The 57,490-nt window shown below is 62.5% G+C and carries 52 protein-coding genes (1 of these 52 running past the window's edge); 31 read left to right on the top strand and 21 right to left on the bottom strand.

Annotated elements, in window-relative coordinates:
- From uvrC to ACIP02_RS20845, 5 genes are all read right to left on the bottom strand, one after another.
- Positions 1–240, bottom strand: partial view of an excinuclease ABC subunit UvrC gene (uvrC, locus tag ACIP02_RS20865; protein ID WP_400619972.1) — the 5' end (the start) only. The gene continues 1,584 nt to the left of window position 1, outside the view; only the first 240 of its 1,824 coding nucleotides appear in the window; its start codon is at positions 238–240; its stop codon lies beyond the left edge, outside the window.
- Between the two features lie 7 nt (positions 241–247).
- Positions 248–886, bottom strand: coding sequence for a UvrY/SirA/GacA family response regulator transcription factor (gene uvrY, locus ACIP02_RS20860; RefSeq protein WP_003251380.1), 639 nt, complete (start codon positions 884–886; stop codon positions 248–250).
- A 63-nt stretch (positions 887–949) separates the two neighbouring features.
- Positions 950–1,339: a helix-turn-helix domain-containing protein gene (locus ACIP02_RS20855; protein WP_400619969.1), complete on the bottom strand. Its 390-nt coding sequence runs from the start codon at positions 1,337–1,339 to the stop codon at positions 950–952.
- 108 nt (positions 1,340–1,447) lie between these two features.
- Complete coding sequence (locus ACIP02_RS20850) at positions 1,448–1,879, bottom strand: GNAT family N-acetyltransferase (RefSeq protein WP_400619966.1); 432 nt, start codon at positions 1,877–1,879, stop codon at positions 1,448–1,450.
- A gap of 175 nt (positions 1,880–2,054) precedes the next feature.
- Positions 2,055–2,447: a DUF488 domain-containing protein gene (locus ACIP02_RS20845; protein WP_400619963.1), complete on the bottom strand. Its 393-nt coding sequence runs from the start codon at positions 2,445–2,447 to the stop codon at positions 2,055–2,057.
- A 128-nt stretch (positions 2,448–2,575) separates the two neighbouring features.
- On the opposite strand from ACIP02_RS20845, the gene ACIP02_RS20840 reads away from it, so the two are divergent.
- Positions 2,576–4,192, top strand: a complete 1,617-nt coding sequence (locus ACIP02_RS20840) for an inorganic phosphate transporter (RefSeq protein ID WP_400619961.1) — start codon at positions 2,576–2,578, stop codon at positions 4,190–4,192.
- Between the two features lie 158 nt (positions 4,193–4,350).
- Here ACIP02_RS20840 and ACIP02_RS20835 read toward each other — a convergent pair whose 3' ends face one another.
- The 3 genes from ACIP02_RS20835 to ACIP02_RS20825 form a co-directional block, all read right to left on the bottom strand.
- Positions 4,351–5,046 (bottom strand): glutathione S-transferase N-terminal domain-containing protein, encoded by a 696-nt coding sequence (locus tag ACIP02_RS20835; RefSeq protein WP_400619958.1) that lies wholly within the window; start codon positions 5,044–5,046, stop codon positions 4,351–4,353.
- Between the two features lie 86 nt (positions 5,047–5,132).
- Positions 5,133–5,630, bottom strand: coding sequence for a PaaI family thioesterase (locus ACIP02_RS20830; protein ID WP_400619956.1), 498 nt, complete (start codon positions 5,628–5,630; stop codon positions 5,133–5,135).
- 57 nt (positions 5,631–5,687) lie between these two features.
- On the bottom strand, positions 5,688–7,070 hold the full coding sequence (locus ACIP02_RS20825; RefSeq protein WP_400619954.1) for an amino acid permease: 1,383 nt from the start codon (positions 7,068–7,070) through the stop codon (positions 5,688–5,690).
- Positions 7,071–7,325: 255 nt separating this feature from the next.
- On the opposite strand from ACIP02_RS20825, the gene gcvA reads away from it, so the two are divergent.
- Together gcvA and ACIP02_RS20815 are read left to right on the top strand one after the other, a co-directional pair.
- The gene (gene gcvA / locus ACIP02_RS20820) at positions 7,326–8,222 is read left to right on the top strand and encodes a transcriptional regulator GcvA (protein ID WP_400619951.1); all 897 of its coding nucleotides are present in this window, start codon (positions 7,326–7,328) and stop codon (positions 8,220–8,222) included.
- A gap of 250 nt (positions 8,223–8,472) precedes the next feature.
- Positions 8,473–9,723 carry an aspartate aminotransferase family protein gene (locus ACIP02_RS20815; protein WP_400619949.1) on the top strand — a complete coding sequence of 417 codons (1,251 nt, stop codon included), beginning with the start codon at positions 8,473–8,475 and terminating at the stop codon, positions 9,721–9,723.
- Positions 9,724–9,726: 3 nt separating this feature from the next.
- Here ACIP02_RS20815 and ACIP02_RS20810 read toward each other — a convergent pair whose 3' ends face one another.
- On the bottom strand, positions 9,727–10,029 hold the full coding sequence (locus ACIP02_RS20810) for a hypothetical protein (RefSeq protein WP_201199645.1): 303 nt from the start codon (positions 10,027–10,029) through the stop codon (positions 9,727–9,729).
- Positions 10,030–10,239: 210 nt separating this feature from the next.
- Between ACIP02_RS20810 and ACIP02_RS20805 the strand changes: the two genes are divergently transcribed.
- Positions 10,240–10,665 carry a hypothetical protein gene (locus ACIP02_RS20805; RefSeq protein WP_400619946.1) on the top strand — a complete coding sequence of 142 codons (426 nt, stop codon included), beginning with the start codon at positions 10,240–10,242 and terminating at the stop codon, positions 10,663–10,665.
- A 73-nt stretch (positions 10,666–10,738) separates the two neighbouring features.
- A complete protein-coding gene (gene fusA, locus ACIP02_RS20800; RefSeq protein WP_400619944.1) occupies positions 10,739–12,850 on the top strand; it encodes an elongation factor G in 2,112 nt (703 codons plus the stop codon).
- Between the two features lie 129 nt (positions 12,851–12,979).
- Here fusA and ACIP02_RS20795 read toward each other — a convergent pair whose 3' ends face one another.
- The 3 genes from ACIP02_RS20795 to ACIP02_RS20785 all read right to left on the bottom strand — a co-directional run bounded on the left by ACIP02_RS20795 (position 12,980) and on the right by ACIP02_RS20785 (position 17,447).
- Entirely contained in the window at positions 12,980–14,422 is a 1,443-nt protein-coding gene (locus ACIP02_RS20795; RefSeq protein ID WP_400619941.1) for a SulP family inorganic anion transporter, read from the bottom strand.
- 85 nt (positions 14,423–14,507) lie between these two features.
- Positions 14,508–16,217 carry a S8/S53 family peptidase gene (locus ACIP02_RS20790; protein ID WP_400619938.1) on the bottom strand — a complete coding sequence of 570 codons (1,710 nt, stop codon included), beginning with the start codon at positions 16,215–16,217 and terminating at the stop codon, positions 14,508–14,510.
- 54 nt (positions 16,218–16,271) lie between these two features.
- Entirely contained in the window at positions 16,272–17,447 is a 1,176-nt protein-coding gene (locus tag ACIP02_RS20785; RefSeq protein ID WP_400619935.1) for a hypothetical protein, read from the bottom strand.
- A 127-nt stretch (positions 17,448–17,574) separates the two neighbouring features.
- On the opposite strand from ACIP02_RS20785, the gene ACIP02_RS20780 reads away from it, so the two are divergent.
- The 16 genes from ACIP02_RS20780 to nuoN all read left to right on the top strand — a co-directional run bounded on the left by ACIP02_RS20780 (position 17,575) and on the right by nuoN (position 36,965).
- A complete protein-coding gene (locus tag ACIP02_RS20780; RefSeq protein ID WP_400620061.1) occupies positions 17,575–18,339 on the top strand; it encodes a secretin N-terminal domain-containing protein in 765 nt (254 codons plus the stop codon).
- A 491-nt stretch (positions 18,340–18,830) separates the two neighbouring features.
- Positions 18,831–20,156 carry an isocitrate lyase gene (aceA, locus tag ACIP02_RS20775; RefSeq protein WP_176512818.1) on the top strand — a complete coding sequence of 442 codons (1,326 nt, stop codon included), beginning with the start codon at positions 18,831–18,833 and terminating at the stop codon, positions 20,154–20,156.
- Positions 20,157–20,964: 808 nt separating this feature from the next.
- The gene (locus ACIP02_RS20770) at positions 20,965–21,624 is read left to right on the top strand and encodes a lysoplasmalogenase (protein WP_400619932.1); all 660 of its coding nucleotides are present in this window, start codon (positions 20,965–20,967) and stop codon (positions 21,622–21,624) included.
- Positions 21,625–22,008: 384 nt separating this feature from the next.
- Positions 22,009–22,422, top strand: coding sequence for an NADH-quinone oxidoreductase subunit A (locus tag ACIP02_RS20765; RefSeq protein WP_400619930.1), 414 nt, complete (start codon positions 22,009–22,011; stop codon positions 22,420–22,422).
- Positions 22,423–22,431: 9 nt separating this feature from the next.
- Positions 22,432–23,109 (top strand): NADH-quinone oxidoreductase subunit B family protein, encoded by a 678-nt coding sequence (locus ACIP02_RS20760; RefSeq protein ID WP_008096180.1) that lies wholly within the window; start codon positions 22,432–22,434, stop codon positions 23,107–23,109.
- 79 nt (positions 23,110–23,188) lie between these two features.
- Positions 23,189–24,970 carry an NADH-quinone oxidoreductase subunit C/D gene (nuoC, locus tag ACIP02_RS20755; RefSeq protein WP_201199662.1) on the top strand — a complete coding sequence of 594 codons (1,782 nt, stop codon included), beginning with the start codon at positions 23,189–23,191 and terminating at the stop codon, positions 24,968–24,970.
- 2 nt (positions 24,971–24,972) lie between these two features.
- Positions 24,973–25,470 (top strand): NADH-quinone oxidoreductase subunit NuoE, encoded by a 498-nt coding sequence (gene nuoE / locus ACIP02_RS20750; protein ID WP_027592810.1) that lies wholly within the window; start codon positions 24,973–24,975, stop codon positions 25,468–25,470.
- Complete coding sequence (gene nuoF / locus ACIP02_RS20745; RefSeq protein ID WP_400619925.1) at positions 25,467–26,831, top strand: NADH-quinone oxidoreductase subunit NuoF; 1,365 nt, start codon at positions 25,467–25,469, stop codon at positions 26,829–26,831. Before nuoE ends, nuoF begins: the two co-directional genes overlap by 4 nt.
- A 132-nt stretch (positions 26,832–26,963) precedes the next feature.
- On the top strand, positions 26,964–29,678 hold the full coding sequence (gene nuoG, locus ACIP02_RS20740; RefSeq protein ID WP_400619922.1) for an NADH-quinone oxidoreductase subunit NuoG: 2,715 nt from the start codon (positions 26,964–26,966) through the stop codon (positions 29,676–29,678).
- Positions 29,675–30,682 (top strand): NADH-quinone oxidoreductase subunit NuoH, encoded by a 1,008-nt coding sequence (nuoH, locus tag ACIP02_RS20735; RefSeq protein WP_400619919.1) that lies wholly within the window; start codon positions 29,675–29,677, stop codon positions 30,680–30,682. The genes nuoG and nuoH overlap by 4 nt, the downstream gene beginning before the upstream one ends.
- 11 nt (positions 30,683–30,693) lie before the next feature.
- Positions 30,694–31,242, top strand: a complete 549-nt coding sequence (gene nuoI / locus ACIP02_RS20730; protein WP_003251442.1) for an NADH-quinone oxidoreductase subunit NuoI — start codon at positions 30,694–30,696, stop codon at positions 31,240–31,242.
- A gap of 10 nt (positions 31,243–31,252) precedes the next feature.
- On the top strand, positions 31,253–31,753 hold the full coding sequence (gene nuoJ / locus ACIP02_RS20725) for an NADH-quinone oxidoreductase subunit J (RefSeq protein ID WP_012273298.1): 501 nt from the start codon (positions 31,253–31,255) through the stop codon (positions 31,751–31,753).
- 3 nt (positions 31,754–31,756) lie between these two features.
- Positions 31,757–32,065, top strand: a complete 309-nt coding sequence (gene nuoK, locus ACIP02_RS20720) for an NADH-quinone oxidoreductase subunit NuoK (protein WP_003251446.1) — start codon at positions 31,757–31,759, stop codon at positions 32,063–32,065.
- The gene (nuoL, locus tag ACIP02_RS20715) at positions 32,062–33,915 is read left to right on the top strand and encodes an NADH-quinone oxidoreductase subunit L (protein WP_201199667.1); all 1,854 of its coding nucleotides are present in this window, start codon (positions 32,062–32,064) and stop codon (positions 33,913–33,915) included. The genes nuoK and nuoL overlap by 4 nt, the downstream gene beginning before the upstream one ends.
- Positions 33,916–33,955: 40 nt before the next feature.
- Positions 33,956–35,488 carry an NADH-quinone oxidoreductase subunit M gene (gene nuoM / locus ACIP02_RS20710; RefSeq protein ID WP_400619913.1) on the top strand — a complete coding sequence of 511 codons (1,533 nt, stop codon included), beginning with the start codon at positions 33,956–33,958 and terminating at the stop codon, positions 35,486–35,488.
- 7 nt (positions 35,489–35,495) lie between these two features.
- Positions 35,496–36,965: an NADH-quinone oxidoreductase subunit NuoN gene (nuoN, locus tag ACIP02_RS20705; RefSeq protein ID WP_400619910.1), complete on the top strand. Its 1,470-nt coding sequence runs from the start codon at positions 35,496–35,498 to the stop codon at positions 36,963–36,965.
- 79 nt (positions 36,966–37,044) lie between these two features.
- On the opposite strand, the gene ACIP02_RS20700 is transcribed toward nuoN, so the two are convergent.
- Positions 37,045–37,308 carry an ogr/Delta-like zinc finger family protein gene (locus ACIP02_RS20700; protein ID WP_400619907.1) on the bottom strand — a complete coding sequence of 88 codons (264 nt, stop codon included), beginning with the start codon at positions 37,306–37,308 and terminating at the stop codon, positions 37,045–37,047.
- Positions 37,309–37,508: 200 nt separating this feature from the next.
- On the opposite strand from ACIP02_RS20700, the gene ACIP02_RS20695 reads away from it, so the two are divergent.
- Entirely contained in the window at positions 37,509–37,889 is a 381-nt protein-coding gene (locus tag ACIP02_RS20695; protein WP_400619904.1) for a helix-turn-helix domain-containing protein, read from the top strand.
- Here the strand turns inward: ACIP02_RS20695 and ACIP02_RS20690 are convergent.
- From ACIP02_RS20690 to ACIP02_RS20680, 3 genes are read right to left on the bottom strand one after another with little or no spacing between them, the layout of a single operon-like run.
- Complete coding sequence (locus tag ACIP02_RS20690; RefSeq protein WP_400619901.1) at positions 37,886–38,248, bottom strand: hypothetical protein; 363 nt, start codon at positions 38,246–38,248, stop codon at positions 37,886–37,888. The genes ACIP02_RS20695 and ACIP02_RS20690 overlap by 4 nt on opposite strands.
- Entirely contained in the window at positions 38,241–38,588 is a 348-nt protein-coding gene (locus ACIP02_RS20685) for a head completion/stabilization protein (protein WP_400619898.1), read from the bottom strand. Before ACIP02_RS20685 ends, ACIP02_RS20690 begins: the two co-directional genes overlap by 8 nt.
- Before the next feature lie 11 nt (positions 38,589–38,599).
- Positions 38,600–38,848, bottom strand: coding sequence for a helix-turn-helix transcriptional regulator (locus ACIP02_RS20680; RefSeq protein WP_346643309.1), 249 nt, complete (start codon positions 38,846–38,848; stop codon positions 38,600–38,602).
- Positions 38,849–39,068: 220 nt separating this feature from the next.
- Between ACIP02_RS20680 and ACIP02_RS20675 the strand changes: the two genes are divergently transcribed.
- Positions 39,069–41,141, top strand: a complete 2,073-nt coding sequence (locus ACIP02_RS20675) for a TonB-dependent receptor family protein (RefSeq protein ID WP_400619895.1) — start codon at positions 39,069–39,071, stop codon at positions 41,139–41,141.
- 181 nt (positions 41,142–41,322) lie between these two features.
- Here ACIP02_RS20675 and chrR read toward each other — a convergent pair whose 3' ends face one another.
- Complete coding sequence (chrR, locus tag ACIP02_RS20670) at positions 41,323–41,883, bottom strand: class I chromate reductase ChrR (RefSeq protein WP_400619892.1); 561 nt, start codon at positions 41,881–41,883, stop codon at positions 41,323–41,325.
- A gap of 157 nt (positions 41,884–42,040) precedes the next feature.
- On the opposite strand from chrR, the gene ACIP02_RS20665 reads away from it, so the two are divergent.
- Positions 42,041–42,259, top strand: coding sequence for a hypothetical protein (locus ACIP02_RS20665; RefSeq protein ID WP_003251457.1), 219 nt, complete (start codon positions 42,041–42,043; stop codon positions 42,257–42,259).
- On the opposite strand, the gene ACIP02_RS20660 is transcribed toward ACIP02_RS20665, so the two are convergent.
- The 4 genes from ACIP02_RS20660 to ACIP02_RS20645 all read right to left on the bottom strand — a co-directional run bounded on the left by ACIP02_RS20660 (position 42,243) and on the right by ACIP02_RS20645 (position 46,713).
- Positions 42,243–44,492 carry an Orn/Lys/Arg decarboxylase N-terminal domain-containing protein gene (locus ACIP02_RS20660; protein ID WP_400620058.1) on the bottom strand — a complete coding sequence of 750 codons (2,250 nt, stop codon included), beginning with the start codon at positions 44,490–44,492 and terminating at the stop codon, positions 42,243–42,245. The genes ACIP02_RS20665 and ACIP02_RS20660 overlap by 17 nt on opposite strands.
- A 175-nt stretch (positions 44,493–44,667) precedes the next feature.
- The gene (gene dnaQ / locus ACIP02_RS20655) at positions 44,668–45,426 is read right to left on the bottom strand and encodes a DNA polymerase III subunit epsilon (RefSeq protein WP_400619888.1); all 759 of its coding nucleotides are present in this window, start codon (positions 45,424–45,426) and stop codon (positions 44,668–44,670) included.
- Positions 45,427–45,477: 51 nt separating this feature from the next.
- Positions 45,478–45,924 carry a ribonuclease HI gene (gene rnhA / locus ACIP02_RS20650; RefSeq protein WP_400619885.1) on the bottom strand — a complete coding sequence of 149 codons (447 nt, stop codon included), beginning with the start codon at positions 45,922–45,924 and terminating at the stop codon, positions 45,478–45,480.
- A 15-nt stretch (positions 45,925–45,939) separates the two neighbouring features.
- Positions 45,940–46,713: a class I SAM-dependent methyltransferase gene (locus tag ACIP02_RS20645; RefSeq protein ID WP_400619882.1), complete on the bottom strand. Its 774-nt coding sequence runs from the start codon at positions 46,711–46,713 to the stop codon at positions 45,940–45,942.
- Between the two features lie 85 nt (positions 46,714–46,798).
- Here ACIP02_RS20645 and gloB point away from each other — a divergent pair, with 85 nt between their 5' ends.
- The 7 genes from gloB (at position 46,799) to ACIP02_RS20610 (ending at position 56,643) form a co-directional block, all read left to right on the top strand.
- Positions 46,799–47,578 (top strand): hydroxyacylglutathione hydrolase, encoded by a 780-nt coding sequence (gene gloB / locus ACIP02_RS20640; protein WP_400619879.1) that lies wholly within the window; start codon positions 46,799–46,801, stop codon positions 47,576–47,578.
- A 100-nt stretch (positions 47,579–47,678) separates the two neighbouring features.
- A complete protein-coding gene (locus ACIP02_RS20635; protein WP_400619876.1) occupies positions 47,679–49,112 on the top strand; it encodes a transglycosylase SLT domain-containing protein in 1,434 nt (477 codons plus the stop codon).
- Between the two features lie 164 nt (positions 49,113–49,276).
- Positions 49,277–51,106, top strand: a complete 1,830-nt coding sequence (locus tag ACIP02_RS20630; protein ID WP_400619873.1) for an extracellular solute-binding protein — start codon at positions 49,277–49,279, stop codon at positions 51,104–51,106.
- Positions 51,103–52,938 carry an extracellular solute-binding protein gene (locus tag ACIP02_RS20625; RefSeq protein ID WP_400619870.1) on the top strand — a complete coding sequence of 612 codons (1,836 nt, stop codon included), beginning with the start codon at positions 51,103–51,105 and terminating at the stop codon, positions 52,936–52,938. The genes ACIP02_RS20630 and ACIP02_RS20625 overlap by 4 nt, the downstream gene beginning before the upstream one ends.
- A 1-nt stretch (position 52,939) precedes the next feature.
- Positions 52,940–54,013, top strand: coding sequence for a microcin C ABC transporter permease YejB (locus ACIP02_RS20620; RefSeq protein ID WP_009686399.1), 1,074 nt, complete (start codon positions 52,940–52,942; stop codon positions 54,011–54,013).
- A 1-nt stretch (position 54,014) separates the two neighbouring features.
- The gene (locus ACIP02_RS20615; protein ID WP_400619867.1) at positions 54,015–55,034 is read left to right on the top strand and encodes an ABC transporter permease; all 1,020 of its coding nucleotides are present in this window, start codon (positions 54,015–54,017) and stop codon (positions 55,032–55,034) included.
- 1 nt (position 55,035) lies between these two features.
- Entirely contained in the window at positions 55,036–56,643 is a 1,608-nt protein-coding gene (locus ACIP02_RS20610; protein ID WP_400619864.1) for an ABC transporter ATP-binding protein, read from the top strand.
- Positions 56,644–57,490: the final 847 nt, after the last annotated feature.

Genomic DNA, 57,490 nt, shown 5'->3' with positions numbered 1-57,490 from the left:
CAGCAACAACGCCTCGGTTTCGTTGGCGGTGATGGTGGTTTCGACCTGGGCGATGCGCGCAACCAGCGCAGCGGTCTTGGGCGCCAGGCCGGTCTTGCGGAAATAGCTGGCAAGCCGCTTCTTCAGGTTCTTGGCCTTGCCCACGTAAAGCAGCCGGGCTTCGCCGTCGAACATCCGGTAAACGCCCGGGCGACCGCTGCAGGTTGCCAGGAATGCGCTGGCATCAAAGACTTGGGACATGAGGTTTTTACAGGCTTGCGTCAACCATACCGTGGCGAACGGCCAGCAAGGTCAGTTCGACGTCGCTGGTGACCGAGAGTTTTTCAAAGATCCGATACCGGTAAGTATTGACGGTCTTGGGCGAGAGGCACAACTTGTCGGAGATGATCTGCACTTTCTGGCAGCCGACAATCATCAGGGCAATCTGGATTTCCCGCTCGGACAACGCGTCGAACGGCGAGCCCTGCGGCTGGAACGGTTTCAGCGCCAGTTGCTGGGCAATCTGCGGGCTGATGTAGCGCTGGCCGGCAAACGCCAGGCGGATCGCCTGGACCATTTCATCAAGGCCTGCGCCCTTGGTCAGGTAGCCAGCAGCGCCGGCTTGCAACAAGCGCGTGGGGAACGGGTCTTCCTCGCACACGGTCACGGCAACCACCTTGATGTCCGGGTGGCTGCGCAGCAGTTTACGGGTAGCCTCCAGGCCGCCGATGCCGGGCATTTTCACATCCATCAGCACCACGTCCGGTTTCAGCTCACGGGCCAGCTTGAGCGCCGACTCACCCGAATCGCCCTCACCCACCACCTGCAGGCCATCGATGTCGGCCAGCATGCGTGTAATACCGGTTCGTACCAGATCGTGATCATCGACCACTAAGACCCTAATCAAGCACACACCTCGTTAACAGGGCGATTGGATCCCGCCACCTTAACAAAATTTTTCACGGTGGGCCTAACGCATTACCTCTGTAAGAAGCGTCTGACGCTCAAGTGTGAGAGGACGCACTTTTTGTTGGGCTTTATCCTGGCCAACCAGGCGCCCGAGCAGGTGCCAGAGCGCCGCCTGATCGTCGAACGACAACTGCCGGAAAGCCCCCAGCAAACCGGACTCGTCCGCACTCAAACCTTCGAGCGGTGCCGGCGAGCGAATGCCACTGAGCACGTACAGCGCATCCACGCCCTTGGCCGCCAACGCTGCCAGATAATCGATCCGGGGCGTACGTTCGCCGCTTTCGTACTTGCCCTGGGCGTTGGGTTCGACCCCGCCAATATCACCAAATACGCGCTGGGTCATGCCCAGTCGCTCACGTTCTTCTCGCAGTCGCGGACCGATTCCATTCATGGGCTGCTCCTCTTTCCTGACATTGCTCATGCACGACCGAAAGTGGTCCTGAATGTTTGGATCCACTATGCCCATGCGCTTTGGCCGCGACAAGCCATCATTTCGCTATTATCTGATTGCTCGCTGCATCCGCACGAAACAACCGTCTTCACCCATTTCGACGAAGCCATGGCGCTGGTACAGCAAGCGGGCCGGGTTGCTGCGGAACACCATCAGGCGCAACAACGGCAAGCGCCTCTGCCTGGCCCATAGCGCCAACTGCTTCAGCACCCAGCTGCCAACCCCGCGCCCACGGTGCTCGGGTAACAGGTGCAACTCGCGGATGAACAATGCCTGGCGGTCCTGGCTGAGGCTACAGAAGCCCAGCATGGTGTCGCCCTCAGTCACCAACCACTGCTCGCGCCAGCCCCAGGCCTCGTCAAAGGCTTCCTCGATCCACAGCAGGTCGAACTCGCGGTAGTAAGGCAGCATGGCCCGGCGAGTGAGGTTGCGGGCGAAGGTGCAGTGGCTGGCGGTGGCGGGGGTTAGTTGTAGGGGCATGGTTATTTCGGCTCTCGGGCGCGGGGAGACCTTTGTAGGAGCGGCCTTGTGTCGCGATAGGGCTGCAAAGCAGCCCCGGGATCTTCGCCTTAACGCACAAATTGCTGGGGCCGCTCTGCGGCCCTATCGCGACACAAGGCCGCTCCTACAATGGCCAATACAGCAGGGAAAAAAATCAAGGCTCATTGGCATAACACACCGGCGAACTTCCAGGCCCGCGCCTGTCCAGCTCGTCTTCCAACCAGTCAGCCAGCACCCGGGCATTGTTGTGCTCGGTATCCTTGCCAGCATAGAGCAGGGTCAGCCTCCCCTTTCCCGCCATGTCCAGCAGTGGATACCAATACTCCGGATGAGCGGCCAGCTCCTGCCGGTAGTGTTGGGTAAAACCGGCAAAATCGACCTTGCCCTGGTGAAACGCCTTACGCAATTGCGCCGAAGGTGCCACTTCTCGCAACCACTGCCCGTGCAGGTCTTCCTTGCGCTTGTTGCGCGGCCACAGGCGATCGACAAGCACGCGCTGGCCATCCTCCTTTGCAGCCGCGTCATAGACGCGCTTGCAGCAAATCATGACTATCTCCTGCCCTTACCGTCTGTCTTGAGCCTAGATAATTCATTGATCGAGGTCACGGTCGGGTTACCAATTGTTTCTATGCTCAAGGCCTTCGGCACTTTCTCCCAACGCCGACCGGAGCCCCCATGGCAACCCCGTCACTGGCCAGCCAGGCGCAACTGGCCCAATGCGATTCACGCCCACAACTTGGCCAGAAGCCAGGGCGCGCCACCTTGTTGCTGTTCTTCGGCCTGCTACTGGCCGGCATTGCCTACACCGCCTGGAGCCTCAAGCAAGACGTGACCGCCAGCGGCACAGTAATCACCACGGTCACACCCTTCCTGCTATTGGGCCTGGCGCTGCTGATTGCCCTGGGCTTCGAATTCGTCAATGGCTTTCATGACACCGCCAATGCGGTTGCCACGGTGATCTACACCCATTCGTTGCCGGCGCCGGTGGCCGTGGTGTGGTCCGGGCTGTGCAATTTCCTCGGGGTGCTGCTTTCCAGCGGCGCAGTGGCGTTCGGCATCATCGCGCTGTTGCCGGTCGAGCTGATTCTGCAGGTCGGCTCATCCGCCGGGTTTGCCATGGTCTTCGCCCTGTTGCTGGCGGCGATTATCTGGAACCTCGGCACCTGGTGGCTGGGCCTGCCGGCATCATCCTCGCACACCCTGATCGGTTCGATCATCGGCGTGGGCGTGGCCAATGCACTGATGCACGGGCGTGACGGCACCAGCGGCGTGGACTGGAGCCAGGCCAGCAAGGTCGGTTATGCCCTGTTGTTCTCCCCACTGATCGGGTTTGCCTGCGCTGCCCTGCTGCTGCTGGCCCTGCGCGCGCTGGTCAAGCGCAAGGCGCTGTACCAGGCGCCGGAAGTCCGGACCCCGCCGCCATGGTGGATCCGCTCTGTGTTGATCCTGACTTGCACCGGGGTGTCGTTTGCCCACGGTTCCAACGACGGCCAGAAAGGCATGGGCCTGATCATGCTGATCCTGGTCGGCACCCTGCCCATGGCGTATGCACTGAACAAGACCATGCCCAACGAGCAGGCCCTGCAGTTTTCCGCCGTCGCCGAGGTGACCCGCCAGGCGCTGGTACGCAGCGACCCGCATCCGGCACCGGCCGACCCGCGCCAGGTACTGACGCTGTTCATCGCCGCCCCCAAGGTCAGCCCGCAACTGGTACCGGCGCTGGCAGCGTTGACCGGGGTGATCGGCGAGCAGGTCAAAGGCTATGGTTCGATCAAGCGCGTGCCGGCCGAAGCCATGGCGAATGTACGCAATGACATGTACCTGACCAGTGAAGCCATCCGCCTGATCGAAAAAAACCGGCTGGTCGCGTTCGATGCCGACACCCGCGGCCAATTGCAACTGTTCAAGACCCAACTGGATGACGCCACGCGCTACATCCCGCTGTGGGTAAAGGTGGCCGTGGCCATCGCGTTGGGGCTGGGTACCCTGGTGGGATGGCGGCGCATCGTGGTGACAGTGGGCGAGAAGATTGGCAAGACGCACCTCAGCTATGCACAAGGCGCTTCGGCCGAAGTGGTGGCGATGTGCACCATTGGCGCAGCGGATATGTTCGGGTTGCCGGTGTCGACGACACATGTGCTGAGTTCCGGCGTGGCCGGGACCATGGTGGCCAATGGTTCGGGCGTTCACAAACGCACGCTGATCAATTTGCTGATGGCTTGGGTGCTGACCCTGCCGGCGGCGATGCTGTTGGCAGGGAGCCTGTACTGGCTGCTGACCCAGATTTTCTGAATGTGCACACCATACCCTGTGGGAGCGGCTTTAGCCGCGAAGAATCCAACGCGGTGCATGGCACCGGCTGCGCCGGTGTTCGCGGCTAAAACCGCTCCCATAGTGTCCCTGCTAACTCAATGAGTTATGTGCAATTCTATGAGAGCGGGTTTACCTGATCAGCCCGGAACTTTCAGGCCCCGCTGCACCGCCGGCCGCTCAAGGAACTTCGCCAGCACCCGCTGCACGTTCGTGAACTGATCAAAGCCCACTAAATCGCGGGCGTTGTACCGCTCCACCAGGTTACGCACCCACGGGAAGATCGCAATATCGGCGATGCTGTACGCGTCGACCATCCACTCCCGGCCGTTCAAGTGCCGGTCCAGCACGCCAAGCAAACGCTTGGACTCGTTCACATAACGGTCACGCGGGCGCTTGTCTTCATATTCCTTGCCAGCAAAGAAATGGAAGAAACCGACCTGGCCGAACATCGGCCCGATGCCGCCCATCTGGAACATCAACCACTGCAGGGTCTGGTAACGCTGGGCCGGGTCCTGGCTCAGCAACTGCCCGCTCTTCTCCGCCAGGTACTGCAGGATCGCGCCCGACTCAAACAGCGGCAACGGCTGGCCGCCCGGCCCGTTGGGGTCGAGGATGGCCGGGATCTTGTTGTTGGCACTCAACGAGATGAACGCTGGGCTGAGCTGGTCGTCATTGTCGAAGCTGACCTTGTGCGGCTCGTAGGCCAGGCCGATCTCTTCGAGCATGATCGAAACCTTGACGCCGTTAGGCGTTGGCAGCGAATACAACTGCAGCAGTTCGGGGTGTTTGGCGGGCCACTTGCGGGTGATGGGGAACGCACTGAGATCGGTCATGATCAACCTTGCCTGGGAATGAACCTGTCACTCTAAAGACATCCCCGGCCGCTGACCATCACCGACCGCTTATCAGCGCTGGAAGCTCAGGCCTGGCCGTGGGCCTTGAGCTTGAGCTTTTCGGTATCGACGCGGACAAACACCGAGTCGGCTGTCACGGTCAGCACATCGTCGGCCCACACTTCGCAGATCACCCGGCTCTTGCGCCCCACTTCACCCTCCACGCGCGCCTTGAGCAACAGCTCGACACCCATTGGCGTAGGTTTCAGGTACGTCAGGTTGAGCGTGCCGGTGACGCAGTCGATTCGCGGCAGGCTACCCGGCTCGCGGCCTTCGTGACGGTAGTGGTAAGCCATGGCCGTCCAGTTGGAATGGCAATCGACCAGCATCGCCAGCAGGCCGCCATACACCAGGCCGGGCCAGCCAATAAAGGTGCTGTCAGGTGCATGCCGGCACACCAGGTGGATGCCGTCGTTGTCCCAATGGCTTTGCAGGTGCAGGCCGCTGGGGTGAGAACAGCCGCAGCCGTAGCAGGTACCTTCAGGCGCCGCCAGGGCCTGCAGGGAAAGGGTGTGGTCGTTCATACGCTTCCTGTGCTTATAGATAGGGGGGCGCGCAACGCCCCCATTAAAGCAGAAACATCAGGCGGTCTGGGCAACCACCTTGGCGCGCCGCTGGGTCAGCGAAACCAGCAGGATGAATGCGGTCACACCCGCGGTCATCAGCGTTTCATAGCGGTAGGCATCGCTGAACAGCATGTAGCCCAGCACCAGGGCAATGGTGCCGATCACCAGCCAGGTCAGGTACGGGAACAGCCACATCTTCAGCTCCAGCGGGCGCCCTTCGCGCTCGGCACGGGCCCGCATGCGCAGTTGCGACACGGCAATCACCAGGTACACCAGCAAGGCGATGGCACCGGTGGTAGACAACAGGAAGCCGAATACCTTGCCCGGGAACACATAGTTGACCAGGCAACCGGCAAAGCCCGCCAGGGTGGAGAAGATCACCGCCACAGTCGGCACGCCCGAGCCGGAGATGCGCTTGGTCACGCTCAGCGCCTGGCCACGGGCACCCAGCGAATAAAGCATGCGCGAAGCGGTGTACAGGCCCGAGTTCATGCAGCTGGTCACGGCCACCAGCACCACCAGGTCGACCAGCAGCTTGGCACCCGGCACGTTCAGCACTTCCAGCACCCGCTGGAACGAACCGACCGCTTTCAACGCCGGGTCGTTCCAGGCTACCAGCGACACCACCAGGAAGATCGACGCCAGGTAGAAGATGGCGATGCGGTACACCACCAGGTTGGTGGCGCGGCGGATCTTGTCTTTCGGGTTGGCGGTTTCGTCAGCAGCGATGGTGACGATCTCGGCGCCGAAGAACGAGAAGATGGTAATCAGCACGCCACCCAGCACAGTGCCGAAGCCATTGGGCATGAAGCCGCCGGTGTCCCACAGCCGGCTAACCCCGGACACCTCGGCCAGCGGCCAGAAGCCAAACACCGCCAGGGTGCAGACACCGATGAAGCCGATGATCGCCACCACCTTGACCAGCGCGAACCAATATTCGAAGGCGCCGAAGTTCTTCACGCTGACCAGGTTGGTGCCGGACAGCACCAGCATGATCAGGAAGGCGAACAGCCACGACGGCACGCCGGGGAAGTAGGCATGCAGGATATCGGCACCGGCAATCGCCTCGACCGGAATGATCAGCACCCAGAACCACCAGTACAGCCAGCCGATGGTAAAGCCGGCCCACGGTCCGATGGCCTCGGAGGCATAGGTGGAGAACGAGCCGCTGTTGGGGTTGGCGATGGCCATTTCACCGAGCATGCGCATCACCAGTAACACCAGCAGGCCGGTCATGGCATAGGAGATGAGGATGGCCGGGCCGGCGGTGGCGATGGCGTTGGACGAGCCGATGAACAGGCCGGCACCGATGATGCCGGCGATGGAGATCATGGACACCTGACGCGAGGTCAGGCCGTGTTGCAGCGAACGCTGTTTCTTATTGTCTTGCGAAGCCATGAAGAACCCTCGAATGGGTCGGCCGCGGCGTGGCGGCTGAAGGTCGGAGCAGAATTCTTGTAAATGTCTGATAGTCGTTGTTGTTGTTTTGCAGATGCCGAATGCGGGTACTGACCTCCTCTTCGCATGACCGGTTGTAATCGTTGATCCAGGTCAGTATTAATCTATAGGCCGGGGTCAACAAACGACCTTTTCGAACCACATGATTCCTCTTTGGAATGAACTTCTTCCTTTTTTGCTCGGTATTTGCCCGTCATGTCCAAACGCCTGATGCCTTCGACCACCGCCCTTCAGTGCTTCGAAGCGGCCGCCCGCCACCTCAGCTTCACCCGTGCGGCGCAGGAACTGCACCTGACCCAGAGCGCCGTCAGCAAGCAGGTGGCGCAGCTTGAGGACATGCTTTCGCACTCGCTGTTCCAGCGCATTCGCCGGCGCCTGCACCTGACACCGGCCGGCGCGCTGTACCTCACCGAAGTGAACAAGATCCTCACCCAGATCGACATTTCCAGCCGCTACATCCTCAGCTACGGCGACGAAACCGAAGTACTGCGTATCGCCACCCAGCCCACCTTCGGCGCGCGCTGGCTGGTGCCCAGGCTCAAGGGTTTCGGCGACCGTTACCCACGCATTCACCTGGACGTGCGCAACGAGCTGGAGCCGTTTGACCTGGTGCAGTCCAAGGCCGATATTGCGTTTTTCTTCGGCCAGGGCACTTGGCCCGGGGCGACTTGCATCGAGCTGTTCAGCGAAGAGGTAGTGCCTGTGTGCAGCCCGCAGCTGCTGGCCAACCACCGTTTCGACAGCGCCCAGGCGCTGACCGAGCACCGCCTGTTGCAATGCGTGTCGCGGCCGGAGGCCTGGCACGAATGGTTTCTGGGGTTGGGCCTGCACAGCCAGAATAGCTACCACGGGCCGCGCTTCGACACGTTCTACCTGTGCATTCGTGCGGCCATTGCCGGTTGCGGCATTGCCCTGATTCCGCGTTACCTGGTGGCCGAAGAACTGAGCGAAGGCAAGCTGGTGGTGGCCTGGGACCACCCGGTGGCGAGCAATGGCCGACACTTCATCGCACATGCCGAGCATGCCGCCGAAGTGCCCAAGATTCGGGCCTTTGTGCAGTGGATTCGGGAGCGGGTGGCTGAGGGGGATTGATGTTTCCTGATCCGGCCTCTTCGCGGGTGAACCCGCTCCTACAGGATCACCACAGGCCTGGGCATTGTGCGATCCCTGTAGGAGCGGCGGTGCGGCGATCCGATTCACCCGCGAAGAGGCCGGCAAAGGCAACACAAATCAAAGGGCAGATCACGAATCCATGGAATGACCGCAATCGAATAATTCGTTTGCGGAAGAACCCGCCAACACGCTTGGATAATAAGAAACTCGAACAAGGTCCCGCGTGCCCATGAACCAGGAAAGTATCAGCCAATCCATTGCCATCGTTCACCCGATCACACTTTCCCATGGCCGCAACGCCGAAGTCTGGGACACTGACGGCAAACGTTACATCGACTTCGTCGGCGGTATCGGTGTGCTCAACCTGGGCCACTGCAACCCGGCCGTGGTCGAAGCGATCCAGGCCCAGGCCACGCGCCTGACTCACTACGCCTTCAACGCCGCACCCCATGGCCCGTACCTGGCCCTGATGGAGCAGCTGAGCCAGTTCGTACCGGTCAGCTACCCGCTGGCCGGCATGCTCACCAACAGCGGCGCGGAAGCCGCGGAAAACGCCCTGAAAGTGGCCCGTGGCGCCACCGGCAAGCGCGCCATCATCGCCTTCGACGGCGGCTTCCACGGCCGCACCCTGGCCACCCTGAACCTCAACGGCAAGGTCGCCCCCTACAAGCAACGGGTCGGCGAACTGCCTGGGCCGGTGTACCACCTGCCCTACCCCAGCGCCGATACCGGGGTAACCTGCGAACAGGCGCTCAAAGCCATGGACCGTCTGTTCAACGTCGAGCTGGCGGTGGAAGATGTGGCGGCGTTCATTCTTGAACCGGTGCAGGGCGAAGGCGGTTTCCTGGCCCTCGACCCGGCCTTCGCACAGGCCCTGCGCCGCTTCTGCGACGAACGCGGCATCCTGATCATCATCGACGAGATCCAGTCGGGCTTTGGCCGCACCGGCCAGCGCTTCGCCTTCCCGCGCTTAGGGATCGAGCCCGACCTGCTGCTGCTGGCCAAGAGCATTGCCGGGGGCATGCCGCTGGGTGCGGTGGTCGGGCGCAAGGACGTGATGGCGTCGCTGCCCAAGGGCGGCCTGGGTGGCACCTACTCGGGCAACCCGATTGCCTGCGCGGCGGCGCTGGCCAGCCTGGCGCAGATGACCGACGAGAACGTGGCCACCTGGGGTGAGCGCCAGGAGCAGGCCATCGTCAGTCGCCACCAGCGCTGGAAGGCCTCAGGCCTTAGCCCGTTCATCGGCCGCCTGACCGGCGTGGGCGCCATGCGTGGCATCGAGTTCGTTAATGCCGATGGCAGCCCAGCCCCGGCGCAGCTGGCCAAGGTGATGGAAGCGGCGCGGGCCAAAGGCCTGCTGCTGATGCCGAGCGGTAAAGCACGGCACATCATTCGCCTGCTGGCACCGCTGACCATCGAGGCCGAGGTGCTCGAAGAAGGCCTGGATATCCTCGAGCAGTGCCTGGCGGAATTGAACTGAGTTTTACAGGCCCAGTTCAGCCGGGGTAAGCATGTCGGACTCGAAGGCAATCCAGCCGCCTTCAAGTTCGGCGTGGCCGTTGACGATCGGGCCGTAGTAAGTCAGGCCGTTCTCCAGGGTCACGCAGATGTGCGTGGCATTCTTTTCGGGGGCCGCGAGCGTACCGACGAAATGCACCTTTTTCAGGGTCTCGGTCACCGCCTCCAGGCCAACGCGCATGTTGGGGTTTTCCGAAGCTTCGGTATCCCCGCCGCGGTCTTCGGCGCTGATGGTGACGGTGGCGATGTACGGGTACTTGGTGCTCAAGCGGGGTTACCTCAGTGGGGGTTTGGCGTATGGGCGCGTAGAGTACGGCAGGCGGTCTCTGTTGTCTCTACCGGCCTCTTCGCGGGTGAACCCGCTCTCACAGGTACAACACAGCCTTTGAATACTGTGCAGTCCCTGCAAAAGATGATCTGCAGGCCCCGATCTGTTAGGGTGCCCGCCGATGCACGCCACACCACACGAGGATCCCGAGTGAGCGCCGAAGAACCCCTGATCGCCGACCTGTTCGATGTCGACAAACGCCTGTCCCTCAAGCCCGTCGTAGACTTCAACAGCTACCTGCGCAACGCCTTCGGCGAAGGCCCATGCCGCTGCCACCGCTGCCTGGACTGCGCCGACCAGAGCACCTACAGCCACGCGCACACCTTCACCTTCGAAGGCCGACAGTGGCACCGCCGCTTCGCCAGCACCGCCGGCAGCGACGTTGCCCAGGTGCTGAAAAAGGCCTGGCTGTCGTACACCAAGGCCGACCTGACCCTGATCGGCGCGCTGGACCTGACTACCCTCAAGACCTTCACCGAAGCCACCCTGCACCCGCGCCTGCTGGCCCTGCTGCCGGCCAGCGGCCTGGCCCATGAAGTGGATGGCCAGTGGATGCTGCAAGCCCAGGCCGACTGACGGCCCGGCGGCACGGCAGGATTCCACCGGTCTGCTAACGTGGTGGAATCCGCCCAGCCGCAGGTAGTCCGCCATGGCCCGCACAACGCCCATCGAGCTGTACCGCAATATCGGCATCGTCGCCCACGTAGACGCCGGCAAGACCACCACCACCGAGCGGATCCTGTTCTACACCGGGGTCAACCACAAGATGGGCGAGGTGCACGATGGCGCCGCGACCATGGACTGGATGGCCCAGGAGCAGGAGCGCGGCATCACCATTACCTCGGCGGCGACCACGGCGTTCTGGCAGGGCTCGACCAAGCAGTTCGCCGACAAGTACCGCTTCAACATCATCGACACGCCCGGCCACGTCGACTTCACCATCGAGGTGGAGCGCTCGTTGCGCGTGCTCGATGGCGCCGTCGTGGTCTTCAGCGGCGCTGACGGCGTCGAGCCGCAGTCCGAGACGGTCTGGCGCCAAGCCAACAAATACCACGTGCCGCGCTTGGCCTACATCAACAAGATGGACCGCCAGGGCGCCGACTTTCTGCGGGTGGTCAAACAGATCGACCAGCGCCTGGGCCACCACCCGGTGCCGATTCAGCTGGCGATCGGCAGCGAAGAAAACTTCATCGGCCAGATCGACCTGGTGAAGATGAAGGCCATCTACTGGAACGATGCCGACAACGGCACCAGCTACCGCGAAGAAGACATCCCCGCCGAATTGCAGGCGCTGGCCGAAGAGTGGCGGGCGCACATGGTCGAAGCTGCCGCCGAAGCCAACGACGAGCTGACCACCAAGTTTCTCGAAGGCGAGGAACTGAGCGTCGACGAGATCAAGGCCGCGCTGCGCCAGCGCACCATCGCCAACGAGATCGTGCCAACCATCCTCGGCTCGTCGTTCAAGAACAAGGGCGTACCGCTGATGCTCGACGCGGTCATCGACTACCTGCCGGCCCCGTCGGAAATCCCGGCAATCAAGGGCACCGACCCCGACGACGAAAACAAGCACCTGGAGCGCCACGCCGACGACAAGGAACCGTTCTCGGCTTTGGCCTTCAAGATCGCCACCGACCCCTTCGTCGGCACCCTCACCTTCGCCCGGGTGTATTCCGGCGTGCTCAGTTCCGGCAATGCGGTACTCAACTCGGTCAAAGGCAAGAAGGAACGCATCGGCCGCATGGTACAGATGCACGCCAACCAGCGCGCCGAAATCAAGGACGTGTGCGCCGGGGACATCGCTGCGCTGATCGGCATGAAGGACGTGACCACCGGCGACACCCTGTGCGACATGGACAAGCCGATCATCCTCGAACGCATGGACTTCCCTGACCCGGTGATTTCCGTAGCGGTGGAGCCGAAGACCAAGGCCGACCAGGAAAAAATGGGCATCGCCCTCGGCAAGCTGGCCCAGGAAGACCCGTCATTCCGCGTGCGCACCGACGAAGAGACCGGCCAGACGATCATCTCTGGCATGGGCGAGCTGCACCTGGACATCATCGTCGACCGCATGCGTCGCGAGTTCAACGTCGAGGCCAACATCGGCAAGCCACAGGTGGCCTACCGCGAAAAAATCCGCAACACCTGCGAAATCGAGGGCCGCTTCGTCCGCCAGTCCGGTGGCCGTGGCCAGTATGGCCATTGCTGGATCCGCTTTGCCCCAGGCGACGAAGGCAAGGAAGGCCTGGAGTTCATCAACGAGATCGTCGGCGGCGTGGTACCGCGCGAGTACATCCCGGCGATTCAGAAGGGTATCGAGGAGCAGATGAAGAACGGCGTGCTCGCCGGCTACCCGCTGATCAACCTCAAGGCGGCGGTCTTCGACGGCTCGTACCACGACGTCGACTCCAACGAAATGGCCTACAAGATCGCTGCGTCGATGGCCACCAAGCAGCTGTCGCAGAAAGGCGGTGCGGTGCTGCTGGAGCCGGTGATGAAGGTTGAGGTTGTTACGCCCGAGGAATACCAGGGCGACATACTCGGCGACCTGAGCCGGCGCCGCGGCATGATCCAGGACGGTGACGAGACACCGGCGGGCAAGGTGATCCGCGCCGAGGTGCCGCTGGGCGAGATGTTCGGCTACGCCACCTCGATGCGCTCGATGACCCAGGGCCGGGCCAGCTTCTCGATGGAGTTCACCCGCTATGCAGAAGCCCCGGCGAGCATTGCCGATGGCATCGTCAAGAAGAACCGCGGGGAATGATGTTCTCCTGTGCTGGCCTCTTCGCGGCTAAAGCCGCTCCTACAGGGACCCCACCGTTTTCGACTCCGGTGAAATACTTGTAGGAGCGGCTTTGGCCGCGAAGAGGCCAGCACAGGCAACAACCCGTTATCAGTGCTGCTCCCCCGCCCGTTTCAACAGCTTCTTGCACCGCTCCGACAAATGCACCACGCGCAAATGCTTGCCCGCCTTGGCATAGCGCTCACGCAACGTCTTCAACGCCGCAATCGCCGAGTAATCGACAAAGCTCAAGTGCTGGCAATCCAGGGTAACTTTGCCCGGGTCATTGGCCGGGTCAAATTGGTTGAGGAACGGGGTAGTCGAGGCAAAGAACAACGTGCCATGCACCTGGTAGTGCTTACCCCCCTCCTCGTCCACATGGCTATCGGCATACAGCTCACGCGCATGCTGCCAGGCAAAGTTCACCGCTGCGATGACGATACCAAACAGCACGGCGGTGGCCAGGTCGGTAAACACCGTCACCACCGTCACCGCAATGATCGCCAGCACATCATTCACCGGCACCTTGTGCAGCACCCGCAACGAGGCCCAGGCAAAGGTCTGCTGCGCCACCACAAACATCACCCCGACCAGGGCCGCCAGCGGAATTCGCTCGATCAGCGGCGACAGGAACAACACGAACAGCAGAATCATCACCCCGGCCACGACCCCCGACAGCCGGCCTCGGCCATCGGAGCTGAGGTTGATCACCGTCTGACCGATCATCGCGCAACCGCCCATGCCACCGCACAAACCGGAAACCATGTTCGCCGCGCCCAAGGCCACGCATTCGCGGTCCGGGTAGCCGCGGCTCTCGGTAATTTCATCGGTCAGGTTCAACGTCAGCAGGGTTTCCAGCAGGCCGACCATGGCCATCAGCACCGCATAGGGGGCGATGATTTTCAGGGTTTCGAGGTTCCACGGCACATCCGGCAGCGCCAGCCCCGGGAAGCCGCCAGCGATATGCGCCATGTCACCCAGGGTGCGGGTGGGCAGGCCAAGCAGATACACCAGCAGGCCAACACCCAGAATCGCCACCAGCGCCGGCGGCACCGCACGGGTCAGCTTCGGCAGCACATAAACCACCGCCATGGTCAGCGCCACCAGGCCGATCATCAGGTACAGCGGCGCCCCGCTCAGCCAGTGCTCGCCATCCTTGAAGTGCTCCAGCTGGGCCATGGCAATGACGATGGCCAGGCCGTTGACGAAGCCAAGCATGACCGGGTAAGGCACCAGGCGTACCAGTTTTCCCAAGCGCAGCAGGCCAAACAGGATCATCACTACCCCGCCCAACAGCACCGTGGCCAGCAAGTACTGCACGCCGTGCTGCACGACCAACGCGACGATCACCACCGCCATCGAGCCGGCAGCACCGGAAATCATGCCCGGACGGCCGCCGAACAGCGCCGTCAGGGTGCAGATGATGAACGCGCCATACAGGCCCATCAGTGGGTTGAGGTGGGCCACCAGGGCAAAGGCGATGCACTCGGGCACCAGGGCGAACGAGGTGGTCAGGCCGGCAAGCAGGTCGGCGCGTAGTCGGGCGGGTTTCATGGGCATCCTGTGAGGCGGTCCGGGGCGGACGGTACAAAAAACAAGGGGCGCGATGTTACGGAATTTGTCTGACAGCGGCCACCGTTCAACGCACGCGTTCGCGGCTTTGTACCGCCAGGTCCAGCGCGCGCTGCATGTCCAGCCGCGCCGAGCGCCCAAGGTCGGGGTGGTTCAGCTGACCGCCACGCTCCGATGGCAGGATCGGCGCCGTCAGGTCCTCGGCGTCCATCGCTTCGAAATCCTGCTCGGTGCCCAAGGTCAAGGCGCTGCGCCGCAGCAACATGCGCAGCTGCTGCGGGGTCAGGGCCGGGTTGATCGACAGCATCGCCGCCACGGTGGCAGTGACCAGCGGCGTTGCGTACGACGTTCCGCAATGCGACAGCGCGCCGGCCACCGGGCGAATGCAGGCCGCCGCACTGACATCCACACGCATGTCGATGTTGGAACTGTGGCGTTTGCGCACGTGCTGCGGGTCTTCGACAGCCACCGCGTTGTCACTGCGCTGGTGCCCGCCCACGACCAGCAGTTGTTCGGTGATGAAGGACGATGGCAGTCGATATTCGTCGGTCCCCGACCAGGACGCCCCATTGCCCGCCGAATTCACGACAACTACATCGGGGTGCTCGGCGCGCAGCCAGAGGAAGAATTCTTCAAGCAGCTCCTCATAGCCACTCATGGCCAACCCGGAACGCACCAGCGAATCCACCCGGTCGCCCTTGACGTCGCGTGCCCCGATCCGGTGAATGCCCCAACTCCAGTTCAACACCCGCACGCCGTCCTCGACCAGGTTCACTGACGCAGCAATGTTAGCGGTGATGCCCGCATCCGAGTTGCGCTCGACAATCACCTCGAAGCCAGGACTCTGTTTGCCCAGACCTGGCAAAAATCCGTGATCCTGCGCGGCAATAATGCCGGCGACATGGGTGCCGTGACTGCTCGGGCGATTGCCGTCACGCGCGTACAGACACGTCAGGGCCTGCTTGCAGCCACCTCGGTAATCGCTGAAACCTGGCGCGTCAAAGTCCACTTCACGCTCGATTACCCCCACCCGCACCGGCTGCACCGGTATACGCGAAGCGGCAATTCGTCGCTGGTAGTAATACAGTGCGTCCATGAAGCGATTGGCGGCCCACTCCTCGGCCTGGTCGATGTCCCCGGGGTCGCGCCCACTGCCTTCCTCACCGCGCTCGGGGGCAGACTCCTCGATAATCACGGCATCCACGCTGACTTCACTGCCCATGCGCAGGATCATCGCGTCGCGCTGTTCCAGGTCGTTTACCGGCAAGCGCAGCTGGTAGACATTCAGCGGCGGTATGGCACCCACGACCCGGGCGCCGAATTTGTCGGCGATCCGTCGGGCTTCGCGGAGGCCATCGTGTTTTTCTTCGATCAAAAGGCTGACCAAGTCGACATAGGTGGTGAGGCCATCCATATTCTTCGCCACCTCGTCAGAGGCTGCTGCAACAACATGGCTGCGTTGGCTTGTCAGCCAGACCGGGTTACTGCTGCCGCCGCCGTCCTCCAGCCACAGCGGTGCGCTGCCACGGGCCTGGTTGGTCAGTTTCAGCGTCAGACGGTCATCTTGCCACTCGATACTGGCTGGCGGCAGCTTTGCACCGCCGAGCCAGACCGTCGGCAGACCGCCCCCGAGCCCCTCGGCGCGCAGACACCATTGTTGCCCGCCTTCACCGAGCAACTCACCACAACGCTGCAGTTGCTTGATGCGCAACGAATCAGCTGCAGCCTGGGCACCCAGGCTGCATAGCCACAACGACAGGATCAGGCAACGCTTCATGCAATAAGCCCCACTTACGCCATGTGCGTGCGACTGGCGGGGCAGATCAAAGGTTCAGCTGCGGCCGGTCACTGTCTTGTCGCGGGCGAGCCATTCGGCCATGGAAGCATCCTCAAGCGCATACTCGCCACGATTGGCCTTCCATACCAGTTCCTTGTCCCGCAATGCATCAAGGGCCTTTTGTACGTTGGGCGTACTGGCATTGGCCACGGCCTGGGCCAGTTCCAGCTTGCGGCTGACATCGGCCAGGGTTTGCTCGGTAAACGGCGAAAACGGCTGGCGGCGCAGCGTGCGTTCGGCCATTACCTCAAGCACTGCCTGCTGCAGGGGCGAAAGTTCGTTCCAGGCGCTTTCGTAGTCGCTCCACACGCCGGCCTGATGATTGAATGCCCCGTTGCGCAGCAGTTCACCCAGGTTGCCCGCTTCACCCAAGCCGACACTGACTTCGGCCAACAGCTTGTTGAGCATTTCCGGGCGGCGGCCAACCAGTTCGAAAGCGTACGCCAGGTCCTCGACCTTGAACTGGTTACTGTCGGCCAGGCGCCGGTTCCACAAAGCGGCGATGAACTCGACATATTCACGCCCCAGCAATGGAAATGGCGTGATACTGGCACCAAAGAACGGCTGCTTGCTTTTCAGCACCAGGTTGGCCAGCTTGTCGCGACTGGAACCGGTCAACACCAGGCGCAGGCCGTCCGGGCGGTCGCCGCGGTTGAGGTGGTCACGCGCAGCCTTCAGTGCAAACATTGCGTTCAGGCCATCTTCACTGTTGAGGGCATGCTGGGCCTCGTCGATGATTAGCACCACCATCTGCCCCGACACCTGATGCAACACGGCAAGTGCCTGAGCCAAGGTAGTCCCCTCAGGCAGTTGCGGGCGGGTGAAATCCCAGCTGAGGGTACGCAGCAGGTTTATCTTGTCGATACCGGCCTTTTTCGCAGCCTTGGCCAGCGCCCCTTCAAAGCTGCCCAGCGCAGCACCGATGGCGCCACTGATGAGCTCTGCCGGCGCGGCGTCTCGGTCCGACCACAGGTCGACGTATACCGGTAGCCAGCCGCGCCGTATGCATTCCGGGATGAAGTCGTTGTTGAGGAAGGTGCTCTTGCCCGTGCGTCGGGGCGCGGCAAGGAACATGCCCGAGCTGTAATCAACCAGCGACTCGCCAGCCAAGTCTTGACCCAAGGCCTTAGCCAATTGATCGCGACGCAGAAGCGGGCGAATGGGAGACATGCAATTATCCTCAATTATCTTGGTGACTATAATTTATACCCTGCAAGATAATACCCGATAAATGACCCTGTCACGCCACACCGCCGACGTGATCCAGGTCCAGCAGGAAGTCAGTAAATTTGCCATCATGTTGATTCCACTTGCGGAGATCATGGACATGCCGCTACGCCCCCTACTTGCTGCTCTGCTGGTGGTCGCCAGCCTTACGGCCCAGGCCGCCACAGAGGTACTGCCGCTACAGCACCGCAGCAGCGCCGAACTTATGCCCGCCGTGCAGGCGTTTATCGCCAACGACGGCTCGGTCAGCGCCTTTGAGAACAAGCTGATCGTCAACGCCAGCCCCGAGCGCATCGATGACCTGCGCGCCTTGCTGCAACAGCTGGACACCGCGCCCAAGCGCCTGCTGATCAGCGTCGACAACAACGACAGCAACTTCCAGGACAACCGTGGCAACGCGCGGGTCATCCACTACGGCACCAGCAACCGCGAAGGTGGCATGCAGCAGGTACAGGCCAGCGAAGGCCAGCCTGCCCTGATCCAGGTCGGCCAGAGCATCCCGATTACCAGCACTAGCACCGACGGTTACGGGCGCCTCCAGAGCAATACCGAATACCGCAATGTGACCCAGGGTTTCTACGTCACCCCACGCTTGAGCGGTGATACGGTTCGTCTGCAAATAAGCACCAATAATGATCGCATCAGCAACGAACGCGCTGATGTAGTGAAAGTACAAAGCACCGACACGACCATCACCGGCAAGCTTGGCGAGTGGATCACCCTGGCGGGTTACAACCAGCAGAGCCAAGCCGATCGCAGCACGTCAAGCCGCAGTTACAGCACTCAACGCGGTGAAAACATGACTTTGCGTGTCAAAGTCGACCTTCTCGACTGATCCCAGGCGTTTCAAGGCCTCGACCAAAGGCCTTGAAACTGACTACCAAGTCGCATTAGACCAAAGATGTAGTAAGTTAAAAATTCCACTACAAAACATTTGACAGGGTCTTTTTCCCAAGGGCATGATGGCCTCGCTCCCGCTAATCAGGGGCCCTGGCAAGGGCCTTCGAGGCGTGCTCCTCCCACCCCTGGAGGCGCCTCGTGTCTACACGGCCCACAAGGCGGTTCGACGGGATTGCGACTGCAACGAAGAAGTTGTCCCGAGGGACGGAAGCGCATCACCGCAGTACTGGCAATCGCGTAGCACCGCAGCAAGGCAACCACGAGCCGACCTGCCGGAGCACACTTGCGCTTGGTCTGCACCTCCTTCCTCCTCCGAGCCTTCACGTTCGCCGCCGCACTCCCCCGGACAGGACAGCCGCCAGGTCCCTGATCTGCCCCGAGCATCAGCACAATTAACCCAAGATCGATGCGACGAGGTTTATTTCCATGGCACTCACACGCGAACAGCAAATTGCAGCCCTCGAGAAAGATTGGGCCGAGAACCCGCGCTGGAAAGGCGTGACCCGTACCTACACCGCCGCCGATGTCGTTCGCCTGCGTGGCTCCCTGCAGCCTGAGCACACCCTGGCTCGCCAAGGCGCAGAAAAACTGTGGAAGCTGGTCACCCAAGGTGCCCACCCGTCCTTCCGCCCAGAAAAAGATTTCGTCAACTGCATGGGCGCCCTGACCGGTGGCCAGGCAGTGCAACAGGTAAAAGCCGGCATCCAGGCCATCTACCTGTCCGGCTGGCAGGTTGCCGCCGACAACAACTCGGCCGAGTCGATGTACCCCGACCAGTCGCTGTACCCGGTCGACTCGGTACCGACCGTGGTCAAGCGCATCAACAACTCGTTCCGCCGCGCCGACCAAATCCAGTGGAAAGCCGGCAAGAACCCGGGCGACGAAGGCTACATCGACTACTTCGCACCGATCGTGGCTGACGCCGAAGCCGGTTTCGGCGGCGTTCTGAACGCCTACGAGCTGATGAAGAACATGATCGAGGCAGGCGCTGCCGGCGTGCACTTCGAAGACCAGCTGGCCTCGGTGAAAAAATGCGGCCACATGGGTGGCAAGGTACTGGTACCGACCCAGGAAGCCGTACAAAAGCTGGTGGCTGCGCGCCTGGCTGCTGACGTATCGGGCGTACCGACCATCATCCTGGCCCGTACCGACGCCAACGCCGCCGACCTGCTGACCAGCGACTGCGACCCGTACGACCAGCCGTTCGTGATTGGCGAGCGCACCCGTGAAGGCTTCTACAAGGTACGCGCCGGCCTCGACCAGGCCATCGCCCGCGGCCTGGCCTATGCCCCGTACGCCGACCTGATCTGGTGCGAAACCGCCAAGCCGGACCTGGACGAAGCCCGCCGCTTCGCCGAAGCGATCAAGAAGGAGTACCCGGACCAGATCCTGTCGTACAACTGCTCGCCTTCCTTCAACTGGAAGAAGAACCTGGACGACGCCACCATCGCCAAGTTCCAGCGCGAGCTGTCGGCCATGGGCTACAAGCACCAGTTCATCACCCTGGCCGGCATCCACAACATGTGGCACGGCATGTTCAACCTGGCGCACGACTACGCCCGCAACGACATGACCGCCTACGTGAAGCTGCAGGAGCAGGAATTCGCTGACGCCAGCAAGGGCTACACCTTCGTGGCGCACCAGCAGGAAGTGGGCACTGGCTACTTCGACGACATGACCACTGTGATTCAGGGTGGGGCTTCGTCGGTGACTGCACTGACCGGTTCGACTGAGGAAGAGCAGTTCCACTGATAGTGGGTTGCGGTTGAATAGAGGCCCGGGGCTTGTGAACGCCCCGGGCCTTTCTTTTTGCCCGTACCGGCCCTTCCGCGGCGGTTCGACGCCTCGATGAACCCACCCACAGGACTGTACGGGACCATTGGTGTATCCCCTGATATTCTCGAATGCCTGTGCCGGCCTCTTCGCGGGTAAACCCGCTCCACATGGGACAACTATCGTTGTAGGAGCGGGTTTACCCGCGAAGAGGCCAGCCCAGGCGACACATCACTTATGCCCTAGTGCAGAGTCCTGAGCTAGATGGACATCTGCACTGAGTCGATGCCGACTCAAGCAAAGCCCACAGCGCCTCCAGTTCATGCATCGGGGCTAAATCTGACATGCCAGGTGTTCTGCGCCAGATTGCGTCAGGGCGGCGAGGTGTCTGCCCTGGTTTTTGCGGTGTTGCTCAAATCGAGCGCCGCCCGCGCGGCGCTTCGCGGGACAAGCCCGCTCCCACATCTGTCTCGGGCCAGTCCATCCTGTGATGGCCACCGCTGTCCGCCTTGTTTGTTCCCTTCGATATCGAAGGGGACGCCGCTGCTCCTCATCAATTTTCAGCCATGCACCCAAGGTGCGCGCGCCAAAGGCACAGGATTAACTGGCCCGAAACAGATGTGGGAGCGGGCTTGTCCCGCGAAGCGCCGCGCGGGCGGCGCTCGATCTCACATGCGCTAAATTCCTCTCGCCATACCCATGCCAGCCCTCACCCAATACCAATGCATCAACAACAAACCCCACAATCAGGTCTATGCTTGTGGCAGCCCAGCAGCAAGGACCGCCCATGCTCCGTCCAAGCCACCTGACCACAATCGCCCTGGCCGCCGCCGCCCTCTATCTATATGCACTGGCCAGCGACAACCCGATGCTCGCCCTGCTGGCCAAACCCATCCCGGTGCTGACCCTGATCGCCTGGCTGCGCGGCACCCCCGCCTCGCCCTATCGCAACTGGATCTCGATCGGCCTGGCCTGCTCGGTAATCGGCGACACCCTGCTGGCCATCCCTGCCGACCTGTTCGTGTTCGGCTTGGTCGCATTCCTCTTTGCCCACCTGGCCTACCTGCGCGCCTATTACAGCAAAACGCTGCGCCCGGCCCTGCCCGCTTTATTCCTCAGCGCCCTCACCGGCATCACCCTGTTCAGCGTACTTGCCAGCCACGGCCTCGGCCCGCTGCTGATCCCGGTTGCAGTGTACGCCCTGGCTATCAGCGCCATGCTCTGGCGCGCCCTGGCCTGCGGTGGCCTGGCCGCACTCGGTGCCGGCCTGTTCGTATGCTCTGATAGCCTGATCGGCATCGACCGCTTCGTCAGCCCCTTTGCCGCCGGACCGTACCTGATCATCCTCGCCTACTGGCTCGGCCAATGGGCCATCGCTTCATCAGTCGGTCATCGCTCAACCGATAAAGTATTGACACAGAGCGGTGCAAGCGGCGCTGGAAGCTGATAGAACACGAGCCTTTCGCATTTACAAGTAGGGGGAATCGCCAGAGGAACTTTACAAGGTGCAGAACAGCCCAATTACGTGGCATCAGATCAAATGATATTAATTATCATTACGAAACTTGTAATTCGTTACCAGTCGCAAGAAACATAATTAACAAAAGCGCACGCAATGCCCGAATTTCAAGGCTTTCAGCCAGTTACAAGCGGGTTTTGTACTTAATGCTACGAATAAATTTGCTACAGAAATTTTACTTGCACCGGGTTTACCCATAAAATCAGCGCGATTGACTCAGCTGCGACATTTGGTCACTGCACCTGCGACACCACGTCGCCGCTTTACTTATTTCAGACTGCAGAGCTGGGTCTCTGTATAAGGATTTTTAGCATGTCCGATTCGGCAGGACTCATCGCCCACAACTGGGGCTTTGCCATCTTCCTCCTGGGTGTCGTCGGCCTGTGTGCCTTCATGCTCGGCCTGTCCAGCCTGCTTGGTAGCAAGGCCTGGGGCCGCGCCAAGAACGAACCCTTCGAATCCGGCATGCTGCCCACCGGCAGCGCCCGCCTGCGCCTGTCCGCCAAATTCTATCTGGTCGCGATGCTGTTCGTGATCTTCGATATCGAAGCCCTCTTTCTCTTTGCATGGTCTGTGTCTGTCCGCGAAAGCGGCTGGACCGGGTTCATCGAAGCGCTCGTTTTCATAGCAATTCTGTTGGCAGGTCTTGTCTACCTTTGGCGCGTCGGGGCACTTGATTGGGCTCCCGAAGGTCGCCGCAAGCGGCAAGCGAAGCTGAAACAATGAGGCTTTGGCATGCAATACAATCTCACCAGAATCGATCCGGATGCGCCCAACGAGCAGTACCCGGTCGGTGAACGGGAAACCGTCACCGATCAGCTGCTAGAGGACCAGGTCCACAAGAACATCTACATGGGGAAACTCGAAGATGTGCTGCGTGGCGCGGTCAACTGGGGTCGCAAGAACTCCCTCTGGCCGTACAACTTCGGCCTGTCCTGCTGCTACGTGGAAATGACCACGGCCTTCACGGCACCCCACGACATCGCCCGCTTCGGCGCCGAAGTCATCCGGGCCTCGCCGCGTCAGGCCGACTTCATGGTCATCGCCGGTACCTGCTTCGTGAAGATGGCGCCGATCATCCAGCGCCTGTACGAGCAGATGCTCGAACCCAAGTGGGTCATCTCCATGGGCTCGTGCGCCAACTCCGGTGGCATGTACGACATCTACTCGGTCGTTCAGGGGGTCGACAAGTTCCTCCCCGTGGACGTCTATGTGCCTGGCTGCCCGCCACGCCCTGAGGCTTTCCTGCAAGGCTTGATGCTGCTGCAGGAGTCGATCGGCCAAGAACGACGCCCGCTTTCCTGGGTTGTTGGTGATCAAGGCATTTACCGTGCCGAGATGCCAGCCCAGAAAGACCTGCGTCGTGAGCAGCGCATTGCCGTAACCAACCTGCGCAGCCCCGACGAAGTCTGATCCAGCGACCTGCCGCCCGCTCCCGAAGGAGCCGGCGGCCTGGCTTCATTCTTAACGTTGACCCAAAGCGACCGAGACCATGACAGCGGACAACGCTATTTTCATTCCGCCCTACAAGGCTGACGACCAGGATGTGGTCGTCGAACTGCACAACCGTTTTGGCGCCGAAGCATTCGTCGCCCAGGAAACCCGCACCGGCATGCCCGTGCTGTGGGTCAAGCGCGCGCAGCTCAAAGAGGTGCTCAGCTTCCTGCGTGGCGTGGCCAAACCGTACAGCATGCTGTACGACCTGCACGGTGTCGATGAACGCCTGCGCACCCAGCGCCGCGGCCTGCCTGCCGCCGACTTCAGCGTGTTCTACCACCTGCTGTCGGTCGAGCGTAACAGCGACGTGATGATCAAGGTGTCGCTCAGCGAAGGCGACCTGAACCTGCCGACCGTCACCGGTATCTGGCCGAACGCAAACTGGTACGAGCGCGAAGTCTGGGACATGTTCGGCATCGACTTTGCCGGCCACCCGCACCTCAGCCGCATCATGATGCCGCCCACCTGGGAAGGTCACCCGCTGCGCAAGGACTACCCGGCCCGTGCCACCGAGTTCGACCCGTACAGCCTGACCCTGGCCAAGCAGCAGCTTGAAGAGGAATCGGCGCGTTTCAACCCGGAAGCCTGGGGCATGAAGCGTCAGGGCGCCAACGAGGACTACATGTTCCTCAACCTCGGCCCCAACCACCCTTCGGCCCACGGTGCGTTCCGTATCGTCCTGCAGCTGGACGGTGAAGAGATCGTCGACTGCGTACCGGACATCGGCTACCACCACCGTGGCGCCGAGAAGATGGCCGAGCGCCAGTCCTGGCACAGCTTCATCCCCTACACCGACCGTATCGACTACCTCGGCGGGGTGATGAACAACCTGCCATACGTGCTCGCCGTCGAGAAGCTGGCCGGCATCCAGGTGCCGCAGAAGGTCGACGTGATCCGCATCATGCTGGCCGAGTTCTTCCGCATCACCAGCCACCTGCTGTTCCTGGGTACCTATATCCAGGACGTTGGCGCCATGACCCCGGTGTTCTTCACCTTCACCGACCGCCAGCGCGCCTACACCGTGATCGAAGCGATCACCGGTTTCCGCCTGCACCCGGCCTGGTACCGCATCGGTGGTGTTGCCCACGACCTGCCGCGCGGCTGGGACAAGCTGGTCAAGGACTTCGTCGAATGGCTGCCCAAGCGCCTCGACGAATACACCAAGGCTGCCCTGCAGAACAGCATCCTCAAGGGCCGTACCATCGGCGTTGCCGCGTACAACACCAAGGAAGCGCTGGAATGGGGTACCACCGGTGCCGGCCTGCGCTCCACCGGTTGCGATTTCGACCTGCGTAAAGCCCGCCCTTACTCCGGCTACGAGAACTTCGAGTTCGAAGTACCGCTGGCCCACAATGGCGATGCCTACGATCGCTGCATGGTCCGTGTCGAGGAGATGCGCCAGAGTATCCGCATCATCGACCAGTGCCTGCGCAACATGCCGGAAGGCCCGTACAAGGCGGACCACCCGCTGACCACGCCGCCGCCGAAAGAGCGCACCCTGCAGCACATCGAAACCCTGATCACGCACTTCCTGCAAGTCTCGTGGGGCCCGGTCATGCCGGCCAACGAGTCATTCCAGATGATCGAGGCGACCAAGGGCATCAACAGTTACTACCTGACGAGCGATGGCGGCACCATGAGCTACCGCACCCGGATCCGTACCCCGAGCTACCCGCACCTGCAGCAGATCCCTTCGGTGATCAAAGGCAGCATGGTCGCCGACCTCATTGCGTACCTGGGCAGTATCGACTTCGTTATGGCTGACGTGGACCGCTAAGCATGAACAGCACGCTTATCCAGACAGACCGTTTCGCCCTGAGCGAAACCGAGCGCTCGGCCATCGAGCATGAAATGCATCACTACGAGGACCCGCGCGCGGCGTCCATCGAAGCCCTGAAGATCGTCCAGAAGGAACGTGGCTGGGTGCCGGACGGTGCCATCCACGCCATCGGCGAAGTGCTGGGTATCCCGGCCAGCGACGTCGAGGGTGTCGCCACCTTCTACAGCCAGATCTTCCGTCAGCCGGTCGGCCGCCACATCATTCGCGTGTGCGACAGCATGGTCTGCTACATCGGCGGCCACGAGTCGGTGGTCAGCCAGATCCAGAGCGAACTGGGCATCGGTCTGGGCCAAACCACTGCAGACGGGCGCTTCACCCTGCTGCCGGTGTGCTGCCTGGGCAACTGCGACAAGGCCCCGGCGCTGATGATCGACGACGACACCTTTGGCGACGTGCAACCGACTGGCGTTTCCAAGCTGCTGGAGGGTTACGTATGACCATTACTTCCTTCGGCCCGGCCAACCGCATCGCGCGCACGGCCGAAACCCACCCGCTGACCTGGCGCCTGCGTGATGACGGCGAACCGGTATGGCTGGCCGAGTACGAATCGAAAAACGGCTACGCCGCTGCCCGCAAGGCACTGGCGCAAATGTCGCAGGACGATATCGTGCAGGCGGTCAAGGACTCCGGCCTCAAGGGCCGTGGGGGTGCGGGCTTCCCCACTGGCGTGAAGTGGGGCCTGATGCCCAAAGACGAATCCATGAACATCCGCTACCTGCTGTGCAACGCCGACGAAATGGAGCCGAACACCTGGAAGGACCGCATGCTGATGGAGCAACAGCCCCATCTGCTGGTCGAGGGCATGCTGATCAGCGCCCGCGCCCTGAAGGCCTACCGTGGCTACATCTTCCTGCGTGGCGAATACACCACCGCAGCGAAAAACCTCAACCGCGCCATCGACGAAGCCAAGGCCGCCGGCCTGCTGGGCAAGAACATCCTCGGCAGCGGTTTCGATTTCGAGCTGTTCGTGCACACCGGTGCCGGCCGCTATATCTGCGGTGAAGAAACCGCACTGATCAACTCGCTGGAAGGCCGCCGCGCCAACCCTCGCTCCAAGCCGCCCTTCCCTGCCGCCGTTGGCGTGTGGGGCAAGCCGACGTGCGTGAACAACGTCGAAACCCTGTGCAACGTGCCGGCCATCGTCGCCAACGGCAACGACTGGTACAAGTCGCTGGCCCGTGAAGGCAGCGAAGACCACGGCACCAAGCTGATGGGCTTCTCCGGCAAGGTGAAGAACCCGGGCTTGTGGGAACTGCCGTTCGGCGTTACCGCCCGCGAGTTGTTCGAAGACTACGCCGGTGGCATGCGCGACGGCTTCAAGCTCAAGTGCTGGCAGCCAGGCGGCGCCGGTACCGGCTTCCTGCTGCCCGAGCACCTCGACGCGCAGATGTACGCCGGTGGCATCGCCAAGGTTGGCACCCGTATGGGCACCGGCCTGGCCATGGCAGTGGACGACAGCGTCAACATGGTTTCGCTGCTGCGCAACATGGAGGAGTTCTTCGCCCGCGAGTCGTGCGGCTGGTGCACCCCATGCCGTGACGGCCTGCCATGGAGCGTGAAGATGCTGCGCGCACTGGAAAATGGCCAGGGCCGCGCCGAAGACATCGAGACGCTGCTGGGGCTGGTCAACTTCCTCGGCCCAGGCCGTACCTTCTGTGCTCACGCACCGGGTGCCGTCGAGCCATTGGGCAGTGCCATCAAATACTTCCGGTCCGAGTTCGAGGCCGGTGTCGCTCCAGCATCCGCTGGTGACACCCTTCGCCCTGACCTGGCCAAACCGATCGTGGTCGGCGCATAACAAGATGATTAGGCGGGTGGCCCGTGCCACTCGCCAGCTTGCCGGCAGGCCCGAGCGATCGAGGCGTGTCGCAAGCTCACCGATTTCCATTAGCCACGCCCGCTCACGCGGGCCAACGAAGAACTTTGAACAATGGCCACTATCCACGTAGACGGCAAAGCGCTCGAAGTCAACGGTGCAGACAACCTGTTACAGGCGTGTCTGTCACTCGGCCTCGACATCCCTTATTTCTGCTGGCACCCGGCGCTTGGTAGCGTTGGCGCCTGCCGGCAGTGCGCGGTCAAGCAGTACACCGACGAAAACGACACCCGTGGTCGTATCGTCATGTCCTGCATGACCCCTGCCTCCGACGGCACCTGGATCTCCATCGAAGACGAAGAGTCCAAGGCGTTCCGCGCCAGCGTCGTCGAATGGCTGATGACCAACCACCCGCACGACTGCCCGGTGTGCGAGGAAGGTGGTCACTGCCACCTGCAGGACATGACGGTAATGACCGGCCACAACGAGCGCCGCTACCGTTTCACCAAGCGTACCCACCAGAACCAGGACCTCGGCCCGTTCATCGCCCATGAGATGAACCGCTGCATCGCCTGCTACCGCTGCGTGCGCTACTACAAGGACTACGCCGGTGGTACCGACCTGGGCGTGTACGGCGCCCACGACAACGTGTACTTCGGCCGCGTCGAAGACGGCGTGCTCGAAAGCGAATTCTCCGGCAACCTGACCGAGGTCTGCCCGACCGGCGTATTCACCGACAAGACCCACTCCGAGCGCTACAACCGCAAGTGGGACATGCAGTTCGCCCCAAGCATCTGCCACGGCTGCTCCAGCGGCTGCAACATCAGCCCGGGTGAGCGTTACGGCGAACTGCGCCGCATCGAGAACCGCTTCAACGGTTCGGTCAACCAGTACTTCCTGTGCGACCGTGGCCGTTTCGGCTACGGCTACGTCAACCGCAAGGACCGCCCACGCCAGCCACACCTGGCCGACGGTTCCAAGCTGGGCCTGGATGCTGCCCTGGACAAGGCCGCCGACCTGCTGCGCGGCCGCACCATCGTCGGTATCGGCTCGCCACGCGCCAGCCTCGAAAGCAACTATGGCCTGCGTGAGCTGGTCGGTGCCGAGTATTTCTACTCCGGCATGGAAGCTGGCGAACTGGCCCGCGTACGCCTGGCACTGAACGTGCTGAACAACAGCCCGCTGCCAGTGCCGACCCTGCGCGACATCGAAGACCACGACGCCGTGTTCGTGCTCGGCGAAGACCTGACCCAGACCGCTGCCCGTGTCGCCCTGGCCGTGCGCCAGGCCACCAAGGGCAAGGCCGAGGCCATGGCCGAAGCGATGAAAGTGCAGCCATGGCTCGACGCCGCGGTGAAGAACATCGGCCAGCACGCGCTGTACCCGCTGTTCATCGCCTCGCTGGCTGAAACCAAGCTGGACGACGTTGCCGAGGAGTGCGTGCACGCCGCCCCGGCCGACCTGGCCCGCATCGGTTTCGCCGTGGCTCACGCCATCGACCCGAGCGCACCGGCAGTCGCCGGCCTGGACGACGAAGCCAAGGCCCTGGCCCAGCGTATCGCCGACGCCCTGGTCGCTGCCAAGCGCCCACTGGTGGTTGCCGGTACTTCGCTGGCCGACCCGGCACTGATCGAAGCCGCCGCCAACATCGCCAAGGCTCTCAAGCTGCGCGAGAAGAACGGCTCGCTGAGCCTGGTGGTGCCTGAAGCCAACAGCATCGGCCTGGCCATGCTCGGTGGGGAATCTGTCGATGCCGCGCTGGACGCGATCATCAGCGGCAAGGCCGACGCCATCGTCGTGCTGGAAAACGACCTGTACGCCCGCGTACCGGCCGCCAAGGTCGACGCAGCCCTGGCTGCGGCCAAGGTGGTAATCGTTGCCGACCACTCGAAAACCCCGACGGTCGACCGCGCCCACCTGGTGCTGCCAGCCGCCTCGTTCGCCGAAGGCGACGGTACCCTGGTCAGCCAGGAAGGCCGTGCCCAACGCTTCTTCCAGGTGTTCGACCCGCAGTACCTGGACAGCAGCATCCAGATCCACGAAGGCTGGCGCTGGATGCACGCCCTGCGTGCCACCCTGCTGAACAAGCCGGTCGACTGGACCCAGCTGGACCACGTGACCAGCGCCTGCGCCCAAGCCGCCCCGCAACTGGCCGGTATCGTCAACGCCGCACCAAGCGCCGCGTTCCGCATCAAGGGCATGAAGCTGGCCCGTGAGCCGCTGCGCTACTCCGGCCGTACCGCCATGCGCGCCAACATCAGCGTGCACGAGCCGCGCACCCCGCAAGACAAGGACACCGCGTTTGCCTTCTCCATGGAAGGCTACTCGGGTTCGGCCGAACCGCGCCAGCAGGTGCCGTTCGCCTGGTCGCCGGGCTGGAACTCGCCACAAGCCTGGAACAAGTTTCAGGATGAGGTCGGTGGCCACCTGCGTGCCGGTGACCCAGGCGTGCGCCTGATCGAATCGCAAGGCGACCGCCTGAACTGGTTCAACGCCATTCCGGGTGCCTTCAACCCGGCCCGTGGCACCTGGACTGCCGTGCCGTTCTTCCACCTGTTCGGCAGCGAAGAAAGCTCCTCGCGCGCCGCCCCGGTGCAACAGCGCATCCCGGCCGCCTATGTCGGCCTGGCCAAGTCCGAAGCCGACCGCCTGGGCGTCAACGACGGTGCCCTGCTGAGCCTGACCGTTGCTGGCGTGGCCCTGCGCCTGCCGCTGCGTATCAATGAAGAGCTGGGCGCTGGCCTGGTCGCGCTGCCGAAAGGCCTGGCCGGCATCCCGCCTGCCATCTTCGGTGCATCCGTCGAAGGCCTGCAGGAGGCAGCACAATGAGCTGGTTCACCCCCGAAGTGATCGATGTGATGATCCAGGTCGTCAAGGCTATCGTGGTGCTGCTGGCCGTGGTGGTCTGCGGCGCCCTGCTCAGCTTCGTCGAGCGCCGCCTGCTGGGCTGGTGGCAGGACCGCTACGGTCCGAACCGTGTCGGCCCGTTCGGCATGTTCCAGATCGCTGCCGACATGCTGAAGATGTTCTTCAAGGAAGACTGGAACCCGCCCTTCGTCGACAAGATGATCTTCACCCTGGCGCCGGTCGTGGCCATGAGCGCCCTGCTGATCGGCTTCTCGATCATCCCGATCACACCGGGCTGGGGCGTTGCCGACCTGAACATCGGCCTGCTGTTCTTCTTCGCCATGGCCGGCCTGTCGGTCTACGCGGTGCTGTTCGCCGGCTGGTCGTCGAACAACAAGTACGCCCTGCTGGGCAGCTTGCGTGCTTCGGCACAGACCGTGTCGTACGAAGTGTTCCTGGGCCTGGCGCTGATGGGCGTGGTGGTGCAGGTGGGCTCGTTCAACATGCGCGACATCGTCGAGTACCAGGCGCAGAACCTGTGGTTCATCATTCCGCAGTTCTTCGGCTTCTGCACCTTCTTCATCGCTGGCGTCGCCGTGACTCACCGTCACCCGTTCGACCAACCGGAAGCAGAACAGGAACTGGCCGACGGCTACCACATCGAGTATGCCGGCATGAAGTGGGGCATGTTCTTCGTCGGTGAGTACATCGGCATCATCCTCATCTCGGCGCTGCTGGTAACCCTGTTCTTCGGCGGCTGGCACGGCCCGTTCGGCATCCTGCCGCAACTGCCGTTCCTGTGGTTCGCATTGAAGACCGCGTTCTTCATCATGCTGTTCATCCTGCTGCGCGCCTCGATCCCGCGCCCACGCTATGACCAGGTGATGGACTTCAGCTGGAAGTTCTGCCTGCCGCTGACCCTGATCAATTTGCTGGTGACCGCTGCGATCGTGCTCTACAACACGCCAGCCGTCGCGGCCCAGTGAGGATTTGACCCATGTTCAAGTATATCGGCGACATCGTTAAGGGCACCGGCACTCAGCTGCGCAGCCTGGCAATGGTGTTCTCCCACGGGTTCCGCAAGCGCGACACCCTGCAGTACCCCGAAGAACCCGTGTACCTGCCGCCGCGCTACCGCGGCCGCATCGTCCTTACCCGCGACCCCGATGGCGAGGAGCGCTGCGTAGCGTGCAACCTCTGCGCGGTGGCCTGCCCGGTTGGCTGCATCTCGCTGCAGAAGGCCGAGACCGAGGACGGCCGCTGGTACCCGGAGTTCTTCCGCATCAACTTCTCGCGTTGCATTTTCTGCGGCCTGTGTGAAGAAGCGTGCCCGACCACCGCGATCCAGCTGACGCCGGATTTCGAAATGGCCGAGTTCAAGCGTCAGGACCTGGTGTACGAGAAAGAAGATCTGCTGATCTCCGGCCCCGGCAAGAACCCTGACTACAACTTCTACCGTGTTGCGGGTATGGCAATCGCTGGCAAGCCGAAGGGCTCTGCACAGAACGAAGCCGAGCCGATCAACGTGAAGAGCTTGCTCCCATAAGGACAGAAAGATGGAATTCGCTTTCTACTTCGCATCCGGGATCGCCGTGGTCTCCACCCTTCGGGTGGTGACCGGTACCAACCCCGTGCACGCCTTGCTTTACCTGATCATTTCGCTGATTTCCGTGGCCATGATCTTCTTCTCCCTGGGTGCGCCGTTCGCCGGTGCCCTGGAAGTGATCGCCTACGCCGGCGCCATCATGGTGCTGTTCGTGTTCGTGGTGATGATGCTCAACCTGGGGCCGGCCTCGGTCGCCCAGGAACGCGGCTGGCTCAAGCCCGGCATCTGGGCCGGGCCGGTCATCCTCGGCACCCTGCTGCTGGCAGAGCTGCTGTACGTGCTGTTCGTCACCCCGAGCGGCGCTGGCATCAGCGGTACCACCGTGGGCCCGAAAGAGGTAGGTATCAGCCTGTTCGGTCCGTACCTGCTGGTGGTCGAACTGGCATCGATGCTGCTGCTGGCTGCAGCGGTCACCGCCTTCCACCTGGGCCGCAACGAGGCGAAGGAGTAAATCATGGGTGCTATCCCTCTCGAGCATGGTCTGGCAGTTGCCGGCATCCTGTTCTGCTTAGGTCTGGTTGGCCTGATGGTCCGCCGCAACATCCTCTTCGTGCTCATGAGCCTGGAAGTCATGATGAACGCCTCTGCCCTGGCGTTCGTCGTCGCCGGTGCCCGTTGGGTCCAACCCGACGGCCAGGTGATGTTCATTCTGGTGATCAGCCTGGCAGCCGCCGAGGCCAGCATTGGCCTGGCTATCCTGCTGCAGCTGTATCGCCGCTTCCACACTCTCGACATCGATGCTGCCAGTGAGATGCGCGGATGAACCTTATCTTCCTGACTTTCGTCTTCCCCCTCATCGGCTTCCTGCTGCTGTCGTTCTCGCGTGGTCGGTTCTCGGAGAACCTGTCCGCGCTGATCGGCGTCGGTTCGGTAGGCCTGTCGGCCGCCGTTGCCGCCTACGTCATCTGGCAATTCAACGTCGCCCCGCCTGAGGGCGGCGCATACAGCCAGCTGCTGTGGCAGTGGATGTCGGTGGATGGCTTTGCGCCCAACTTCACCCTGTATGTCGACGGCCTGTCCGTCACCATGCTGGGCGTGGTCACCGGCGTCGGCTTCCTGATCCACCTGTTCGCTTCCTGGTACATGCGTGGCGAAGCCGGCTACTCGCGCTTCTTCTCGTACACCAACCTGTTCATCGCCAGTATGCTTTTCCTGATCCTGGGCGATAACCTGCTGTTCATCTACTTTGGCTGGGAAGGCGTTGGCCTGTGCTCGTACCTGCTGATCGGTTTCTACTACAGCAACCGCAACAACGGTAACGCAGCGCTCAAGGCATTCATCGTCACCCGTATCGGCGACGTGTTCATGGCCATCGGCCTGTTCATCCTGTTCGCCCAGCTGGGTACCCTGAACGTGCAAGAACTGCTGGTGCTGGCACCGCAGAAGTTCCAGGCGGGCGACACCTGGATGGTGCTGGCTACGCTGATGCTGCTGGGCGGTGCGGTCGGTAAATCGGCCCAGTTGCCACTGCAGACCTGGCTGGCGGACGCCATGGCTGGCCCGACCCCGGTTTCGGCACTGATCCACGCCGCCACCATGGTGACCGCGGGCGTGTACCTGATTGCCCGTACCAACGGCCTGTTCCTGCTGGCGCCGGACATCCTGCACCTGGTCGGTGTTGTCGGTGGCGTGACCCTGGTACTGGCCGGCTTCGCCGCGCTGGTGCAGACCGACATCAAGCGTATCCTCGCCTACTCGACCATGAGCCAGATCGGCTACATGTTCCTGGCCCTGGGCGTTGGTGCCTGGGACGCGGCGATCTTCCACCTGATGACCCACGCCTTCTTCAAGGCCCTGCTGTTCCTTGCCTCTGGTGCGGTGATCGTTGCCTGCCACCACGAACAGAACATCTTCAAGATGGGTGGCCTGTGGAAGAAACTGCCGCTGGCCTACGCCAGCTTCGTGGTCGGTGGCGCGGCCCTGGCTGCACTGCCGATCGTGACCGTGGGCTTCTACTCCAAGGACGAGATCCTCTGGGAAGCCTTCGCCAGCGGCAATACCGGCCTGCTGTACGCCGGCCTGGTCGGTGCATTCATGACCTCGCTGTACACCTTCCGTCTGATCTTCATCGCCTTCCACGGCGAAGCCAAGACCGAAGCCCACGCTGGCCACGGCATCAGCCACTGGCTGCCGCTGGGCGTGCTGATCGTGCTGTCGACCTTCGTCGGCGCCTGGATCACCCCGCCGCTGGCAGGCGTGCTGCCTGAAAGCGCTGGCCACGCCGGTGGCGAAGCCAAGCATGCGCTGGAAATCACCTCGGGTGCCATTGCCATCGCCGGTATCCTGTTGTCGGCCCTGCTGTTCCTGGGCAAGCGCAGCTTCGTCAGCGCCGTCGCCAACAGCAGCATCGGCCGTGTCCTGTCGGCCTGGTGGTTCGCCGCCTGGGGCTTCGACTGGATCTACGACAAGCTTTTCGTCAAACCGTACCTGCTGATCAGCCACATCCTGCGCAAGGACCCGGTTGACCGCACCATCGGCCTGATTCCGCGGATGGCGCGTGGCGGCCACGTCGCCATGAGCAAGACCGAGACTGGCCAGCTGCGCTGGTACACCGCCTCGATCGCCGTGGGTGCCGTGCTGGTGCTCGGTGCCGTGGTAGTGGCTGCGGTATGACTATGAATCTTGCGACTTTGCCAAAGGAAACCAACCCGTCATGATTTTGCCTTGGCTGATCCTGATCCCCTTCATCGGCGGCTTCCTGTGCTGGCTGGGTGAGCGCTTCGGCTCTACCCTGCCGCGCTGGATCGCGCTGCTGACCATGTCCCTGCTGCTCGGCATCGGCCTGTGGCTGTGGGCTAACGGCGACTACACCCTCGCGCCTGCTCCAGGCGCCGAACCTGCCTGGGCACTCGAATACAAAGTCGAGTGGATCAAGCGCTTCGGCATCAGCATCCACCTGGCCCTCGACGGCCTGTCGCTGCTGATGATCCTGCTCACCGGCCTGCTCGGTGTGCTGTCGGTACTGTGCTCCTGGAAAGAAATCCAGCGCCACGTCGGCTTCTTCCACCTCAACCTGATGTGGATCCTCGGCGGCGTGGTCGGTGTGTTCCTGGCCCTGGACCTGTTCCTGTTCTTCTTCTTCTGGGAAATGATGCTGGTGCCGATGTACTTCCTCATCGCGCTCTGGGGTCACAGCTCGGCAGACGGCAAGAAGACCCGGATCTACGCGGCGACCAAGTTCTTCATCTTCACCCAGGCCAGCGGCCTGATCATGCTGGTGGCGATCCTGGGCTTGGTGCTGGTCAACTACAACGCCACCGGCGTACTCACCTTCAACTACAGCGACCTGCTCAAGGCCGAACTGCCAGCGGGCGTGGAATACGTGCTGATGCTGGGCTTCTTCATCGCCTTCGCGGTGAAGCTGCCGGTGGTGCCATTCCACTCCTGGCTGCCTGACGCTCACGCCCAGGCACCCACCGCAGGTTCCGTGGACCTGGCTGGTATCCTGCTGAAGACGGCGGCCTACGGCCTGCTGCGCTTTGCCCTGCCGCTGTTCCCGAACGCCTCGGCCGAGTTCGCGCCGATCGCCATGACCCTGGGCCTGATCGGTATCTTCTACGGTGCCTTCCTGGCCTTCGCGCAAACCGACATCAAGCGCCTGATCGCCTTCTCCAGCGTTTCGCACATGGGCTTCGTGCTGATCGGTATCTACTCCGGCAGCCAGCAGGCCCTGCAAGGCGCGGTGATCCAGATGCTGGCCCACGGCCTGTCGGCTGCCGCGCTGTTCATCCTGTCCGGCCAGCTTTACGAGCGCCTGCACACCCGTGACATGCGCCAGATGGGCGGCCTGTGGCACCGCATCGCCTACCTGCCAGCCATCAGCCTGTTCTTCGCCGCCGCATCGCTGGGCCTGCCAGGCACCGGCAACTTCGTCGGCGAGTTCCTGATCCTGCTCGGCAGCTTCGTGCATGTACCGTGGATCACCGTGATAGCCACCACCGGCCTGGTATTCGGTTCGGTGTACTCGCTGATCATGATCCACCGCGCCTACTTTGGCCCGGCCAAGACCGACACCGTGCTGGCCGGCATGGACGGTCGCGAGCTGATCATGGTGCTGGGTCTGGCGGTACTGCTGATCCTGCTGGGCGTGTATCCGCAGCCGTTCCTCGACACCTCTGCCGCCACCATGAATGGTGTGCAGCAGTGGCTCGGTTCCGCTTTCACTCAACTCGCTTCGGCCCGGTAAGAGCGCTATGGAATTCACCACTCAACACTTCATCGCATTGGCGCCGATGCTGATCACCACCATCACCACGGTGGTGGTGATGCTGGCGATCGCCTGGAAGCGCAACCACTCGCAAACCTTCCTGCTGTCCACCGTGGGCCTGAATTTGGCCCTGTTGTCGATCCTGCCGGCGCTGAAGGTTGCGCCGCTGGCGGTCACCCCGCTGATCACCCTCGACAAGTTCGCCTGCCTGTACATGGCGATCATCCTGGTGGCCACGCTGGCCTGCGTCACCCTCGCCCACGCCTACCTCGGCGAAGGCTCCAAGGGCTTCCCGGGCAACCGAGAAGAGCTCTACCTGCTGCTACTGATGTCGGCCCTCGGCGGCCTGGTGCTGGTCAGCGCCAACCACTTGGCCGGCCTGTTCATCGGCCTGGAGCTGCTGTCGGTGCCGGTCTACGGCCTGGTGGCGTATGCGTTCTTCAACAAGCGCTCACTGGAAGCCGGCATCAAGTACATGGTGCTGTCGGCCGCCGGCTCCGCCTTCCTGCTGTTCGGCATGGCCTTGCTGTACGCCGACGCCGGCAGCCTGAGCTTCGACCAGATCGGCAAGGCCCTGGCTGCCACCAACATGCCAAGCCTGGTGGCCCAACTGGGCCTGGGCATGATGCTGGTCGGCCTGGCCTTCAAGCTGTCGCTGGTGCCGTTCCACCTGTGGACCCCAGACGTGTACGAAGGCGCCCCGGCGCCGGTCGCCGCATTCCTGGCAACCGCCAGCAAGGTCGCGGTGTTCGCCGTGGTAGTACGCCTGTTCATGCTCTCACCTGCTGCCAGCAGCGGCGCGCTGAGCACCGTACTGGCAGTCATCGCCGTCGCCTCGATCCTGGTCGGTAACCTGCTGGCGCTGACCCAGAGCAACCTCAAGCGCCTGCTGGGTTACTCGTCCATCGCCCACTTCGGTTACTTGGTCATCGCCCTGGTCGCCAGCAAAGGCCTGGCCCTGGAAGCCATGGGCGTGTACCTGGTCACCTATGTGATCACCAGCCTGGGCGCGTTCGGTGTCATCACCCTGATGTCCTCGCCTTACGGCGGCCGTGACGCCGATGCGCTGTACGAGTACCGCGGCCTGTTCTGGCGCCGTCCGTACCTGACCGCGGTACTGACCGTGATGATGCTGTCGCTGGCGGGTATCCCGCTGACTGCCGGCTTCATCGGCAAGTTCTACATCATCGCCACCGGCGTCGAGTCGCACCTGTGGTGGCTGGTCGGCGCCCTGGTAATCGGTAGCGCCATCGGCGTGTACTACTACCTGCGCGTCATGGTCACCCTGTACCTGGTCGAGCCGAACCTGCGTCGCCACGACGCCCCGCTGAAGTGGGAACAGCGCACCGGTGGCGTCATGCTGCTGGCCATCGCCATTCTCGCCTTCGTGCTGGGTGTCTACCCGCAACCGCTGCTGGAAATGGTCCAGCAAGCCGGCCTGCAACTGATCGGCTGATTGCCCTGGCAATACAAAACACCCCGCTTATGCGGGGTGTTTTTTTATCTGCGCGTTTTCTATCGCTGAGCATGCTGGCTCATTCGCCGGGGTTGCCCTGCCCTGCCCCCGGCAGCGCTGCCTTGCGCAAATCACCATTGGCCGAAGGCAGGTAGACTTCCGGGTTGGGCATGCCGCTGGGGGAAAGCTCATGGGTCATCTCAAATTCGGCACGCACCGACCAGCCACACGCCTCGGTGGTGCATTGCAAATAAGCGATGCGCAGGAAAATATGTCGCCCTTCGCTGGTGCGGATGCGCATCCGGCTGTGGCAATGCGGGCAAACCAGCTTGTATGTACTCACGGCAAGTACCTGCAAGCACTGTTAAGCTGCATCTGCTGTGAGAATGCTCGCTGGGCTGTGTCAGTATTAACTGCAAAGGTGGGTGAATTCTTCAGTTTGATGTTTCTCATTGCAGATATGCTCCTTAAAACGCAGGGCTGTATTCATAACGAGTAGTTTAAGCCCATGGAATATCATTAAACCAGTCATGGATATTTGTTATGAGTACTCACGTACTTGCTGCGGTGCTTACCCGCCTTAAGCTGCTGACCGGCGCCAAGTCCGATGCCGAGCTGTCGAGGGCGCTCTCGATAAGCCCGCAGACGCTGAGCAGCTGGAAGGTTCGCGACAGCATTCCTTACTCACTTTGCATAGATATTGCCAGGCAACATGCCTGCTCGCTGGACTGGCTGTTGCTGGGCCAGGCCAAGCAGGCCACCACAGGCCCGGATCATGTTGACTGGGAGTGCGACATGCTTGAGCGTCTGCGTACGCTATCGCCCAATGACCGCCAGTCCATCCTGCTGTTCATCAAGGACAAGCAACGCATCCAGCAGTTGGAACAGCAGTTGAGCGAGCTCGGCGGCGTGGCCAATGGTTAACCTCGGCGGCGCCAGCGCTGAATCAGCTCACGCGGGTCCAGCGTATCCACCAGGACCATGACCTTGAGGCTGATGGGGATGACCACCACGGCAGCCACGAACGCCGCCATGCCACGGGTCAACAAAGGCACCAATGACGAAACCAGTGGCTCGAACACATGTCCCACCCCCACAGCCACAAACACCAGCAGCAATTTCTTGCCCAGCGTCAGGCGCCTGGCGGTATTGGTGATCAACCGGTCACGCGCAGCACTTACCAGCAGTGCCCCCAACAACGCTGCGAACAGTACATTGCCATCAACGCCCAGCAGCTCCATTACGGCCGGTGCCACGTTGTCGAGAACAGATTGCTCAGGCATGGCTCAGCCCTCGTCGCGAACCCCTCAGGTAGGCGATCGAACCCAGGCTATGCATGACCGCCGCTTCGACATAAAGGATGTAGCACACCCGCAGGGCACGCCCCTGGTCATGCCCGGCCACATCCTCGAGGCGTTTGTAGCCCCGCTCACGCAGCGCCGCGCGCCAACGGGCGAATTCGCGTGCGGCATCAATGGCGGCGCAGCGGGCAGCCACCTCCAGCGCAGCGTCACTGACAGGCCGCTGCAGGTTCAGGCGTTCACGCAGGCTGCCGAGGTCCACCCGTGGCCAGAACGGGTCATGGCAATCGGCAAAGCGCGGCAGCCGAGGATCGTTACTCATGCATCACCCCCTCATTGCTCGGCCAGCATGCCGTAGCGAATGGCCTTGATTACCGCCGCCACCCGGGTGGGCACATCGAATTTGCGCAGAATGTTGGACACGTGGAAGTTCACGGTCGATTCCTTGCATGCCAGGATCTGGCCGATCTCCCACGAACTCTTGCCGTAGGCGCACCACAACAGCACCTGCTGTTCACGTGGGGTCAGGCGAACCGGGGCGTCCGCCGGGGGTTGCTGCGAGTGTCGAGCGTTGTCGGTCATGTTTCAACTCCACGGGTGATTGAGCGAGGCATTGCTGCCGGTCTGCAGTCACCTTACGGAGCACAGCCCGTTCGCCTCCATCGCCAGGGCTTGTAAAGAACTTTCGTACAAAAGCGTCTGACGAAGACCGCACGAAAATTGCCCATTTTCTTCGTGCTCCAAGCGGCATTTCGCTCGTCTCAACGCCGTTGTCCATTCGCCTTTCGCCTGGAGTCGTACAATGCGTTGCGTTTTGCCCCTGTCATCCTGCCTCGGCCTGCTGGCTGCTATCGGCACCGCCCAGCCCGCCCTGGCGGCATCTTCGGTCGAGTTGGGCCAGGTGCTGATCACCGATGAGGAGCAGAACGAACTGACGGCCGCCAGGGACCGCCTGCGCGAAATACCAGGCGCCAGCAACCTGGTGGACATGCAGCGAGTAGGGCAAGGCCGGGTGGCCAGCAACCAGGATGTGCTGGCCTACCAGCCCGGTGTGTTCGCGCAATCGGCAGGCAATGACGGCATCAAGTTGTCGATCCGTGGCTCGGGCATCAACCGTGCGCCGGGGGCGCACGGCTCTGGGGTGTACACGATGTTCGACGGCCTGCCGCTGACCGGCCCAGGGGGTACCCCTTATGAGTTGTTCGAACCGCTGTGGCTGAGCCGAGCCGAGGTGTTGCGCGGTGCCAATGGCTTTGATCAGGGCTCGCTGGCCCTGGGCGGTGCGATCAACTACGTCACCCACACCGGTTACGACGCCGCGCCCCTGCAGGTACGCTATGAAATTGGCAGCCGCGGCTACCAGCACCGGCATATCAGCTCGGGCCAGGTGCTGGGTAACCTCGACTACTACGTGGCGCTGACCGATTCGGAATATGACGGCTACCAGGATCACAGCAGCGGCAGCGCCAAAGGCATTGCCGCCAATGTCGGCTACCGCTTCAACCCGAATCTGGAAACCCGTTTCTACCTGCGCTACCGGGAAACCGAAAACGAACTGGCCGGGCGCCTGACCAAGGACCAGATCAAGCACCATCCGCGGGCGGCCAACCCGGCCTACCTGGCCCGCGACGACAGCCGCCCACAGCCGGGTAGCACCTGGGTCGGCAACAAGACCACCTTCTACCTTGACGATGACGCGCGCCTGGAAGCAGGCCTGGTCTACCACGATTACCCGATGGACCTGCGCGAAGGGCCGATGCGCCTGAAAGTGGCCTATACCGACGTCAGCGGCACGCTCAACTATTTCCGCCGCGACACCCTGTTCGGCCACGAAAGCAAAACCACTGTAGGCTGGCGTACCACCAAGCACTTGCCCAACAGCGGCGCTTCACAGTTCGCGCGTAATGGCGACGTGTTCGGTGCACGTACTCGCGATTTCACCTATCAGGGTTCGGACACCGTGCTCCATGTCGGTAACGACCTGGAACTGGTGCCCAACCTGTGGCTGACCACCGGCCTGGCAATGATCTACACCCGTCGCGAAAGCGACGTCACCTACCCCGCCGAAGGCGGCAAGGTGAGCATGCACGACTGGGACTACGCGCCACGCGTGGGGCTGCGCTACGACATCCGCCCGGACTTGCAGGTGTACGGCAACCTTAGCCGCTCGGTCGAGCCGCCCCACCCATGGTCGTTGATCTGGAGCGCGCCGAGCACCGGCGGCAAGCAGATCCAGCCGATCGAAATGCAGAACCAGACCGCCACCACCCTGGAGCTGGGTGCGCGCGGCGACTCGGCGCTCGGCCGCTGGGACCTGGCCTGGTACTACTCGCAGGTGCGCCACGAACTGCTCGCCGTGGAAGTGGTGCCAAACTTCACCTCGGAGTTCAACGCCAGCGCCACCGTGCACCAAGGCGTGGAAGCTGGCCTCGACAGCACCCTGTGGGAGCGCGCCGGTACCGGCAAGCTCAGCCTGCGTCAGGCCTACACCTTCAGCGACTTCCATTACCGGGATGACGACACGTTTGGCGACAACCGCCTCCCCGGCATTCCCATGCACTACTACCAGGCCGAACTGCGCTACGACTGGCCGAGCGGTTTTTATACCGGGGTGAATACGCAGATGGCGTCGAAGGTGCGGGTGGACTATGCCAACAGCTACCACGCCGATGAATATGCGCTGCTTGGCGCACGGGTTGGCTGGGATTCGCCGAAACAGGACTGGCAGACCTGGCTGGACCTGCGCAACCTGACCAACAAGCGGTATGCCGCGACGGTGACACCGGCCTATAACGATGCTGGCAACGACAATGCCCGCTCTACGCCGGGTGAAGGGTTTGGCGTGTATGCCGGGGTTTCCTACAGCTTCCGCTAAGACGCGGTTGGCCGCCATGAGCGCTTTTTGTAGGAGCGGCCTTGTGTCGCGAAAGGGCTGCAAAGCAGCCCCAGGATTTCAGCGTCAATGCAAAAATTGCTGGGGCCGCGTTGCGGCCCTTTCGCGACACAAGGCCGCTCCTACAGGGATCGTGGGCTCAGCGATGTTTGCTCAAGGCAGGTCAGACCGCCCGGTTCAGTTTTACCCAGGAAGCAAACTTGTCGACAAACGCCTGCAAGAACGGCCGAGTCTTGTCGTTGAGCTTGCCCGAGCCCTCGAACAGGTTCGCCGCGCCGCCAATGTAGGCCTCAGGCATCTGCATGCACGGCATGTCCAGGAACACCAGCGACTGGCGCACGGCATGGTTGGCGCCAAAGCCACCAATGGCCCCGGGTGACACACTCACCACCGCCGTCGGCTTGCCACTCCAGGCGCTTTGCCCGTACGGCCGCGAGCCGACATCAATGGCATTCTTCAGGCAACCCGGCACCGAGCGGTTGTATTCGGGGGTAACGAACAGCACCGCATCGCTGCGACGAATCTCCTCGCGAAAACGCTTCCAGGCCTCCGGCGCCCCATCGGCTTCCACATCCTCGTTATACAACGGCAGGTCGCCAATCTCGACGATCTTCAGGGCAAGGCTGGACGGTGCCAGCTCCGAAAGGGCGCGGGCGACCTTGCGGTTGTAGGAGTCCTTGCGCAAGCTACCGACGACAACCGCTACCGAATACACCTGGCTCATGGCAATTTCCAACCTTTGCTGGGTAAAGGGACGTTGTAGTTATAGATGACCATTCCTCGGCACCTTGGTTTTTTTTCCGTACAGCGAAAACTTCCGGGCCTGTTCCACGGTCTATGGGTTCAGACAATTCCTACGTAATTCAGAGGTTTCCACCCAAATGGCAGCAGTAATGGTCGGCCAATTCCACGCCCGTGACGCCGAAGGCCGCATCTACCCCGTGCATGAGTTCCAGGAGTCGACCCTGCAACTCGACGGCAGCACGCTGGGCGCCCCTATCACCACCTACCGCCTGGCCATCGGCGACAAGGTCAATCACCTGGGTGACAACCGCTTCGAGCTGGCCCGCAGCGGCGTCGAAATCACCCGCATTCCTTGATGCAATCCACCGTGTAGCTGCCGCTTTCGCTCTGCAGGCCATGCACGTCGGCGACAAAACCCGGGAAGCCCTGGTTGAACGCCCGGGCGAAAGCCAGGTAGTCAAGGATCGAGCGGGTTGCCTCGGTAAACCGCTCCCCCGGCATGATCAACGGAATGCCTGGCGGGTACGGCACCAGCATCACTGCCGACACACGCCCCAGCAGCGCCTCGATCGGCACCGCCTCCACCTCGCCGCGCACCATCTGGTCATAGGCCCGGGCCGGGCTCACGGCCACTTCCGGCAAACGCGTGAACAGCCGCTTCAGCTGCTTGGCGGTGGCGTTGGCGCGGTAGCAGTCATGCAACTGATCGCACAGGTCGCGCAGGCCCATGCCCTGGTAGCGTGAGGCATCGGCGGCCAGCACACTGGGCAGGCAACTGTTCAGCAGGGAGTTGCCATCATAGTGGCGCTTGAACTCCAGCAGCTCGGTGAGCAAGGTGCTCCACTTGCCCTTGGTGATGCCCATGGAGAACAGCACCAGGAAACTGTACAGGCCGGTTTTTTCCACCACCAGCCCACGCTCCCAGAGAAACTTGCTGACCACCGCCGCCGGGATGCCGTGCTCGCCCAGCACACCGCCCGCGCTCAAGCCCGGCATTACCAAGGTCACCTTCAGCGGGTCAAGCAGCACGTAGTCATCGGCCACCTCACCGAAACCATGCCAATCCGCCCCCGGCTGCAGCAGCCAGTCCTGTGCCGCCAGGCGGTGGATGCCTTCGGCAGTGGGCGGCTGCCAGATGCTGAACCACCAGTCATCGGCAGCGATGTGTTCGCGCAGGTTGGCCAACGCACGCCGAAAGCTCAGTGCCTCGTCGAACATCTCCTGCAGCAGCGAGCGCCCGGCCGGCCCCTCCATCATGGTCGAGGCCACATCCAGCGAGGCCAGGATGCTGTACTGCGGCGAAGTCGAAATGTGCATCATGAAGGCTTCGTTGAACCGGTCACGGTCCAGCTGACGCCTGGCCCCCTCCTGCACATGGATCATCGAGGCCTGGCTGAACGCCGCCAACAGTTTGTGGGTGGAGTGCGTGCTGAACACCAACGGGCTTTCAGCGGCGCAGGCGGTGCCCATGGCATAACGCCCGGTGAAGAACTCATGGAACGCCGCATAGGCGAACCACGCCTCATCAAAATGCAGCACTTCAACGCTGGCGCCCAAAGCCTGCTTGATCATCCCGGCGTGATAGCACAGCCCGTCGTAGGTGCAGTTGGTGACCACCGCCAGCTTGATGCGCTGCCCGCGGTCACAGGCAAGCGGGTTGGCCTGGATTTTCGCCGCAATCGCCTCGGCGCTGAACTCGCTGGGCGGGATAGGCCCGATGATGCCGAGTTCGTTACGCTCGGGGCACAGGTACAGGGGGATGGCGCCGGTCATGATGATCGCGTGCACCACCGACTTGTGGCAGTTGCGGTCCACTAGCACCAGGTCGTCACGGCCGACCATGGCGTGCCATACGATCTTGTTGGCGGTGGAGGTGCCATTGATGACGAAGAAGGTGTGGTCGGCGCCAAAGTTACACGCCGCCCGGGCTTCGGCTTCGGCCAGCGGGCCGGTATGGTCGAGCAGCGAGCCCAGTTCCGGCACGGAAACGGACAAGTCCGAACGCAGGGTGTTCTCCCCGAAAAACTGGTGAAAGGCCTGGCCAACAGGGCTTTTGTGGTAGGCCACGCCGCCACCGTGCCCAGGGGTGTGCCAGGAATAGTTGGACTGCGCCGTGTGCTGCACCAGCGCCTTGAAGAACGGCGGCAGCAGGCCGTCGAGGTACGTATGTGCAGCGCGCGCCACCTGGCGGGCGAGAAATGGTACGGTGTCTTCGAACAGATAGAGAATGCCGCGCAGTTGGTTGAGCTCGCTCATGGCCTCGGCAGGGGCGTTTTCCAGGGTGACCTGCTCGCCCAGGGCGAAGATCGGCAGGTTCGGTGCACGCAGGCGAGCCAGGCGGATCAGCTCGGCCATGTTTTGCAGCAGGTGGGTGTTCTCGCCAACACCTTCGGCGGCGATCAGCATACAGGCCAGGCCATGGTGGGTGGCGGCGACCAGGCGCGCTTCGGCGTGGTCGGCGGCCTTGATGACGGTGAATCCGTCCTGGGTCAGCTCGTCGGCGATACCCCGCACCCGCTCGCCGGCGACACTGTCGGCCTTGATGGCGCGGTGGACGATGAGGATCGGGAACTTGAGGTCCTTGTACATCCGCTGGCTACCTCCGAAGGACATGGCGTCCATTTCAGGGTAGTTGAGCCTTGTATTGCCTGTACTGGCCTCTTCGCGGGTAAACCCGCTCCCACATGTTCAGCAATAGCCTTCCGGGCGGCGCGATACCTGTGGGAGCGGGTTCCCCCGCGAAAGGGCCAGTACAGGCTGAAAATCAGCCCGCCGGTGTCTCGGTCAACGCCTGCCACATCGACGGCCCGCCCGCCGACTTGGCCACCGCCGCCAACCGCTCGGCATGCGCCTCCAGCTCCGCGGCACTGGCCATGATCACCCGCCCCGGCGCCCGCCCGGTAATCCGCCGAATCTCGCTACCACCCATACCCTGCCCGTCACCCTCGGCGTCTGCGCCATGCCCAGCCAGCGACAGGCTGGTCTGGCCACCGGTCATCGCCAGGTAGACGTCAGCCAGCAACTCCGAGTCGAGCAATGCGCCGTGCAGTTCACGGCCCGAGTTGTCGATGTCGTAGCGTTTGCACAGCGCATCGAGGCTGTTGCGCTGCCCCGGGTGACGCGAGCGCGCCAGCAGCAGGGTATCGAGGATGGTGCAGTACTGCGAAGCGTCCGCGCGATGTTGCTGGCCGAGCAAGGCGAATTCGTTGTTGATGAAACCAACGTCAAACGCTGCGTTGTGGATGACCAGCGTGGCGCCCTGGATGAAGTCGAAGAACTCCTCGGCAACATCGCCAAAGCGTGGCTTGCCGACCAGGAACGCATCGGTGATGCCGTGGACGTTGATCGCGCCCTCGTCACTTTCGCGGTCCGGCTGCAGGTAGACGTGGAAGTGCCGCCCGGTCAGGCGCCGGCCGATCACTTCGACACAGCCGATCTCGATGATGCGGTGGCCTTCGCCAACCGGCATGCCCGTGGTTTCGGTATCGAGAATGACGAACCGTTTATCTTGCTGCTGCTCCACGCGGGGCGCTCCAACTTGCATCAGTTACAAAGGCCGCGATTGTACCCCAGCTCAACGCTGGGCGCGCACCTCATCGACCCCACGGTTGGCCAACTGGTCCGCGCGCTCGTTGCCGGCGTGGCCAATATGGCCGCGCACCCACTTCCAGGTCACCTTGTGGCGGTTGACCTGTTCATCCAGCTGCTGCCACAGGTCGGCGTTCTTCACCGGCTCCTTGGCTGCGGTTTTCCAGCCGCGCTTCTTCCAGTTGACCATCCATTCGTTGATGCCCTTCATCACGTACTGCGAGTCGGTGGTCAGCACCACGTCGCATTCGCGCTTCAGCGACATCAGGCCCTGGATCGCGGCCATCAGCTCCATGCGGTTGTTGGTGGTCTCACGCTCGCCGCCCCACAGTTCCTTCTCGACGCCCTTGTAGATCATCAGCACGCCCCAGCCACCCGGGCCAGGGTTGCCCTTGCAGGCACCATCAGTAAACATCTCGACGCTATCGCTCATGTACCACTCTTGAATTCAGTGCTTGTCAGTTTCGGGGTTGGCCGCCGTGCGGTTGACCTTGGCCAGCGGCAACGGCAGCAACTTGCCCATCGGCTCGCGGCGCGCCTGGCGCAACGGCCGCAGGCCCACCACCATCTTGCGCGCCACCAGCAGGTACACCCCGCCACCGGAGCCCTGCCAGCCGCCGGCCAGCCGCTCCCAGCCTTCCAGCCGTTGCTGCCAGGCCGGGGAGGCAAGCGGCGGACGATAGCACCCGAAGCGGCGTTTCTCCAGCGCGAAGCCCAGCAGGTTGAGCCAGTCGCCCACGCGCGAAGGCGAGATGCAGCGCGCCTTGCGCAGCGCACCATGGCTGAAGAAGTGGCGCATGCCCCAGCTGCTCCACGGGTTGATCCCGACGATCAGCAGGTGCCCGCCCGGGCGCACCGCACTGGCCGCCTCGCGCAGCAGGCCATGCGGCGACAGGCAAAAGTCCAGGCCATGCTGCAGCACCACCACGTCGGCGGCATGCTCGCTCAGTGGCCAGGCCTGCTCTTCGCAAACAATCTCCACCCCAGGCAACGGCGCGCCAAGGCGCACGTTGCGCTGCACCTGAGGGGCGCTGGGCGGCGGCTCTGCGCAGGGTCCGTAGTGCACGAGGTAACCGCCAAAGAAGCGCCCCAGCTCTTCTTCCAGCAGTTTTTCCTCTTCCTTGAGCATCAGTCGGCCGAGTGGGCCGTTGAACCACTCACGGGCCAGGCTGATCAGCTCGACCCAGTCCGGGTCGGCCTGGGCAAAGGCTTGGTCGGTCATTGCGCTCTCCCTCGAAGGTTCTCCCACCGCGCCATCGCGGCTAAGATGCCCTCATGTGCCACGCTAGGCGAATCGGATCCGCACCATGATACAGATCGATGCTCTCCCCGCTTTCTCCGACAACTACATCTGGTTGTTACAGGATACTGCCAAACGCCGTTGTGCGGTGGTCGACCCCGGTGATGCCGGCCCAGTGGAGCGCTGGCTGGCAGCCAACCCCGATTGGGCATTGAGCGATATCCTCATCACCCACCACCATAACGACCACGTCGGCGGTGTGGAACGGCTCAAGCAACTGACCGGCGCACGGGTGTGCGGCCCGGCCAATGAGCGTATACCTTGCCGTGACCTCGCGCTGGGCGAAGGCGACCAGCTGGACGTGCTGGGCGTGACCTTCCAGGTACTGGCGGTGCCCGGCCACACGCTGGGGCATATCGCGTTCTTCAGCGACCAGCCGGCAACCCCCCTGCTGTTCAGTGGCGACACCCTGTTTGCCGCCGGCTGCGGGCGCATGTTCGAAGGCACCGCCGAGCAGATGCAGCCTGCGCTCGCCCGCCTGGCCGCCCTGCCAGCGCAGACCGAGGTGTACTGCGCCCATGAATACACCCTCAGCAACCTGCGTTTTGCCCAGGCAGTGGAACCGACCAATCCGTACGTTCAACAACGGTTCGATGACGTTACCCGTTTGCGCGCCGACAATCGCATCAGCTTGCCATCAACGATTGGCCTGGAACGCCTGACCAACCCCTTCTTGCGTACCTCTGAAACATTAGTTAAACAAAAAGCAGACGAATGGAAGGGACATTCAAACCCCACGCATGTCGCTGTTTTTGCTGCCTTGAGGTCTTGGAAGGACACCTTCTGATAACCGCAAGATATATCGCAAGCGACGGTCAAAGGTTGACCGGGCCCGGAGCGGTTTCTAGAATCGCCGAACTTTTTCGCCCGGATACCCGTCTCAGCCGATGTCTTCTCGTAGCCGCAGAACCTCTCATTCCGTCGCCCTGACGCGCCTGGCCCAAATCAGTGCGCTGGCTTTGGCCGCCACCCTGGTGGGCTGCCAGAGCACCCGTCAGCTCGACGAATCCGATAGCGTTCGCGCTCACAGCTACCAGGCGCGGATCAAGCACAAGCCCTCGCCGCTGCTGGCCAAACCGGCCGAGCAGGCGCCGCCCCAGGATGTCTGGGAGCGCATGCGCCAGGGTTTCGTGCTTCAGGACTACATCGACGTCAACCCGCGCATCGAGCAACAGCGCCTGTGGTTCGCCAGCAACCCGACGTTCATCGAAAGCGCCGGCGAGCGTGGCAGCCTGTACCTGCACTACATTGTCGAGCGCCTCGAAGAACGCGACATGCCGCTGGAGCTGGCCCTGCTGCCGGCCATCGAAAGCGCCTACAACCCGATGGCCTACTCGCGTGCCAGCGCTGCCGGCATGTGGCAGTTCATGCCGGCTACCGGTCGCCACTTCAATCTGCGCCAGACCAACTTCTACGACGGCCGCCGTGATGTCACCGCGTCGACCAACGCAGCGCTGGACTACCTGACCCGCCTGCACGACATGTTCAACGGCGACTGGCTGCTGGCCCTGGCGGCCTACAATGCCGGCGAAGGCACCGTCAGCCGGGCCATCGAACGCAACGAAAAGCTCGGCCTGCCGACCGACTACTGGAACCTGCCACTGCCGCAGGAAACCCGTGACTACGTGCCCAAGCTGCTGGCGCTGTCGCAGGTGGTGTCCACGCCTGAAGCGTATGGCGTCAATCTCACCCCGATCGCCAACGAACCGTACTTCGAAGCGGTGGCGATCAACGAACGCCTGGACCTGACCCGGGTTGCCGCCTTCGCCAACATCGACGAAGACGAGCTGATCCAGCTCAACCCTGCGTTCAAGAAGCGCATGACCGTCGATGGCCCGAAACAGCTGCTGGTGCCGACCGCCAAGGCACAGCTGCTCAGTGCCAGCCTGTCCAACCTCAACCCGGAGCAACTGGTCAGCCTGCAACCGCCGAAAGCCGCATTCGCCCGCGCCGTGGCCGAAGCGAAGGCACCGGTGGCGGCGCGCAGCTACCGGGTAAAGCGTGGCGACAACCTGGGCGCCATCGCCAAGGCCAACCGCGTGTCGGTCAAGGACATCAAGCGCTGGAACCGCCTGTCCGGCAACAGCCTGCGCGCCGGCCAGGTACTGGCCCTGCGCGGTGGCAATGCGCCAAGCGCCGCCGGCAACCGGGTAGCCGCCTCGGCGCAGCGCACCACCCAATACAAGGTTCGCAAAGGTGATTCGCTGTACTTGGTGGCCAAGCGCTTCAACGTGGAAATGAAGCACCTCAAGCGCTGGAACCCGCGCAGCGGCCACGCCCTCAAGCCAGGCCAGACCCTGACCGTCTACCTCGGCCATTAAAAGCCTCAAGCTGAAAGCTACAAGCGGCAAGAACAAAGCAATTCGCGTACACCGCCGCTTTTTCTTGCAGCTTGGAGCTTGCAGCTAGCACCTCTCTTTTTCCAACCCCACCAAGCTGTTACTGTACCCGATCAAAGCCCAACGCCCCTGGATCGGATGCCGACTTGATACGTCCCCTCCTGCTGTCAATCAGCCTGGCCTTGAGCTTTCCCGCAGTCGCGATGGTGAGCGAAAGCCACGGATACGCGCAGTTCGGCACGCTCAAGTACCCAGCCACCTTCACCCACTTCGACTGGGTCAACCCGCAAGCGCCCAAGGGCGGTACGTTGCGGGCCATGGCTTTTGGCACCTTCGACACGCTCAACCCCTATACCTTCAAGGGGTCGAGCCCGATTACCACGCCCAATTTCCAGCAATACGGCATCAGTGAGCTGAACGAGCCGCTGATGGTCGGTACCGGCCAATACGACCCGTCCGGGGACGAGCCCACTTCCAGCTACGGCCTGATCGCCCGCTCGGTGGAATACAGCGAGGACCGCAGCTGGGTAGTGTTCAACCTGCGCCCGCAAGCCCGCTGGCATGACGGCAAGCCAATCACCTCGGCAGACGTGGCTTTCTCGTATCGCACGCTGCTCAAGGACGGCCACCCGATCTACCGCACCAACCTGCAGGAAGTGCAACGGGTAGACATCCTCGGCCCGCTGCGCATCCGCTTCGTGTTCAAGCGCGCCGGCAACCCGTTGCTGATCCTGCGCCTGGGCGAAATGCCGGTGCTGCCCAAGCACTACTGGCAAAAACGCGACTTCAAGGCCACCACCTTCGAGCCGCCACTGGGCAGCGGGCCGTACCGCATCACCGAGGTGCAGCCCGGGCGCCGGCTGGTGTTCGAGCGGGTGAAGAACTACTGGGGCAAAGACCTGGCGGTCAACCGCGGCAAGTACAACTTCAAGCGAGTCGAGTACGAGTTCTACCGCGACGCCACGGTGGCTTTCGAAGCGTTCAAGGCTGGGGAGTTCGACATCTATATCGAGCACCAGGCCAAGAACTGGGCCAACGGCTACAACTTCCCCGCCGTGCGCCGTGGCGAAGTGATCAAGGCACAGATCCCGCACAGCATTCCCACGCAAACCCAGGGCCTGTTCATGAACACCCGCCGGGCCAGCTTCAGCGACCCACGGGTGCGCCAGGCGCTGGGGCTGATGCTCGACTTCGAGTGGACCAACCGCGCACTGTTTAGCAGCGCCTACCGCCGCTCGACCAGCTACTACCCCAACAGCGAGTTCGCCGCCAGCGGCGTGCCCACCGGCAAGGAATGGCTGCTGCTGGCGCCGTTTCGCGAGCAACTGCCCGCCAAGCTGTTCAGCGAACCGTACAAGGTCAGCCACACCGACGGCCGCGGGGTCAGCCGCCACACCCTGCGCCAGGCCCTGGGCTTGCTCGCCGAGGCCGGCTGGAAACTGAACGGCCAGCGCCTGGTCGACAGCAAGGGCCAGCAGTTGCGCCTGGAGCTGCTGCTGGTAAACCCCAACCTTGAACGCATCCTGCAACCTTATGTCGAAAATCTGTCCAGCATCGGCATCGATGCGCGCTTGCGCACCGTGGACCGTGCCCAGTACAAACAACGCCTGGACCAGTTCGATTTCGACATGATTCTGATGACCCTCAACCAGACCCTGAGCCCCGGCCTTGAACAGTGGCTGTACTTCCATTCCAGCCAGGCCACGACCAAGGGCAGCAAGAACTATGCTGGGGTCAGGGACCCGGTGGTCGACCACTTGCTCGACACGCTGCTGGCCGCACGCACCCGGGACGACCAGGTTGCCGCCGCCCGCGCCCTGGACCGCGTACTTTCATGGCAGTACTACATGATCCCCAACTGGTACCTCGACAACCATCGCCTGGCCTACCGCAACCGGTTCGCCTTCGTCACCACGCCGCCCTACACCCTCGGGCTGAACAGCTGGTGGATCAAGACTTCGGAGAAAGCCCAATGATGCCAACGCACCGTCTGCGCCGGCTGGCAGGCAGCCTGTTGCTCGCCTGCCTGAGCCTTCCCGCCCTGGCCGCACCGCAACACGCACTGACCCTGTACGACGAGCCGCCCAAGTACCCCGCCGACTTCAAGCACTTCGACTACGTCAACCCCGATGCGCCCAAGGGTGGCACCTTCCGCCAGTCCAGCTTCGGCGGCTTCGACAGCCTCAACCCGTTCATCAACAAAGGCGTGTCGGCCGAGAACATCGGCAGCATCTACGACACCCTGATGCGCCAGAGCCAGGACGAGCCGTTCACCGAATACGGCCTGGTCGCCGGCAAGATCGAAAAAGCCCCGGACAACAGCTGGGTGCGTTTCTATCTGCGCCCGGAAGCACGCTTCCACGACGGCCACCCGATGCGCGCTGAAGATGTGGTATTCACCTTCAACGCCTTGATCAAGGACGGCGCGCCGCTGTACCGCCAGTACTACGCCGACGTCGCCGAAGTGGTCGCCGAAGACCCGCTGAAAGTGTTGTTCAAGTTCAAGCACCAGAACAACCGCGAGCTGCCGCTGATCCTTGGCCAGTTGCCAGTACTGCCCAAGCACTGGTACGAAAACCGCGATTTCAACCGCGGCAACCTTGAAATCCCGCTGGGCAGCGGCCCGTACAAGGTCGCTGAGGTCAAGGCCGGGCGCTCGGTGCGCTACGAGCGGGTCAAGGACTACTGGGCCAAGGACCTGCCGATCAACCGTGGCTTCTATAACTTTGACGTCATGACGTTCGACTCCTACCGCGACACCACCGTCGCGCTGGAAGCACTCAAGGCCGGGGCATTCGATTATGGCCTGGAAGTGAGCGCGAAAAACTGGGCCACCGCCTACAACGTGCCCGCCGTGCGCGATGGCCGGCTGATCAAGGAAGAGTTGCCCAACGGCAACCCCACCGGCATGCAGGGCTTCATCTTCAACATCCGCCGCCCGGTGTTCCAGGATGTGCGCGTACGTCAGGCTTTGAGCCTGCTGCTGGATTACGAGTGGACCAACAAGCAGCTGTTCAACGGCGCCTACACCCGCACCGGCAGCTACTTCGACAACTCGGAAATGGCCGCCCATGGCCTGCCCGGCCCTGGCGAGCTGAAGATTCTGGAACCGCTGCGTGGCAAAATCCCTGACCAGGTATTCACCGAGGCCTTCCACAACCCGGTCAGCGACGGCAGCGGCATGATCCGCGAACAACAGCGCCAGGCCTACAAGTTGCTGCAGGAAGCCGGTTGGAAAATCGTCGACGACAAGATGGTCGATGCCCAGGGCAAGCCGGTGAGCATCGAGTTCCTGCTGGCGCAGACTGAGTTCGAGCGCATTCTGCTGCCATTCAAACGCAACCTCGCCGACCTTGGGATCGAGCTGAACATCCGCCGGGTCGACGTGTCGCAATACATCACCCGCCTGCGCTCACGCGACTACGACATGATCGTCGGCGGCTACCCGCAGTCCAACTCGCCGGGCAACGAGCAGCGCGAGTTCTGGTCCAGCGCCGCCGCCGACAACCCCGGCAGCCGCAACTTCATCGGCCTGCGCGACCCGGCCATCGACCAGTTGGTGGACCAGTTGATCAACGCCGACTCGCGGCAAAGCCTGGTCGACCACTGCCGTGCACTCGACCGCGTGCTGCTGTGGGGTTATTACGTGATCCCCAACTGGCACATCAAGACCTGGCGCGTGGCCTACTGGAACCACATCGGCCACCCCAAGGTGTCGCCCAAGTACGACATCGGTATCGACACCTGGTGGATCAAGCCTGGGGTAACCCCGGCGGTCAGCGAAACCCCTGCGGACGAGGCCAACTGACATGCTGGCCTACATCCTGCGGCGCCTGCTGCTGATCATCCCCACCCTGTTCGGCATCCTGATCATCAACTTCATCATCGTCCAGGCTGCCCCCGGCGGCCCGGTCGAGCAGATGATCGCCAAGCTCGAGGGCTTCGAAGGCGCCACCAGCCGCATTGCCGGCGGCGGCGCCGAAGTGTCCGTGGCCGGCTCCAACTACCGCGGCGCCCAGGGCCTGGACCCGGCGCTGATCGCAGAAATCGAGCGCATGTACGGCTTCGACAAGTCGCCGCCCGAACGCCTGTGGATCATGATCAAGAACTACGCCCGGCTGGACTTCGGCGACAGCTTCTTCCGCGATGCCAAAGTCATCGACCTGATCATCGAGAAGATGCCGGTGTCGATCTCGCTGGGGCTATGGAGCACGCTGATCATGTACCTGGTGTCGATTCCGCTGGGCATCGCCAAGGCGGTGCGCCACGGCAGCCACTTCGACGTCTGGACCAGTTCGGCGATCATCGTCGGCTATGCCATTCCGGCATTCCTGTTCGCCATCCTGCTGATCGTGCTGTTTGCCGGCGGCAGCTATTTCGACTGGTTCCCGTTGCGCGGCCTCACCTCCAACAACTTTGACGAGCTGAGCACCACCGGCAAGGTGCTGGACTACTTCTGGCACCTGGTGCTGCCGATTACTGCGTTGGTCATCGGCAACTTCGCCACCATGACCCTGTTGACCAAGAACAGCTTCCTCGACGAGATCAACAAGCAGTACGTGGTCACCGCCAAGGCCAAGGGCCTGAGCCGGCCACGGGTGCTGTACGGCCATGTGTTCCGCAACGCCATGCTATTGGTGATCGCCGGCTTCCCCTCGGCGTTCATCGGCATCTTCTTCACCGGCTCCTTGCTGATCGAGGTGATCTTCAGCCTCGACGGCCTGGGCCTGATGAGTTTCGAAGCGGCCATCAACCGCGACTACCCGGTGGTCTTCGGCACCCTGTTCATCTTCACCCTGCTGGGGCTGGTGGTGAAGCTGATCGGCGACCTGACCTACACCCTGGTCGATCCACGCATCGACTTCGCCAGCCGGGAGCACTGACATGGCCTTGTCCCCCCTCAACCGCCGGCGCTTCGAGCGCTTCAAGGCCAACCGCCGTGGCTGGTGGTCGCTGTGGCTGTTCCTGATCCTGTTCGGCCTGAGCCTGGGCGCCGAACTGATCGCCAACGACAAGCCGATAGCCGTGCGCTACGACGGCGAATGGTACTTCCCGGCGTTCAAGCGCTACCCGGAAACCACCTTCGGCGGCGAATTCCCGCTGGAAGCCAACTACAAGAGCCCGTACATCCGCGAGCTGCTGGCGAAAAAAGACAGCTTCGTGCTGTGGGCGCCCATCCCGTTCAGCTACCAGAGCATCAACTACGACCTGCGCGGGCCCGCCCCGGCGCCGCCATCGGCAGACAACTGGCTGGGCACCGACGACCAGGGCCGCGACGTACTGGCACGGGTGATCTACGGCTTCCGCATTTCGGTCTTGTTTGCCCTCACCCTGACCGTGGCCAGCTCCATCGTCGGCGTCATCGCCGGCGCCTTGCAGGGCTTCTATGGCGGCTGGGTCGACCTGGCCGGGCAGCGCTTTCTGGAAATCTGGTCAGGGCTGCCGGTGCTGTACCTGCTGATCATCCTGGCCAGCTTCGTGCAGCCGAACTTCTGGTGGCTGCTGGGCATCATGCTGCTGTTCTCGTGGATGAGCCTGGTAGACGTGGTGCGCGCCGAGTTCCTGCGCGGGCGCAACCTGGAGTACGTGCGCGCTGCGCGGGCCCTGGGCATGCGCAACGGCGCAATCATGTACCGGCACATCCTGCCCAACGCCATGATCTCGACCATGACGTTCATGCCGTTCATTCTCACCGGTGCCATCGGCACCCTCACTGCGCTGGATTTCCTCGGCTTCGGCCTGCCTGCCGGTTCGCCCTCGCTGGGCGAGCTGGTGGCCCAGGGCAAATCCAACCTGCAGGCACCGTGGCTGGGCATCAGCGCATTTGCCGTGCTGGCCTTGATGCTGAGCCTGCTGGTGTTCATTGGCGAATCCGCCCGCGATGCCTTCGACCCGAGGAAGTGACATGAGTGAACAGAACCTGATCGAAGTGCGCGACCTGGCGGTGGAGTTTGTCACCGGCGACCAGGTCAACCGGGTGGTGGACGGCATCAGCTTCGACATCCGCAAGGGCGAGACACTGGCCCTGGTCGGCGAGAGCGGTTCGGGCAAGTCGGTGACCGCGCATTCGATCCTGCGCCTGCTGCCCTACCCCCTCGCACGCCACCCCAGCGGCAGCATCCGCTTTGAGGGCAAGGACCTGCTGCTGCAGAACGAGAAAACCTTGCAACGCATTCGCGGCAACCGCATTGCGATGATCTTCCAGGAGCCGATGACCTCGCTGAACCCGCTGCATTGCATCGAGAAGCAGATCAATGAAATCCTCCTGCTGCACAAGGGCCTGACTGGCAAGGAAGCCACTGCGCGCACGCTGGAACTGCTGGAAATGGTCGGCATCCCCGAGCCGCGCAAACGCCTCAAGGCCCTGCCCCACGAACTGTCCGGCGGCCAGCGCCAGCGGGTGATGATCGCCATGGCCTTGGCCAACGAGCCGGAGCTGCTGATTGCCGACGAACCCACCACGGCGCTGGACGTGACCGTGCAGTTGAAAATTCTTGATCTACTCAAGGCACTGCAGGCGCGTTTGGGCATGGCCCTGCTGCTGATAAGCCATGACTTGAACCTGGTGCGGCGCATCGCCCACCGCGTGTGCGTGATGCAGCGCGGGCAGATTGTCGAGCAGGCTGACTGCGCCACGCTGTTCAGCGCCCCACAGCACCACTACACACAGATGCTGATCAATGCCGAGCCCAGCGGGTTGCCGGCGCACAACCCGGTCGGCGCGCCATTGCTGGAGGTGGACGACCTCAAGGTGTGGTTCCCGATCAAGAAGGGCTTCCTGCGGCGCACGGTCGACCATGTAAAAGCCGTGGACGGGGTCAACTTCAGCTTGCCCCAGGGGCAGACGCTGGGGATTGTTGGCGAGTCCGGTTCGGGCAAGTCGACCTTGGGCCTGGCGATCTTGCGGTTGATCTCCAGCCAGGGCGGCATTCGCTTCCATGGGCAGAACCTCGAAGGCTTGAACCAGAAAGCCGTGCGGCCGTTACGGCGCGAGATGCAGGTGGTGTTCCAGGACCCGTTTGGCAGCCTGAGCCCACGCATGTGCGTGGCGGACATTGTCGGTGAAGGGTTGCGCATTCACGGCATTGGCAACGCGCAGGAACAGGAAGCGGCGATCATCGCCGCGCTGGAAGAGGTGGGGCTGGACCCACGCACGCGGCATCGCTACCCGCATGAATTTTCCGGCGGGCAGCGCCAGCGTATTGCGATTGCCCGGGCGCTGGTGTTGAAGCCGGCGCTGATATTGCTGGATGAACCCACCTCGGCACTGGACCGCACCGTGCAGCGGCAGGTGGTGGAACTGCTGCGTAATCTGCAGCAGAAGTACAACCTGACCTACCTGTTCATCAGCCATGACCTGGCGGTGGTCAAGGCGTTGAGCCACCAGTTGATGGTGATCAAGCATGGGCATGTGGTGGAGCAAGGGGATGCGCAGGCGATTTTTCATGCGCCGCAGCATCCGTATACCCGCCAGTTGCTGGAGGCGGCGTTTTTGGAGGTTGAGGCTTTGTAGGGGTAGCCAAGTGCTTGCCTTGAGCCTTTCAGCGCCTTTGAGATCGAGCGCCGCCCGCGCGGCGCTTCGCGGGACAAGCCCGCTCCCACATCTGTTTCGGGCCAGTAATGCCTGTGCCTTTGGCGCGCGCCCCTTGTTTTTACGACTCGATATCGAGCCATGCGCCAAGGGGCGCGCGAAGATGCCACAGGATTAATTGGCCCGAAACAGATGTGGGAGCGGGCTTGTCCCGCGAAGCGCCGCGCGGGCGGCGCTCGGCCTACGCAACACCGCAAGAACTAAAGGCAGGCACCTCGCGGCCCTGACGCAATCGGGCGCGGAATGCCCTGCATGTCAGATTTAACCCCTTCCCTGTAGGCCATTTCCCAAACATACTCCTGCCGCGTGTTTTCCGTTGCGGCTGCTCTGGCAGCGCTCTAGTCTCGGCATGTCGTTGCTCATCAACGACACGGCTTTGACAGGCCGCAACGGTATTATGTATACGGCTCGCCTTTATGGCAGCTGTACGTGGGGCACGTTCGCGTGCGCCGGAACTTGCATAGTCCGCCGGTCTGTCAACCCATGTCCAGCTGCCACCCAACTGTTTGACAGCAGCCAGGTAGTAGCCTCACCAAAGGTACTATGCGATGTTGAAGATTGTCCCCGATCCCCCCCCACACCCACCCCCTCTATGCGCAGCGATGCCCACCGAACTTCGGACTTTGCGCTGAGGCTTGAGTGATGTGTTGCCTGTACGGGCCTCTTCGCGGGTAAACCCGCTCCTACAACGATAGTTGTCCATGTAGGAGCGGGTTCACCCGCGAATAGGCCGGCCCAGGCAGTCGAGAAATTTCGGGGGAATAAAACA

The organism is Pseudomonas sp. NPDC089408 (assembly GCF_044749445.1).
Classification (GTDB): Bacteria; Pseudomonadota; Gammaproteobacteria; order Pseudomonadales; family Pseudomonadaceae; genus Aquipseudomonas.
Note: the sequence above shows the minus strand (reverse complement) of the source record. Positions and strands in the feature narration are given on the sequence as shown.

Bases quoted from the DNA above. Each gene is read 5' to 3' on its own strand.
- ACIP02_RS20855 (WP_400619969.1), bottom strand. From the start codon at position 1,339: ATGAATGGAATCGGTCCGCGACTGCGAGAAGAACGTGAGCGACTGGGC.
- ACIP02_RS20850 (WP_400619966.1), bottom strand. From the start codon at position 1,879: ATGCCCCTACAACTAACCCCCGCCACCGCCAGCCACTGCACCTTCGCC.
- ACIP02_RS20845 (WP_400619963.1), bottom strand. From the start codon at position 2,447: ATGATTTGCTGCAAGCGCGTCTATGACGCGGCTGCAAAGGAGGATGGC.
- ACIP02_RS20840 (WP_400619961.1), top strand. From the start codon at position 2,576: ATGGCAACCCCGTCACTGGCCAGCCAGGCGCAACTGGCCCAATGCGAT.
- ACIP02_RS20835 (WP_400619958.1), bottom strand. From the start codon at position 5,046: ATGACCGATCTCAGTGCGTTCCCCATCACCCGCAAGTGGCCCGCCAAA.
- ACIP02_RS20830 (WP_400619956.1), bottom strand. From the start codon at position 5,630: ATGAACGACCACACCCTTTCCCTGCAGGCCCTGGCGGCGCCTGAAGGT.
- ACIP02_RS20825 (WP_400619954.1), bottom strand. From the start codon at position 7,070: ATGGCTTCGCAAGACAATAAGAAACAGCGTTCGCTGCAACACGGCCTG.
- gcvA (WP_400619951.1), top strand. From the start codon at position 7,326: ATGTCCAAACGCCTGATGCCTTCGACCACCGCCCTTCAGTGCTTCGAA.
- ACIP02_RS20815 (WP_400619949.1), top strand. From the start codon at position 8,473: ATGAACCAGGAAAGTATCAGCCAATCCATTGCCATCGTTCACCCGATC.
- fusA (WP_400619944.1), top strand. From the start codon at position 10,739: ATGGCCCGCACAACGCCCATCGAGCTGTACCGCAATATCGGCATCGTC.
- ACIP02_RS20795 (WP_400619941.1), bottom strand. From the start codon at position 14,422: ATGAAACCCGCCCGACTACGCGCCGACCTGCTTGCCGGCCTGACCACC.
- ACIP02_RS20790 (WP_400619938.1), bottom strand. From the start codon at position 16,217: ATGAAGCGTTGCCTGATCCTGTCGTTGTGGCTATGCAGCCTGGGTGCC.
- ACIP02_RS20785 (WP_400619935.1), bottom strand. From the start codon at position 17,447: ATGTCTCCCATTCGCCCGCTTCTGCGTCGCGATCAATTGGCTAAGGCC.
- ACIP02_RS20780 (WP_400620061.1), top strand. From the start codon at position 17,575: ATGTTGATTCCACTTGCGGAGATCATGGACATGCCGCTACGCCCCCTA.
- aceA (WP_176512818.1), top strand. From the start codon at position 18,831: ATGGCACTCACACGCGAACAGCAAATTGCAGCCCTCGAGAAAGATTGG.
- ACIP02_RS20770 (WP_400619932.1), top strand. From the start codon at position 20,965: ATGCTCCGTCCAAGCCACCTGACCACAATCGCCCTGGCCGCCGCCGCC.
- ACIP02_RS20765 (WP_400619930.1), top strand. From the start codon at position 22,009: ATGTCCGATTCGGCAGGACTCATCGCCCACAACTGGGGCTTTGCCATC.
- ACIP02_RS20760 (WP_008096180.1), top strand. From the start codon at position 22,432: ATGCAATACAATCTCACCAGAATCGATCCGGATGCGCCCAACGAGCAG.
- nuoC (WP_201199662.1), top strand. From the start codon at position 23,189: ATGACAGCGGACAACGCTATTTTCATTCCGCCCTACAAGGCTGACGAC.
- nuoE (WP_027592810.1), top strand. From the start codon at position 24,973: ATGAACAGCACGCTTATCCAGACAGACCGTTTCGCCCTGAGCGAAACC.
- nuoF (WP_400619925.1), top strand. From the start codon at position 25,467: ATGACCATTACTTCCTTCGGCCCGGCCAACCGCATCGCGCGCACGGCC.
- nuoG (WP_400619922.1), top strand. From the start codon at position 26,964: ATGGCCACTATCCACGTAGACGGCAAAGCGCTCGAAGTCAACGGTGCA.
- nuoH (WP_400619919.1), top strand. From the start codon at position 29,675: ATGAGCTGGTTCACCCCCGAAGTGATCGATGTGATGATCCAGGTCGTC.
- nuoI (WP_003251442.1), top strand. From the start codon at position 30,694: ATGTTCAAGTATATCGGCGACATCGTTAAGGGCACCGGCACTCAGCTG.
- nuoJ (WP_012273298.1), top strand. From the start codon at position 31,253: ATGGAATTCGCTTTCTACTTCGCATCCGGGATCGCCGTGGTCTCCACC.
- nuoK (WP_003251446.1), top strand. From the start codon at position 31,757: ATGGGTGCTATCCCTCTCGAGCATGGTCTGGCAGTTGCCGGCATCCTG.
- nuoL (WP_201199667.1), top strand. From the start codon at position 32,062: ATGAACCTTATCTTCCTGACTTTCGTCTTCCCCCTCATCGGCTTCCTG.
- nuoM (WP_400619913.1), top strand. From the start codon at position 33,956: ATGATTTTGCCTTGGCTGATCCTGATCCCCTTCATCGGCGGCTTCCTG.
- nuoN (WP_400619910.1), top strand. From the start codon at position 35,496: ATGGAATTCACCACTCAACACTTCATCGCATTGGCGCCGATGCTGATC.
- ACIP02_RS20695 (WP_400619904.1), top strand. From the start codon at position 37,509: ATGAGTACTCACGTACTTGCTGCGGTGCTTACCCGCCTTAAGCTGCTG.
- ACIP02_RS20690 (WP_400619901.1), bottom strand. From the start codon at position 38,248: ATGCCTGAGCAATCTGTTCTCGACAACGTGGCACCGGCCGTAATGGAG.
- ACIP02_RS20685 (WP_400619898.1), bottom strand. From the start codon at position 38,588: ATGAGTAACGATCCTCGGCTGCCGCGCTTTGCCGATTGCCATGACCCG.
- ACIP02_RS20680 (WP_346643309.1), bottom strand. From the start codon at position 38,848: ATGACCGACAACGCTCGACACTCGCAGCAACCCCCGGCGGACGCCCCG.
- ACIP02_RS20675 (WP_400619895.1), top strand. From the start codon at position 39,069: ATGCGTTGCGTTTTGCCCCTGTCATCCTGCCTCGGCCTGCTGGCTGCT.
- chrR (WP_400619892.1), bottom strand. From the start codon at position 41,883: ATGAGCCAGGTGTATTCGGTAGCGGTTGTCGTCGGTAGCTTGCGCAAG.
- ACIP02_RS20665 (WP_003251457.1), top strand. From the start codon at position 42,041: ATGGCAGCAGTAATGGTCGGCCAATTCCACGCCCGTGACGCCGAAGGC.
- ACIP02_RS20660 (WP_400620058.1), bottom strand. From the start codon at position 44,492: ATGTACAAGGACCTCAAGTTCCCGATCCTCATCGTCCACCGCGCCATC.
- rnhA (WP_400619885.1), bottom strand. From the start codon at position 45,924: ATGAGCGATAGCGTCGAGATGTTTACTGATGGTGCCTGCAAGGGCAAC.
- ACIP02_RS20645 (WP_400619882.1), bottom strand. From the start codon at position 46,713: ATGACCGACCAAGCCTTTGCCCAGGCCGACCCGGACTGGGTCGAGCTG.
- gloB (WP_400619879.1), top strand. From the start codon at position 46,799: ATGATACAGATCGATGCTCTCCCCGCTTTCTCCGACAACTACATCTGG.
- ACIP02_RS20635 (WP_400619876.1), top strand. From the start codon at position 47,679: ATGTCTTCTCGTAGCCGCAGAACCTCTCATTCCGTCGCCCTGACGCGC.
- ACIP02_RS20625 (WP_400619870.1), top strand. From the start codon at position 51,103: ATGATGCCAACGCACCGTCTGCGCCGGCTGGCAGGCAGCCTGTTGCTC.
- ACIP02_RS20620 (WP_009686399.1), top strand. From the start codon at position 52,940: ATGCTGGCCTACATCCTGCGGCGCCTGCTGCTGATCATCCCCACCCTG.
- ACIP02_RS20615 (WP_400619867.1), top strand. From the start codon at position 54,015: ATGGCCTTGTCCCCCCTCAACCGCCGGCGCTTCGAGCGCTTCAAGGCC.
- ACIP02_RS20610 (WP_400619864.1), top strand. From the start codon at position 55,036: ATGAGTGAACAGAACCTGATCGAAGTGCGCGACCTGGCGGTGGAGTTT.